Source organism: Shimwellia pseudoproteus, assembly GCF_016415625.1.
GTDB lineage: Bacteria > Pseudomonadota > Gammaproteobacteria > Enterobacterales > Enterobacteriaceae > Shimwellia > Shimwellia pseudoproteus.
Window position 1 is genome coordinate 1 of record NZ_WBXP01000022.1, and the last position, 57671, is coordinate 57671.

Below are 57671 nucleotides of genomic sequence, written 5' to 3' on the forward strand. Positions count from 1 at the left end.
ACGCTTAAAAAATGAAGCGGCACTGGCATCACTTTGTGGTGTAAATCCGTTACCAGCATCATCAGGAAAAACAGTCAGGCACAGATTAAACCGTGGCGGTTCACGTGAAGCAAATAATGCACTATGGACAATAGCTCTTGTGCGTATGCGTAGCGATCCACGAACAAAAATATATGTAAACAGACGAACCCGTGAAGGGCTGTCGACTAAAGAGATCCTGAGATGTCTAAAACGATACATCGTCCGTGAGCTCTATCCATTGATTTTATCGGATTTAGCCTATGCTAATCGCACGTTCTTGACATAGGAGCGTCAATGCGGTGGCCGAATCGTTCTTCAGTTCGCTGAAAAAAGAACGCATCAGGAAGAGAATATACAAAACCCGGGATCTGGCCCGGGCGGATATCTTCGATTACATTGAAGTGTTCTACAACCGGGCCCGGCGCCACAGTCATCTCGGCGGCGTCAGTCCGGAGGCCTTCGAACAGGCCTCATCGTGAGGACAGAATTTGTCTACGGGCGTGGGGTCAGTCCAATATGAGGCTCACAGCGAACAGATAGAGCATCAACGAAGAAGTGAAATACGGCCAGAATGTCGAACTCTGGCCGTATTCTTATTATTTAACAATTGATGATCACCTGTGTAAGCTTTTAATAAACTTCTTTACTGACTAAACGCCTGCTGAATTTCCTGGCGCAGTATCGTAAACGCATAAGGATCAAAGCGGTTGGCTACCAGCCGGCTGGAGTCAGTGAGAACCTCAAAGGTATCCTCAGACTTCATGTCATTGTTATAGGAAAACAGGATGCTACCCGGATTAAATATATGAAAATAAGTAACGCCTAACTCAAAAGCAGGTTGGGAGGAGTAAAGCTCAAACTGCTGTGCTTTATTGTTATAGGCAACCATATAAATATTATAATTCTCTTTCTTAAAGAATTCTGCCAGTAACTCAATGGTGTTGCGGGCATTTTGTGCTATCCCATTAGCATTGGGTCCCTGAGCGTTGTGTTCCCTTAACTCGGCCAAAGCATATTGAGCACCGCAAAATATGCTTGCCAAAAATTTCTTACGTTTCATCATATTGCCTCTGGTTAAATCCCTTCTGGGACTGTAAAGAGTTCCGTCAACAATGATCCAGTCATCGTTAACCCATTTTGTAACTTGTTGAGGAGTAACACTCATACTTTTAGCAAAAGCAGATTTATTCCCGTCAAAGAAAAGATCGATATGTTCAGAAAGCTTCATAACTAACCTGTTTGACTGTTTCAACCACAACACCATAATCATTTTTTGATTATACATCAACTAAAATTGATTATGTCTTTCGTTCAGTTCCGGAACTGGGGGCGGATCTGCGAGAAGATGAGAGAGATTGATGCAGGACAGGTACTAATTAAGGAGGATTGTTGCAATATCTGGATTATTGTCTTTTGAGAAGATAAAGGTGACGATTACCACTCAAAGTGGAAAAATGATCCTGCCGGCGAATCAGCCACGAAGTGGTACTCATCATTTTAACCCTGAACGACCGTCCTGACCGCTGACATCGTTTCCGGTCACTAAAGTTTGCTTTGTGCCACAGCAGACATTGATAACATTGAGATATGCCAATTTATGGGGAACAGGCCAGCATAGCTTGTAAGAATCAAGCTACTATCGATAAACAAAAATTTCGAAAGCTATAAGCATCTGGCATTCACTGTTTACATATACTATAGGTTGAATTGTAGGTTTGAATTAAATATGAATAAATATCTATGTTAATCAACAATAAAGCACCAATGCATCACCGTTTATTTAACGTTAGCGCAGCATACCCATCCATCAAGCTTATTAGCCCATTCCTGCATCATCACTTTTCGTTCATCAAGATAAGTCGCATGGTTATAAGTGCGGCGAACGTTGTTGGTATCAGCATGAGCAAGCTGAACTTCGATAGCGTCAGGTCGATAGCCCATCTCGTTTAAGCGGGTACTTCCTGTGGTTCGTGTTGCATGTGGGCTATAAGTACCACTCCAGCCGATGCTTTTAAGTAGTTGGCGCAGAGAGTTCGATGTCATTGGACCTAGCGGATTATCCCTGCCCGGGAAAAGGTGCTGCCGATGCCCGGTTAATCCCTGTAGTGTTCTGAGCATTTTGACTGCCTGTAAGGGTAGGGGAATAACGTGTTCTCTGCGGGCTTTCATTCGCGCTGCCGGAATGGTCCAGAGGGCATTATCTAGATCGATTTCTGCCCACTCCGCTTCAGTGGCTTCTGCTGGACGAGCCAGTGTCCACCACATCAGCCACATGCAATAGTTAACCTGGTATGACCCGCGACTATTGTCAAAACAGCCTAATAACTTTCCAATTTGCTGAGGATTCAATGCCTGTTTGTGTTGTGTCTTATTGGCCGGAAGGGCCTTGCGCACAGGCCATACGGGATCGCTATCAGCTCTAAGTGTCGCGACTGCCAACTCAAAAACAGATGAAATGGTGCGACGGGCTTCAGCAGCAACTGTCGGTGCACCTCGCTTAGCGGTTTCCTGGAGAATTTTAAGAATGTGGTATGGAGTGATCTCCCTGACTGGGAGCTTACCTATCGCGGGGAAAACCACACGTTCAAGCATATCCAGTCGCCGGGTTTTGGTGATTTCGGCCCAGTCTTTCATCTGCAACCACTCTTTGGCGATTAGCTCAAAGGTGTTGGATGCGTCATTGACCTTGCGGATCTTATCTAACTGGCGAGCCAGTGTCGGGCTAACACCATCTGCGACTTGCTTACGTGCTTGCTCGCATTTCTCGCGGGCTTCAGCAAGTTTGACCGTCGGGTATTCACCCAACGCAAACATGCTGGATTTACCATTGAGTTTAAACCGATAGCGCCATGCCTTTTTGCCATTGGGTTTCACTTCCAGGTAGAGACCGTTGAAGTCATTGAGACGATAGAGTTTTTCTTTCGGCTTGGCAGTGCGGCATTGCGTATCAGTGAGCATAACAGGGCCTTGTCTATTTCTTATACCGTTATTGTACTCACCTTAAATGATAATGGGAACAGATTATACTCATCTATGTACTCATTTTAGACTGCGCTTTCATGAGATTGTATGAGACAACATGGAATGAAAAATCCACGCAATTGCGTGGATTTTATAGGTTTTTTAGATGTTCATGAGAAGTTATGACATCTCATGAGACAATAAATTTTATTTAGACGTTAAACAGGAAGTTCATTACATCGCCATCTTTCACGATGTAGTCTTTCCCTTCTGCGCGCATTTTGCCCGCTTCTTTGGCGCCTTGCTCACCCTTGTAGGTGATAAAGTCTTCAAACGCGATAGTCTGGGCGCGGATAAAGCCTTTCTCAAAGTCGGTGTGGATTTTACCGGCCGCCTGCGGAGCCGTCGCCCCGACCGGGATGGTCCAGGCGCGAACTTCCTTCACCCCGGCGGTGAAATAGGTTTGCAGGTTCAGCAGAGAGTAACCGGCGCGGATCACGCGGTTCAGGCCCGGCTCTTCAATGCCCAGCTCAGCCATAAACTCATCGCGCTCTTCGTCATCCAGCTCGGCAATATCGGCTTCTACCGCAGCACATACCGGCACCACCACAGAACCTTCTTGCGCGGCGATTTCGCGTACCTGATCGAGATACGGGTTATTTTCGAAACCGTCTTCGTTAACGTTGGCGATATACATGGTCGGCTTCAGGGTCAGGAAGCTCAGGTAGCGGATAGCCGCTTTATCTTCTTCGCTCAGATCCAGCGCCCGCAGCATACCGGCATTTTCCAGCTGCGGCAGGCATTTTTCCAGGGCCGCCAGCTCGGCTTTAGCGTCTTTGTCGCCGCCTTTGGCTTTCTTCTGCACCCGGTGGATTGCGCGCTCGCAGGTGTCCAGGTCAGACAGGGCCAGTTCGGTATTGATGACATCAATATCTTCCGCCGGGTTTACGCGGCCGGACACGTGAATGATATTGTCATTCTCGAAGCAGCGCACCACGTGGCCAATGGCTTCAGTTTCACGGATATTGGTCAGGAACTGGTTACCCAGGCCTTCACCTTTGGAAGCCCCTTTTACCAGGCCCGCGATATCCACGAACTCCATGGTGGTAGGCAGAATACGCTGCGGTTTTACGATCTCCGCAAGTTTGTCCAGACGCGGGTCAGGCATGGGGACGACGCCGGTGTTTGGTTCAATGGTGCAGAACGGGAAGTTTGCTGCTTCGATCCCCGCTTTGGTAAGCGCATTGAAGAGGGTGGATTTACCAACGTTCGGCAGGCCGACGATACCGCATTTGAATCCCATGGTTTAGATCACCTTAATTACATGATAATCAGAGGGTTAAATGAAACCCGCTGATGAAAAGAAAAATATCTGCTTATTATACACAGAAACGGTGTTTTCCGGGGGATAAATCCGCCCGGACGGTGGTTATTGCGCTTTAAAGGCGTGTAACCGGTTCGTGGCTTTGGTCAGGCCGTCCTGCAGCCATATTTCGCTACAGCGCGCCGCTTCGTCAATGGCTTCATCGATCAGCTTCTGCTCACTTAATGGCGGTTTACCGAGCACAAAACCAACAACCTTGTTTTTATCGCCCGGATGGCCGATACCGACCCTCAAACGGTGGAAATTCGGATTGTTGCCCAGCTTGCTGATAATGTCCTTCAGACCATTATGGCCGCCGTGGCCACCGCCCAGTTTAAACTTGGCGACGCCCGGGGGCAGATCCAGCTCATCGTGGGCCACCAGAATCTCGTCCGGGGCAATCCGGTAAAACGTCGCCATCGCCGCCACCGCTTTCCCGCTGAGGTTCATAAAGGTGGTGGGCACCAGTAAGCGGACGTCTTCCCCCGCCAGGGTAATACGGGCGGTATAGCCAAAGAATTTAGGCTCTTCCTTCAGTGGCTGGCGGGCGCGCTCAGCCAGCAGGTCGACATACCATGCGCCCGCATTATGGCGGGTAGCGGCATATTCTGCGCCGGGGTTGGCCAGGCCGACAATCAATTTAATGGTCACGTGACTTTCCTGAAAAGAGATAGCAAAAACGAAAAAACGGCGCCTAGTTTACTGTGCTGGCGGGGTAATGACAAAGCGCTTCGCGACGGGGAGATAATTGTGATCCTGAACGATTTGAATTTGATGTTATTCAACGCATTATTTGTAAAGTTTTGTTGCCCAAATGTGACCGTTTGCGCAAAATATGAAACATCAGTGCGCTATACTTATTCACACAAGGAAAGGGGATATTCCCCGCCATGCAGACGTACCGGAGGTGACATATGAAACGCAAAAACGCTTCGTTACTGGGTAATGTCCTAATGGGACTGGGGTTGGTGGTGATGGTAGTCGGGATTGGCTACTCCATACTCAATCAGCTTCCCCAGATCAATCTTCCACAGTATTTTGAGCATGGCGCATTACTGAGTATCTTCATTGGTGCCATCCTCTGGTTAGCCGGCGCACGTGTCGGTGGCCGCGAACGGGTAGCCGATCGGTACTGGTGGGTACGCCATTATGATAAACGCTGTCGCCGGAATGCCCGCCACGGGTAACATGACCGGCTGATAGCGGCACTGAGGCAAAAGGGCGACGTGATGTCGCCCTTTGTATTACCGATCAGTCTATATCCCGCATGGCATCTTGCACATCGGTGAAGAAGGCCAGCTTGCCGGGGATTGGCTGCACTCTGCCCCGGGCGAGGGTGCGCAGCGGCTGAAATTGCAGGTTACTGATCCGCAGTTCGCAGCCTTCCGGTAGCCGGGCAATAAACCGCTGCAGGGCATCCAGCCCACCGGCATCCAGCAGCGGCACCATATCCCACTGCAGCAGAATCACCCGCTGCCCCTGCTGGCGCAGCGCCAGTTCGCTGAAAATTTTCTCTGCCGCGGCAAAAAACAGCGGGCCGGTCACCCGCAGCGCCAGCACCCCGGCGGGCTGTTCTCCGCCCAGTTCCACCAGTTTGGTCATGCTGGCAATCCGGCGCATAAACAACAGCGAGGCCAGCACAATCCCGACGCTAATAGCGATAACCATATCGAACAGGACCGTCAGGGACATACAGATCAACATCACCATAATGTCGTCCCGAGGGGCTCTGCGCAGCAGGTTGATCACCTTGTGTGCCTCACTCATGTTCCAGGCCACCATCAGTAGCAGGGCCGCCATGGCAGACAGCGGCAGCCAGGAGAGCAGCGGGGCCAGCGCCAGCAGCGCGAGGATAACCAGCAGTGAGTGGATAATTGCCGCCACCGGCGATGTGGCCCCGGCGCGTACGTTAGCCGCCGAACGGGCAATGGCCCCGGTGGCGGTAATCCCGCCGAAGAACGGCGCAATAATATTGCCGATACCCTGGCCCAGCAGCTCGCCATTGGCGTTATGTTTGGTGCTGGTCATTCCGTCCAGCACCACGGCGCACAGCAGGGACTCAATGGCGCCCAGCACCGCCATGGAGAAGGCCGCCGGTAACAGCAGGCGGATGGTTTCCCAGCTCAGCGTAAAATCAGACCCCGGGATTTTCCAGGGTAGCATCAGCTGGGGCAACAGCTGGGGAATACCGTTACCCTGGCTGCCGTCCGCCAGCACATAATGGAAGCGTGAACCGATAGTGGCGACCTGGGCGCCACACTGGCTGGCAATCACCATCACGACACAACCTGCCAGCACCGCAGGCAGATGCCCGGGGAGCTTCAGGCCCAGCCGTGGCCACAGGATCAGCACCCCGAGGGTGACCACACCGACCAGGGCATCCCCCCATTGCAGGGTGGGCATCGCCATCACCAGGGCGGCAACCTTCGCCGGGTAACTTTCTGGCATATGGGGGATGGTCAGGCCGAAAAAGTCCTTCAGCTGCATGGTGGCAATGGTTATCCCGATACCGGAAGTAAAGCCGAGGGTTACCGATAACGGAATATATTCAATTAAGCGCCCAAAACGCGCCAGGGCAAATAGAATCAGGAAGATCCCCGACAGGAACGTGGCAATCAGCAGCCCGGCCAGCCCGAATTGCTGGGCAACCGGATAGAGGATGACCACAAAGGCCGCCGTGGGGCCGGAAACGCTAAACCGCGAGCCGCCGCACACCGCAGTAATAATCCCGGCCACCGCCGAGGTATAAAGCCCATACTGGGGAGCCACGCCGCTACCAATGGCCAGCGCCATGGCGAGGGGGATGGCAATAATACCTACAGTAAGCCCGGCGATGATGTCGCGAATAAACCGTGATGATGTGTATTTCTCTCGCCAGCAGGCATCAATAATGGCGCGAAACGGCAATACCGTAAAAAGGGCGCGTTGTTTCATGAATCCTTCCATGAGCAATCAAATGCGAAATAAAAAAGTTATAGCAGAGCCAGCCTGAAGCGGCGGCGGACGTGACGCGAATAAACGAAAAAAACCGCCGTAGCGGGTTTTTTATTGGTTCAGCAATTAATGCTCGAACATGGCAGAGATAGATTCTTCGTTGCTGATACGACGAATCGCTTCTGCCAGCATGCCGGACAGGGTCAGAGTACGTACTTTACCCAGGGCTTTGATTTCCGGTGACAGCGGAATGGTGTCACACACGATGAATTCATCAATAACGGAATTACGGATGTTTTCGATAGCGTTGCCGGAGAAGATCGGGTGGGTGGCGTAGGCAAATACGCGTTTCGCACCGCGTTCTTTCAATGCTTCAGCCGCTTTGCACAGGGTGCCACCGGTATCGATCATGTCATCAACCATGACGCAGTCACGGTCGGCAACATCACCAATGATGTGCATCACCTGGGAAACGTTAGCGCGCGGGCGACGTTTGTCGATGATGGCCATATCGGTATCGTTCAGCAGTTTGGCAATGGCGCGGGCGCGCACAACACCGCCGATATCCGGGGAAACAACAATCGGGTTATCGAAGTTTTTCTGCAGCATATCTTCCAGCAGAATCGGGCTACCGAAGGCGTTATCAACCGGAACGTCAAAGAAACCCTGGATCTGCTCGGCGTGCAGGTCAACAGTCAGAACACGGTCAACGCCAACACTGGACAGGAAATCGGCAACCACTTTGGCAGTGATTGGCACACGGGCGGAACGCACACGGCGGTCCTGGCGTGCATAACCAAAGTAAGGAATAACAGCGGTGATACGACCTGCGGATGCGCGGCGCAGAGCGTCAACCATAACAACCAGTTCCATCAGGTTGTCGTTAGTAGGAGCACAGGTGGACTGGATGATGAAAATATCACCACCGCGTACGTTTTCATTGATTTGTACGCTGACTTCGCCGTCGCTAAAGCGACCTACGGCGGCGTCGCCGAGAGAAGTGTACAGGCGGTTGGCAATACGTTGTGCTAGTTCCGGTGTGGCGTTACCAGCAAAAAGCTTCATATCAGGCACGAGAAGAACCTCAGGCATGCGTCCAGTGGTGGATGATGACCAGCGCATAACGCGCGGGGGAGTGGCGCACCATCCAGGCGGTGTATTTAAATTGAGCGCGATGCAACGTCTGAAACAAGGTGACGTTGTCACCAACACTCAGCTTGCCCGGAAATAACCCGGTGTAGCGCAGAGATATTAGCACCTCGCGCCACGAACCCGTGGAGCCATTCCGGGGCTTGCTCAAGCACCTGTCTGGCAGCGGACTCAGTGTCAAATTCAGCAAACACACAAGCCCCTGTCCCGGTCAGGCGCGACGGCGCGTATTCTAACAGCCAGGAAAGGAGTGCATCAACCTCGCGGAAACGTTTTCTCGCGATATCCTCGCAATCATTGCCAAATTCACATTTTAGCAACTTTTCTATTGACCTGACTGGTGTATTTCTGCGCAGTTCCGGGTCCCCGAAGATGACCGGGGTGGGAATGCTGACCCCAGGGTGGGCGACCAGGTACCATTTTTCCGCCGGTTCGGCGGGGGTTAATTGTTCACCCACCCCCTCGGCAAAGGCCGCGTGCCCCCGGACAAACACCGGGACATCCGCACCCAATTGTAGCCCAAAGGCCGCCAGTTGCTCAGCGGAGAAGCCGGTACGCCACAGGTGGTTCAGTACCACCAGTACCGTGGCGGCATTGGATGAACCGCCGCCGAGGCCGCCCCCCATGGGCAGGCGTTTTTCGACACCGAGATCGGCCCCGGCCCCGGGGGGCAGGGTTCCTGCCTGGCGGGCTTGTGCCATCAGTAGCCGGGCGGCGCGCATGATAAGGTTATCTCCGGTGGCCACACCCGCGACCGGGGTGGTCAGCCGAAGTTCTCCGTCATGACGCGGCGTGATAAGCAGGGTGTCGCCGTAATCCAGGAACTGGAACAGGGTCTGCAAATTGTGGTAGCCGTCAGGACGACGGCCAGTGATATATAAAAACAGGTTAAGTTTAGCCGGAGACGGCCAGCGTGATGTCATGGCTTATTTCACTATCCAGTTATCCATCCGCAGTTTAATGCGCTGGCTGCCCTCGGTCAGCTCCATATTGGTGGGCAGCGCGGGGGTGGCGTCATTATAGCTACTGTAGTTCACTTTCCAGTGGCGGCCATCGCCAGTGGTGTAGTTCAGGGTTTGCAGGCGGTATTTATCATCGAGGGTATAATCCGTGGCTTTACCCGGCAGGCCCAGCATCCAGGCGCGCAGGCTGTCGATAGGAATTGCCATACCGGTCAGCTTAGCGATCATTTCTTCAGCATTATCCGAGGTGTAGCTCTTGCCTTTATTGTCAATTAATTGCACGGAGCCTGGCTGCGCGGTCAGCGACATTTCGGTGCTGCCCAGCGGATTGGTCAGCAGCAGACGGTAGTGATCCTGGCCGGTTTGCTGCCAGAAGAAACGGGCATAGACCCGCTGGTCATCAGACAGGTAGGCAAACGCCCCCCGGGTCTGATACTGGGAGAGCTGCGTTACCGCGGTCTGGTGCTGTTTCCATTGCGGATCGGTGGGGCTTTTCCCCGGGCCCTGTGGCGGGGTAACGGCACAGGCCGCCAGCAACAGGCTGGCAAGCGGAAGTAAACGCAGTGGGCGCAAACGGGACATAAACATAGTGCAGCACATCCTTGGTTTTTTTCTTGGTAATAAGTGATCATGCTAGCCGTCACCGGGAAACGCGTCTACGTCAAGTTGTCAGAAATCATTAAATTAACTATTACTCCTAAAGGAGCGGTTCTCTTTTATTAATCTGTCGCATCCTGTATGATACAGCCAGAAATCCTTAGCAACGCCGGTACTATTTCCGTCCAAATGACCCTGTTAGCATTAGGTATTAACCATAAAACCGCACCAGTGTCGCTGCGAGAACGCGTAACGTTTTCGCCGGATACCCTCGACCAGGCGCTGGCAAGTCTGCTCGCCCAGCCGATGGTGCAGGGCGGTGTGGTGCTGTCTACCTGCAACCGCACAGAGCTATATCTGAGTGTCGAAGAACAGGAAAATCTCCAGGAACAGCTGATTCAGTGGTTGTGTCAATACCACAACCTGAATGAGGCCGAACTGCGCGCCAGCGTTTACTGGCACCGTAACCACGATGCGGTGAGTCATTTAATGCGGGTTGCCAGCGGCCTTGATTCGATGATCCTCGGGGAACCGCAGATTCTGGGTCAGGTAAAAAAAGCCTTTGCCGATTCCCATTCCGGCCACACCAGCGCCAGCGAACTGGAACGTATGTTTCAGAAGTCGTTCTCGGTGGCGAAGCGGGTGCGCACCGAAACCGACATCGGCGCCAGCGCCGTCTCGGTGGCGTTTGCCGCCTGTACCCTGGCCCGGCAGATTTTTGAATCCCTGTCTGGGGTCACGGTGTTGCTGGTGGGCGCCGGGGAGACCATTGAACTGGTGGCCCGCCATTTGCGTGAGCACCGGGTGAAAAAGATGATCATCGCCAACCGCACCCGTGAGCGCGCCCAGCGCCTGGCGGATGAGGTCAATGCGGAGGTGATCGAGTTAGCGGATATTGCGACACGCTTGCAGGACGCGGATATCGTCATCAGCTCCACGGCCAGCCCGCTGCCGATTATTGGTAAAGGGATGGTGGAGAGCGCGATGAAAGCGCGCCGCAATCAGCCGATGCTGCTGGTGGATATCGCCGTTCCCCGCGATGTGGAGCCGGAAGTCGGCAAACTGGCCAACGCCTATTTATATGGTGTGGACGATTTGCAGGCCATCATTCAGCACAATATGGCCCAGCGCCAGGCGGCGGCGGTACAGGCCGAAAGTATCGTTGAGCAGGAAAGCAGCGAGTTTATGTCCTGGCTGCGGGCCCAAAGCGCCAGCGATACCATCCGTGATTTCCGCAGTCAGGCCCAGGCGGCGAGCGACGAGCTCAGTGCCAAAGCGCTGGCGGCGCTGCAACAAGGGGCCGATGCGCAGGACGTTATCGAAGATCTGGCCCGTAAACTGACAAACCGCCTTATCCACACCCCCACAAAAGCACTTCAGCAGGCTGCCCGTAACGGGGACGAAGAACGCCTGCAAATTCTGCGTGACAGCCTCGGGCTGGATTAGCACATACCCATTCTTATTATTAAAAGGTCAAATCACTGCCCATGAAGCCTTCTATCGTCGCAAAACTGGAAGCCTTATACGAACGCCATCAGGAAGTTCAGGCCCTGCTGGGGGATGCGCAAACCATCGCCGATCAGGACCGCTTCCGCGCGCTGTCAAAAGAGTATGCCCAGCTTAGTGATGTTGCGCGCTGCTTCCTGCAGTGGCAGCAAAACCAACAAGACATCGAAACCGCCGAGAGCTTGCTCGACGATCCGGAAATGAAAGAGATGGCCCAGGAAGAGTTGCGCGATGCGAAACAGCAGCGTGAAGCCCTGGAGCAGCAATTGCAGGTGCTGCTGTTGCCAAAAGATCCTGACGACGAACGTAATGCGTTTGTCGAAATCCGCGCCGGGACCGGCGGGGACGAAGCCGCCCTGTTTGCCGGCGACCTGTTCCGGATGTACAGCCGCTATGCGGAAGCCCGCCGCTGGCGTGTCGAAGTCATGAGCGCCAGCGATGGTGAACACGGCGGTTATAAAGAAGTGATCGCCAAAATCAGCGGTGACGGGGTTTATGGCCGGCTGAAATTTGAATCCGGTGGCCACCGGGTGCAGCGTGTCCCGGCCACCGAATCCCAGGGGCGTATCCATACCTCCGCCTGTACCGTGGCGGTGATGCCGGAGCTGCCGGAAGCTGAACTCCCGGATATTAACCCGGCGGATCTGCGAATTGATACCTTCCGTTCTTCCGGGGCCGGAGGCCAGCACGTTAACACCACCGATTCAGCCATCCGTATTACCCACTTGCCGACCGGGATTGTGGTGGAGTGCCAGGATGAACGTTCCCAGCACAAGAACAAGGCGAAAGCGATGTCGGTGCTGGGGGCGCGTATCCGCGCCGCAGAACTGGCCAAGCGCCAGCAAGAAGAGGCCTCTACCCGCCGTAACCTGCTGGGCAGCGGCGATCGCAGCGATCGTAACCGCACCTATAACTTCCCTCAGGGGCGCGTCACTGACCACCGGATCAACCTCACGCTGTACCGGCTGGATGAAGCGATGGAAGGCAAACTGGATATGCTGATCGAGCCTATTGTCCAGGAATTCCAGGCGGACCAGCTGGCCGCGTTGTCTGAGCAGGAATAATGACCTTTCAGCAGTGGTTACAGCAGGCGGTGCAGCAGCTGAGCGCCAGTGACAGCCCGCGGCGGGATGCCGAAATCCTGCTGGGGCTGGTCACCGGAAAGAGCCGGACCTTTATTATGGCGTTCGACGAAACCTGCCTTAGCGCTCCCCAGCAGCAGCAACTGAGCGAACTGCTGGCCCGCCGGGCCAGGGGGGAGCCGGTGGCCCATATTACCGGCACCCGGGAGTTCTGGTCGTTACCGCTGTTGGTGTCGCCCGCTACCCTTATCCCGCGGCCGGACACGGAATGTCTGGTGGAGCAGGCGCTGGCCCGCTTACCCGCACAGCCGTGTCATATTCTTGACCTCGGCACCGGTACCGGCGCCATTGCGCTGGCCCTGGCCTGCGAACGCCCGGACTGCCAGGTGACGGCCTGTGATCTGATCCCGGAGGCGGTGGCCCTGGCCCAGCGAAACGCCGGGCAACTGGGGATCACCAATATTACCATCCGCCAAAGCGACTGGTTCAGTGCCCTGGCCGGCGAGCAGTTCGCGTTGATTGTCAGCAATCCGCCCTATATTGACGATAGGGACCCGCACCTCGCCCAGGGGGATGTGCGTTTTGAGCCCCTCAGCGCCCTGGTGGCTGCCGATAACGGCCTGCGGGATCTGGCGCTGCTGGTGCGTGACGCCCGGGATTATTTGTTGCCCGGGGGATGGCTGGTGCTGGAGCACGGCTGGCAACAAGGGGAAGCGGTACGCGGCCTGTTTACGGCGGCGGGGTACCGGCAGGTAGAGACGTGCCGCGATTATGGCGGCAACGAGCGGCTGACGCTGGGATTATTGCCTGGCTGACAGCGCGCGGCCGTGGTTATCTCCGGTCCGGGGCTGACGATGCAGTTGTTTAGCGTTATCATTTACACCGTTTTTTGGGTTTTATTACGCCGGGCCAGTGCCCGGCAGGCTGCCACAATGCGCACAGGCGCGCTGCGGCAGCGCGGGTGGTGCATAACATCATCATTAAACTCACCACCACATCACATCATCACCGGGGAAAGTATGAAGTCGTTGGCCGATTTCGAATTCAACAAAGCGCCGCTTTGCGAAGGAATGATCTTAATTGCGCGGAATATCCGTGAGGATTTCCCGGAGCGGGACGTGCGGGAACAGTTAGACAAACTGGTTGCCCTGGCCCGGGAGGAGATCTGTGCAGGGCTGCAGCACGATTTACAACTGGAGAAACTGCTGGCGCTGTTTTACGGCGAGTGGGGCTTCAGTGATGTCAGTGGGGTCTATAAATTATCTGATGCCCTGTGGCTGGATAAAGTGTTAACCAGCCGCGCAGGCAGTGCGGCGTCGCTGGGGGCGATTCTGCTGTGGATTGCTGAACAGCTTGATATCCCGTTAATGCCGGTTATTTTCCCTACCCAGCTATTACTGCGGGCAGACTGGATGGACGGCGAAATGTGGCTGATCAATCCGTTTAACGGCGAAAGCCTTGACGAGCACACCCTTGAAGTGTGGCTGAAAGGGAACATTGGCCCGGCAGCCTAACTGTTTAGCGAAGATCTTGAAGAGTCCGAAAATGCCGAAGTGATCCGCAAGTTACTGGACACCCTGAAATCTTCCCTGATGGAAGAGCATCAGCTGGAGCTGGCATTACGGGCCAATGAAGTCTTGTTGCAGTTTAATCCTGAAGATCCCTATGAGATCCGCGACCGCGGGCTGATTTATGCCCAGCTGGATTGTGAGCACGTGGCGCTGAGTGACTTCAACTATTTTGTTGAGCACTGCCCGGAAGATCCGATTAGCGAGATGATTAAAGCGCAGATGAATACCATCGCCGGTAAGCACGTCACCCTCCATTGAGTGGGCCGCGCTCCCGTTAATGGCGAATTTAGTATAAAATCGTCCCGCTCTGGCCATTGTGTGTGACCGATTGTGTGGCACGCGGTTTACCATTAATCCATTACGTTTCAGTAGGCTGTGCTGGTCCCTGGCCACCCCGATGGGGAAGGCGCACCGCATAGCCTGATAAGGCGAAAATATGAAGCAGAAAGTAGTTAGCATTGGAGAGATCAAGGTTGCCAACGACCTGCCGTTCGTTTTGTTTGGCGGTATGAACGTGCTGGAATCCCGTGACCTGGCGATGCGTGTTTGTGAGCATTACGTGAACGTGACCAGCAAACTGGGAATTCCGTACGTGTTCAAAGCGTCCTTCGATAAGGCTAACCGTTCCTCCATTCACTCTTACCGTGGCCCGGGCCTGGAAGAGGGGATGAAAATTTTCCAGGAACTGAAACAGGCGTTTGGCGTGAAGATCATTACCGATGTTCACACCGCAGAGCAGGCTCAGCCAGTGGCAGACGTGGTGGACGTGATCCAGTTGCCTGCGTTCCTGGCGCGCCAGACTGACCTGGTGGAAGCGATGGCGAAAACCGGCGCGGTCATCAATGTGAAGAAACCCCAGTTTGTTAGCCCAGGCCAGATGGGCAATATCGTCGATAAATTCCAGGAGGGCGGTAATGACCAGGTTATCCTGTGCGATCGCGGCAGTAACTTCGGTTATGACAATCTGGTTGTTGATATGCTGGGCTTCGGGGTGATGAAAAATGCCACCGGCAACAGCCCGGTTATTTTTGATGTGACCCACTCCCTGCAGTGCCGTGACCCGTTTGGTGCCGCCTCCGGCGGCCGCCGTGCTCAGGTGAGTGAACTGGCCCGTGCCGGGATGGCTGTCGGCATTGCCGGCCTGTTTATTGAGGCCCACCCGGACCCGGAACACGCCCGCTGTGATGGCCCGTCCGCGTTACCGCTGGATAAACTGGAGCCGTTCCTGAAGCAGATGAAAGCGATTGATGATTTGGTTAAAAGCTTCCCGGAGCTGGACACCAGTAAGTAATTCCCCTTCGCGGTCATACGCCAATAAAAATACCGACGCCACGGCGTCGGTATTTTTTTGCGCGACAGTATCAGGCAAAAATAGTCATTAGGTAGGCGGCAAACAGCGCCAGATGCGCAGAGCCGTTCAGCACGTTGGTGCGCCCGGTAGAGAACGAGATATGGCACAGTACCAGGGCGGTTAGCATGACCACCGTCTCCGGCATGCCGAGGCCAAATACCAGCTCATTACCGGTCAGGATAGCAATCAGCGTCACCGCGGGCACGGTCAGCGAAATGGTCGCCAGCACGGAGCCGAAGAACAGGTTCATGGCGCGCTGCACCTGGTTTTGCATCACGGCCTTGATAGCCCCTAAACCTTCCGGGGAGAGGATCAACAGGGCCACCAGGAAGCCGGTAAACGCCGCCGGGGCATTTAATGTCGTCAGCAGTGACTCCAGCGGATTGGCGTTCATTTTGGTGACTGAGATAACCGCCACCAGGTGGACAATAAGCCAGGCGGCGTGCCACTTACTGCTGTGGGCCGAAGGCTTACCGTGATGCGGATCGTCGTCGTCACCCTCATCTTCGTGTTCGTAAACAAACAGGCTCTGGTGGGTTTTGGTCTGGATCAGCAAAAATACCCCATACATCGCTGCCGAGATCAGCGCCACTATCAGGGCCTGGCCCATGGTCAGATTACCGCCGGGCAGGGCGCTCGGGAAAACCAGCACGATAACCGCCAGCGGGAAGATGGCCATCAAATATTGTTTGATACCAAACAGATTGACATGCTGGGTGGCAAATTTGTGGCCGCCCAGCAGGAGCGCGAACCCGACCAGGCCGCCGGTAACTATCATAATGATCGAGTAGAGGGTGTCGCGCATCAGCGCGGGGGCCGCCTCACCGGTGGCCATCAGGGCTGAAATCAGGCTGACTTCAAGGATCACGACCGACAAGCTGAGGATCAGTGAACCGTAGGGCTCTCCCAGCCGGTGGGCAAGAACATCTGCATGGCGCACCACGCTGAAGGCGCTGCTGAGGATAGCCACCAGCGCCAGTAAGTTAATGCCGATAATCCCCGGAAGTGACTGCGTCGAGCCCCAGAATGCCAGCACTCCCAGGGCAACCACCGGGAAGAGCAGTGAAGTTTCCTTATGGCGGGTTTTTACCGCCTCGGGTGCATGCGTTGTCATTGTTGTACTCCAGTATGCAGGTGTAAAATAAAGCGCGTTAATAACTTATTGATAGCACACTAAAATAACAAAAAGTCATTCATTGTAATAATTATTTTACGTACTTTTACCGCATGATTAGTCCCACCGGTGGCGCTTATTTGCCGGTAAGCTCGCTATTCGGCGGATAACGCGTCTCAACAATAAGTGTATTCCTGATTGAGGCCGCGGTTAAATATTCAGGTATCTTTTATCTGTCCCCCCCCGATAAATAGAACAACATCGGCAAAAGTTATTAAACGGTTAATCACGGGTAGCGTAGCCGGTGATGCAGGGTTAGCCAGCGGTGAGCGGCCTCCCGGCCCCCGGGCTGGCATCGGCGCCGGTGGGAAAATATTCTGTTTTAGTTATTGCGCTGTTATTTCTTTATTTTCATGCCAGGATTAATCGTGGCCGTAATTAATCACGTGCTGGCGCCTTGCCAGCGCAGGCAGAATTTAATAAGGTCAGCATTGGTTTATTTTATCCAGCGACGGAGAAATATAAGGCAGGGAACGGTTGGGCCCAGGAGGTAGCAGTCAGTGTTAACCCGAGATTTTTTAATAACCGCAGATTGTAAAAGTGCATTTGGCGATATTGAAGCCTCCCTATTGTGGAGCCCGGAACAGCGGGCCGCCTCCCTGGCGGCAACCCTTGCCTGTCGGCCAGATGGCGGGCCGGTATGGATCTTCGGTTACGGTTCGCTGATGTGGAACCCGGCCATCGTCTATGATGATGTTTGCTGTGGCACCCTGGAGGGCTGGCACCGGGCATTTTGTTTGCGCCTGACGGCGGGCCGCGGTACTGCCTGCCAGCCCGGGCGCATGCTGGCGCTGAAGCAGGGCGGGCGGACGACGGGCCTGGCATACCGTATTCCTGAGGGCGAGGTGGAACAAGAGCTTACCCTGTTATGGAAGCGGGAAATGATCACCGGCTGTTATTTGCCAACCTGGTGCCCGCTGGAACTGGATGACGGCCGCAAGATCCACGCGCTGGTGTTTATTATGGACCCCCGCCACCCCCAGTATGAAGCGGATACCCGGCCACAAATTATTGCCCCGCTGATTGCAAAAGCCAGCGGCCCGCTGGGCACCAATGCGCAGTATCTGTTTTCCCTTGAAGATCAGCTAAAAAAACTGGGGATGACCGATGATTGCCTGGAGTCGCTGGTGGGGGAAGTGCGGGCGTGCCTGGTGCCCGGTGAGTCCAGCCGTTGGCCCCATCGCGCGGGATAATAGCGTGCTGCGGTGCGCAAGGAAGGGTGCGTAGAGCCGGAGGCGAAAAAAAGGGGGCGATTTGCCCCCAGAGGGTTCAGCGAACCCCGCTACACAACTATCCACACTTATTATTACACTGTCGCTAACTGCCCGCTGATGCGGGCTATTATTTTGAGTTTGTTTTCTACTGGCTATTACGCCGCCACATAACTTATCGAATGTTCCAGTGACTGGCTGTGGCTGTCAATCAGCACGCGCCAGATGCCGCTGTAGGGGATAGCCAGATAGGCATTGTCCTGATTTTCCACACTGAAGATATCTGCGTTACTGCTGCCGTCACTCATCAGATGAATATGGCAGTTCTCTGAGCACCGCACCACCACCGTATCGCCACCAAATAATTTCAGACTTGCTTTTACTACCGCCATGTTACTACCCCACATTTGCTTGCACTAACGATGCTTCCCTGCGCCCCTGTCGCTCCAAAAAGTGATACTGTTCACAAATCACACGTAATGTATAAAACCAGAGCGGCGCCCTGCGGATGATGATTTTGATCAAATAAATCCCCACCGCGTCAGTTTTTGTCATAAAGCCCTGGTAAACGATTGCGTAGCGGAGGATTTGGCCAGTTGGCGGCATAATTATTAGCGTAATATCGTGTTACAGGCGGGAATATAAGCGCTAACAGGCTGGCGCGACTGAAGCGAGCCAGCCCATTGATTCAGAAGGTCAGCACTTTATCGGCGGCCAGGGTCCACTGGGCCAGTTCGATCAGGGTGCCAATAGCGACACCGTCAATCAGCGGTAACCCGGTGATCCCCCGGCCATCGGTACAGGTTTTGCACAGTTTAACCGGGATATTCTGGGCGGTGAGGATCTCCAGCATTTGCTGAATATTGTAGCCTTCAGCCGGTTTTTGCCCGCGCAGGCCGGCGGTAACGGCGTCAGACATCAGAAACAGCTGGAGCTGCGGCCTGGGCTCTTGTTCACTCAGGGCGATGGCCAGACGCAGGCTATTAAATAATGATTCGCTGCCATAGGCGGCGCCATTCGCGATAATCACAATTTTTTGCATCATAAAGTTCCTTATTAACCGGGCAGCCATACAGCATACACACAAAATCTCACCGGATCTTAATCTGGATCGCCAGAGACGGCGGTTCTCGCTATCCTGGTGGGGCACGGGGGAATGGCAACAACATGATCAGCATTATCTGGTTTTTAGCGGGTGTCGTCGTCGGCCAGCCGAATGGGTTATACTGTGATTAATCGATTCAAATCAAAGGATGCTGCGTTCCCATAACGTTCCCACGAGATGCTATTACGCCGTTTGCTGTGCCGTATGTTGCTGACCTTCTGCCTGTGCTGCTGCGCAGCGTTGCGGGTGGGTGCCGTTCAGACCTTTGTCCAGCAGGCGGCACATCCGCTGGACAGTGACGGCGACACGCTGCCGGACCTGGGGATTGTCGATAATAGCGCCTCCTATGAACAGCAACTGGCCACCATGCTGAAAAGCTTTGGTGAAGCGAGCATGAATGACAACGGCCTTGATACCGGGGAACAGGCGCGGGCCTTTGCCCTTGAGCAACTGAAAGAGGTTATCCAGCGGCAGGTGCTCAGCCAGACCAGCGATTTACTCTCCCCCTGGGGTAATGCCACCCTGAACCTTGCGGTGAATGACGACGGTAAATTTACCGGCAGTAATGCCGCGTTTTTTGCCCCGCTGGTTGACGATAACCGTTATCTGACCTGGAGCCAGTTGGGGATCAGCCAGCAGGATCGGGGGTCGGTTGCCAACTGGGGGATCGGCCAGCGCTGGGTGCGCGGCAACTGGCTACTGGGCTATAACACCTTTTACGATCATCAGTTTGCCGACAGCCTTAACCGGGCCGGTATCGGCGCTGAGGCCTGGGGCGAGTATTTGCGCTTCTCGGCGAACTATTATCAGCCGCTGTCTGGCTGGTCCAGTAAAGGGGATGTCCAGCAACAGCGTATGGCTCAGGGCTACGATATTAGCGCCAGGGCCTGGCTGCCGTTCTACCGCTATATCAATACCAGCCTGAGTCTTGAGCAGTATTTTGGCAACCGGGTTGATCTGTTCAATAACGGTGTCGGATCAAAAGATCCGGTGGCGGTCAATGTAGGGCTTAGCTACACCCCGGTACCGCTGGTGACGCTAACTGCGCAGCACAAATATGGTGAGAACGGTAACAGCCAGGATAACCTGGCGCTGAAGCTTAATTACCGGTTCGGGGTGCCGCTGGATAAACAGCTGTCCGCCACGGAAGTGGCCGCGACCCGCTCGCTGCGGGGGAGCCGTTATGATGGTGTCGAACGTATTGATGTGCCGGTACTGGCTTATCGCCAGAAAAAATCCCTGTCGGTCTTCCTGGCGACACCGCCCTGGGATGTACAGCCGGGTGAGTCTGTGGTGCTGAAGCTCCAGGTTGCGGCCCCGGCGGGGATCCGCACGATTACCTGGCAGGGGGATACCCAGCCGCTGAGCCTGACGCCGGGCAAAGATAACACGAGCCCGGATGGCTGGACTATCATTATGCCCCAGTGGAATGACAACCCCGGGGCCACAAATAGCTGGCAGATTTCCGCCACCGTGGAAGATAAAAATGGCCGCCGGGTTACCAGTAACTGGATAACCCTGCAGGTACATGCCCCGGTCACCCACTGGCCTGCCAGCGGTGACCGTTTCCGCTTCCCGTCAGAACCGTTAAAAAATTCGCTCCTGGTGAACCCAGACGGCAGCCTCAACCCGTGATTTAAGTTTCATCTTCTTCAGCAGGTGCTTGACGTGAACCTTCACGGTGCTTTCGGTGATATCCAGCCGCCGGGCAATCATTTTGTTAGGCAGCCCCTGGGCAATCAGCTTGAGAATGTCCTTTTCCCGGGGGGTCAGCAGGTTGACTTCCCGTTCTGAGGTGGTGCGGTTAGCGCGCAGGCTGGCGGCCAGCACCGGGGTTAAGGTTTCGCTCAGTACCATTTCACCGGCCGCTGCCTGATGCAGGGCTTTTAGCAGTTCTTCCGGCTCCATATCTTTCAGCAAGTAGCCGTCGGCGCCGCGCTTCAGCGCTGAAACAACATCCTCTTCATGGTTGGAGACGCTGAACACCACAATCCGCCCGGAGAGGGGCTTTTCCCGCAGGCGATCCAGCGTTTCCAGACCATTCATTCCGGGCATATTCAGGTCCAGCAGAATTAAATCCGGATCCAGACTTTCGGCCAGTTCAACACCCTGCAAGCCGTTACCGGCCTCGCCGATAACGCACAGCTCGGGGGCCATGCTGATCAGCTGCTTAACACCGGCGCGCAGCATGGGATGGTCGTCAATCAGCAGAATGGTGGCTGCTTCCTGGTTGCTCATTGGTATGCTCCTGTATTAGGAAGATTGTCCATCGGGGGTAAAGGTCACCGACACATCGGTTCCCCCTTCCGGGCGCGGCCGGATCTGGCAATTCCCTTTAAGGGTATGTGCCCGGTCACGCATAATAATTAAGCCATAATGGTTGCGGCGCTCGCCGTTTTCCGGAATACCACAGCCATTATCGGTGATACTCAGGGTGACCTGTTTGCCCTCCAGCACGGCGCGAATCACCACTTCACTGGCCCCGGCGTGTTTGAGGATATTATTCAGTGCTTCCCGGGCGATTTGCACCAGATGGATAGCCTGATTGGACGGCACCAGACGCGGCGGCAACTGGTAATCGAGGGTAACCGGGAACCCGAGCTTATCGCTGAACTCTTCACTACAGGCTTCAAGGGCCAGGCGTAGCCCAGGTTCACTGAGCTGTAACCGGAAGGTAGTCAACAGCTCGCGCAGCTGGCGCCAGGAGCTATTCAATTCACTGCGTATTTGCCCCAGCAGCTCCCGGCTGGCCTCCGGCATATTTTCCCCCTGCATTTGCAGGCAACTGACCTGCATCTTCATACAAGAGAGGGACTGGGCGATAGAGTCATGGAGCTCCCGGGCAATGGCGGAGCGCTCTTCCATCACCATCAGTTGCTGCTGGCGCTCTGAATGGCGTTCCAGAGCCAGGGCCGAGGTGAGCTGCTCCATCAGGGTATCGACCAGCAATTGCTGATCCGGGTTAAGCACTTCGCCTTCCGGAAGCTGCGCCAGCACCAGGCCATACTGATTCTGGCTGTCCGTTAAGCGCCATTTACACGGGGTGGCATTGTGCAGCGTAACCGGCTGGCTGCGCGGGCAGAGCTGGCAGCCCCGATCGCGGCAATCGGTGCCGGGTTGCAGTGAAAACTCCTGATAATGGTCTTCATCTTCATGTTCATAGACCCGCATTTCGAGGTTGCACAGCGGGGTAAATTTTTGCAGTTCATTGAGCACCGGGGTAATCCGCTGGCAGAAATCCGCCTGTGAGTGGATCTGGCGATTGGCCCAGTAAAGGAACGAAAGCACCCGGTTTTTGTGCTCCAGCCGGGCGGTCTTCTCCGCCACTCTGGCCTCCAGTTGGGCGTAGCTTTCCGCCAGCTCCCCGGACATGCTGTTCAGGGCGTCCCCCAGGGTGGCCATCTCATTGCGTCCGCTAATCTGCACCCGCTGGGTGAAGTCCCGGTGGCCGACGGCGGTGGCCATATTCATTAACTGTCGCCAGGGCTGTAGCAGCCGCTTTAGCAGCCACACCACGGTAAACAAAAACAGCAGCCCCATCAGTAACGCCATCACCAGCTGTAACAGAACCACCCGCTGCATACGCAATTCGGTTTGTTGATCAAAGGCGGTCACCAGCTTATCGATCTGCGCTACATAGTGCGCCACCTGGACTTGCACCTGCTGCTGGTTGTGGGCTGCTTTCAGGGCGGGCTCCAGTTCCTGCTCCCAGCAATCTTTCAGGGATTGCAGCCGGGCCCGTTGCTCATCATCACTGGCGGCCCGGGTCAGCTCTTCGCTGTTGGTGGTTTGGGTCATCTCGGCAAGTAGCGGGGCACTGTCGCGAGTCAGGGGGACGGCCGCCAGCAGCCGGTAACTTTGCATCCGCAGGGAGCCGGCTTTATTGATAGCGTGGGCACTGCCGAGGATCCCTCTGCTTAACCAACTGGCGGTACTCAGGGCCGATACGCCCAGAACGGCAACAAACAGCACAATCAGCACTAACTGGTTAGCCAGACTAAGGGGGGAGAGCAGAAGCTTCAACATGTGGACCAGGGACTCCGTCAGGAATAGTGGGCTTGCGGTTATTTTCACCTCTCCCCGGGAGTATACCCATACCCCCAAGGGATTACTCCTTAATTGACCAGGGGTAGGTATCACTGGCCGGACCCGGGGTATACCAACTCAGGCATGTGATAATTCACGCTTTTTTATATTACAGGGGCTACTCACTTGGGATGATAGTAATAATTTAGCCATCACTGAACCTGAATAACCATTGATATACATCAACTTATCTTCACCGACACTGCCTATCGTGGCGTCTTCACCGACACTGCCTATCGTGGCGGTGTATTCCATTATAAATTTGAGGTGTATATGAGTCAGTCCTCTGTTTCAGAACCAGCCTCGGGCCATGTCATTACTGACTGGCGCCCAGAAGATCCCGATTTTTGGCTAACCAAAGGCCACCGTATTGCCAGCCGGAATTTGTGGATCTCGGTGCCCTGTTTGCTGCTGGCCTTTTGTGTCTGGCTGCTGTTTAGCACGGTTTCTATCAGCCTGAATAAAGTCGGTTTTAATTTTACGACCGATCAGCTGTTTATGCTCACCGCGTTACCTTCTGTCTCCGGCGCATTATTGCGCGTCCCTTACTCTTTTATGGTTCCGCTGGTTGGCGGGCGCCGCTGGACAGCATTTAGCACCGGGATCCTGATAATTCCCTGCATCTGGCTGGGGCTGGCAATTCGCGATACCTCAACATCCTATAATACGTTCATTATTATCGCGCTGCTGTGCGGTTTTGCGGGTGCTAACTTTGCATCCAGTATGGCAAATATCAGTTTCTTCTTCCCGAAAGCGAAGCAGGGCGGCGCCCTGGGGATCAACGGCGGCCTGGGGAATATGGGGGTCAGCGTGATGCAGCTGGTGGCGCCTTTTGCCATCTCTGTCGGGATGTTTGCGTTTTTTGGCCCCGGTGATGGTACCGTGCAACCGGATGGCTCCCACTTGTTCCTGGAAAATGCCGCCTGGGTGTGGGTACCGCCGCTGGTTATTTTTACCCTGGCAGCCTGGTTTGGCATGAACGACCTCGCGGCATCTAAAGCCTCTTTGCGGGAACAGCTGCCGGTGCTGAAGCGTGGCCACCTGTGGGGGCTCAGCTTGTTGTATCTGGCTACCTTTGGATCGTTTATCGGTTTTTCTGCCGGTTTCGCCATGTTGTCAAAAACCCAGTTCCCGCAGGTTAATATTCTGCATTTCGCGTTCTTTGGGCCATTTGTGGGTGCCCTGGCGCGTTCTGCGGGGGGGGCGATTTCTGACCGGCTGGGCGGGGTGCGCGTGACGCTGGTGAACTTTATTTTGATGGCAGTCTTCAGCGCCGCGCTGTTTATGACCTTGCCGTCTGCCGGGGTCGACGGCAACTTTATCGCCTTCTTCGGGGTGTTCTTGCTGCTGTTCCTGACCTCCGGGCTGGGGAGCGGTTCGACCTTCCAGATGATTTCGGTTATCTTCCGCAAGTTGACCATTGACCGTATTAAAGCGCAGGGCGGGGATGATGCGCTGGCCCAGCGTGAAGCGGCCACTGAAACCGCTGCCGCGCTGGGGTTTATCTCTGCCATTGGGGCCATCGGCGGGTTCTTTATTCCGAAAGCGTTCGGGACCTCGCTGGAGATGACTGGTTCCCCGGCGGGGGCCATGAAGGTCTTCCTGGTGTTCTACATTGTTTGTGTCGTGATTACCTGGCTGGTGTACGGGCGCAAGACCCAAAAATAATATCCATGACGTTACCTTTTGATGACTTTTTTGCGCGGCTCCGGCCGCGCTTTTTTTTGCTGTGATTTACCTCTCATAATAGTTACAACATACTTAGGATTGGTTTTAACGCCCCCCAGCTAAACATCCTGCAAAAACAGCGGCCTACCACTTAATACTCATCTGGCAAACTACGAGGGTCAAAAAACAAACTCGTCAGTAAAAAAATAAATAAAATCATAGTGATAACGTTTGTTTCTATCTACCAATTTAGTGGTATTTGTTCGTTTTGTGTCCGCAGTAAAGCCGCTGGCGGTTGATCGTCGTCAATTCTGCTGCGAGTTCAGAGGATTACTTTGCTGCTAACTCGAGCAATGTCGACTTTATACAGAGAGCCATAGGCTCCACATCAGGAGAGTCCCGATGAGCAAGTTTCTTGACCGGTTTCGCTACTTCAAACAGAAGGGAGAAACCTTTGCCGATGGACACGGACAGACTTTCGATACCAACCGTGACTGGGAAGATGGATATCGTCAGCGCTGGCAGCATGACAAGGTAGTTCGCTCTACCCACGGGGTTAACTGCACCGGGTCATGTTCGTGGAAAATCTACGTTAAAAACGGTCTGGTGACCTGGGAAACACAGCAAACCGATTATCCGCGTACCCGTCCTGATTTGCCAAACCATGAACCTCGCGGTTGTCCGCGCGGTGCCAGCTACTCCTGGTATCTCTACAGCGCTAACCGCCTGAAATACCCATTGATGCGTAAACGGCTGCTGAAACTGTGGCGTGAAGCCAAAGCCCAGCACAGCGATCCGGTTGATGCCTGGGCCTCTATCATTAATGACAGCGCCAAAGCGAAAAGCTTCAAACAGGCCCGCGGTCGCGGTGGACTGGTACGTTCCTCCTGGCAGGAAGTGAATGAACTGATCGCCGCAGCAAACGTCTTCACCGCCAAAACCTATGGCCCGGACCGTATCGCGGGCTTCTCGCCGATCCCCGCCATGTCGATGGTGTCCTATGCTTCTGGTGCCCGCTACCTGTCCCTGATTGGCGGGACTTGCCTGAGCTTCTACGACTGGTACTGCGATTTACCGCCTGCATCCCCCATGACCTGGGGTGAGCAGACCGACGTGCCAGAGTCCGCAGACTGGTATAACTCAAACTACATCATTGCCTGGGGTTCCAACGTCCCGCTGACCCGTACCCCGGATGCGCACTTCTTTACTGAAGTACGCTACAAAGGCACTAAAACCGTGGCTATCACGCCGGATTACGCAGAGATTTCTAAGCTCTGTGACCAGTGGCTGGCCCCGAAACAGGGGACTGACAGCGCCATGGCGCTGGCCATGGGCCACGTGATGCTGCGTGAATTCCACCTCGATAACCCCAGCCAGTACTTTACTGACTATGTACGTCGCTATACCGATATGCCGATGCTGGTGATGCTGGAGCCCCGTGCTGAAGGCCACTACGCCGCAGGCCGTATGCTGCGTGCCAGTGATCTGGTGGGCACCCTTGGCCAGGAAAATAACCCGGAATGGAAAACCGTGGCGGTGGACGACCACAACGGGGAGCTGATAGCACCTCAGGGCTCAATCGGTTTCCGCTGGGGGGAGAAGGGCAAATGGAATCTGGAGCAGCGTAACGGGACATCCGGTGAGGAGACTGAACTGCGCCTTAGCTTGCTGGGCAGCCATGATGAGGTGGTGAATGTTGGTTTCCCGTATTTTGGCGGCGAACAGACAGAAAACTTCCCCTCCGTGGCGCTGGACGATGTGCTGCTGCATAAGCTGCCGGTAAAACGTCTGACCCTGGCCGACGGCAGCGACGTACTGGTCGCCTCGGTATATGACCTGACGCTGGCCAACTATGGGCTGGATCGCGGCCTGGATGACAGCAACTGTGCCCGCAACTATGACGATGTCAAAGCGTATACCCCTGCCTGGGCCGAAAAAATCACCGGGGTTGCCCGCCAGGATATTGCGCGTATAGCCCGTGAGTTCGCCCAGAATGCGGATAAAACCCACGGCCGTTCGATGATCATTGTCGGTGCCGGTTTGAACCACTGGTATCACACGGATTCCAACTACCGCGGGCTTATCAACATGCTGATCTTCTGTGGGTGTGTTGGCCAGAGCGGCGGCGGCTGGGCCCACTATGTTGGCCAGGAGAAACTGCGCCCGCAGACGGGCTGGTTACCGCTGGCATTTGGTCTTGACTGGCAGCGCCCGCCGCGCCATATGAACAGTACCTCTTATTTCTATAACCACTCCAGCCAGTGGCGCTATGAAAGCGTAACCGCCCAGGAGCTGTTGTCCCCGCTGGCAGATAAATCCCGTTACAGCGGTAATCTGATTGATTTTAACGTCCGGGCTGAGCGTATGGGCTGGCTGCCTTCGGCACCACAGCTTAATACTAACCCGCTGACCATTGCCGAACGCGCCCGCGCCGCGGGGATGGCGCCAGCGGATTACACCGTACAGGCGCTGAAAAGCGGCGAAATCCGTTTTGCGGCAGAGGATCCGGACAGCGGTAATAACCACCCGCGTAACCTGTTTATCTGGCGTTCTAACCTGCTGGGGTCCTCCGGTAAGGGCCATGAGTTTATGCTCAAATATTTACTGGGCACCGAGCACGGTATCCAGGGGATGGATTTGGGCAAGCAGGGTGCCAACAAGCCTGAAGAAGTGGAATGGCAGGATCAGGGAGTAGAAGGTAAGTTGGATCTGGTGGTCACTCTCGACTTCCGCTTATCCAGCACCTGTCTGTATTCCGATATCGTGCTGCCGACGGCCACCTGGTATGAGAAAGAAGATCTCAACACCTCGGATATGCATCCGTTTATTCATCCGTTCAGTGCCGCGGTTGACCCCTGCTGGGAGTCTAAAAGCGACTGGGAGATTTACAAAGGGATCGCGAAGTCCTTCTCGGAGGTCTGCGTGGGTCACCTTGGGGTCGAAACCGATGTGGTCACCCTGCCGATTCAGCATGACTCTGCCGCCGAACTGGCCCAGCCGCTGGATGTGAAAGACTGGAAAAAAGGCGAGTGTGACCTGATCCCGGGTAAAACGGCACCGCATATTATTCCGGTAGAGCGTGATTATCCGGCCACCTGGGAGCGCTTTACGTCAGTAGGGCCGCTGCTGGAGAAACTCGGTAACGGCGGTAAAGGCATCGGCTGGCAGACCCAGAGCGAAGTGGAACTGCTGCGCAAACTGAACCGTACCAAACAGGATGGCCCGGCCAAAGGCCAGCCGCTGCTGGATACTGCCATTGATGCCGCGGAAATGATCCTCACGCTGGCCCCGGAAACCAACGGCCAGGTGGCGGTGAAAGCCTGGTCGGCACTGAGTGCGGTTACCGGGCGCGAGCACACCCACCTGGCAATCAACAAAGAAGACGAGAAGATCCGCTTCCGGGATATCCAGGTCCAGCCGCGTAAAATCATCTCCAGCCCCACCTGGTCTGGCCTGGAAGATGAACATGTTTCGTATAACGCCGGTTACACCAACGTCCACGAGCTGATCCCGTGGCGGACCCTGTCAGGCCGCCAGCAGATCTATCAGGATCACCAGTGGATGCGCGATTTTGGCGAAAGCATGCTGGTGTACCGTCCGCCGATCGATACCCGTTCCGTGAAAGCGGTGATGGGGCAGAAATCCAACGGTAACCCGGAGAAGGCGCTGAACTTCCTGACACCACACCAGAAATGGGGCATTCACTCGACCTACAGTGATAACCAGCTGATGCTGACCCTGGGGCGCGGTGGTCCGGTGGTGTGGCTGAGTGAAGATGATGCCCGGGATCTCGGGGTGACCGATAACGACTGGATCGAGGTGTTTAACACCAACGGTTCCCTGACGGCCCGGGCCATTGTCAGCCAGCGCGTGCCGGCGGGGATGACCATGATGTATCACGCCCAGGAACGTATCGTAAACCTGCCTGGATCTGAAATTACCGGCCAGCGCGGCGGGATCCATAACTCGGTGACCCGTATTACGCCGAAGCCGACCCATATGATTGGCGGATATGCCCATCTGGCATACAGCTTCAATTACTACGGCACCGTCGGCTCCAACCGTGATGAATTTGTTGTGGTTCGTAAGATGAAAAATATCAACTGGTTAGATGACGAAGGTAATGATCAGGTACAGGAGAGCGTAAAATGAAAATCCGTTCACAAGTCGGCATGGTGCTGAACCTGGATAAATGCATTGGCTGCCATACCTGTTCAGTAACCTGTAAAAATGTCTGGACCAGCCGTGAAGGCGTGGAATATGCCTGGTTCAATAATGTAGAAACCCGTCCGGGTATCGGTTACCCGGATAACTGGGAAGATCAGCAAAAATGGAAGGGCGGCTGGATCCGTAAGATTAACGGTAAATTACAGCCGCGCATGGGCGGCCGCGCCATGCTGCTGGGTAAAATCTTCGCTAACCCGCATCTGCCGGGAATCGATGACTATTACGAGCCTTTTACGTTTGATTACCAGCGTCTGCACAGCGCCCCGGAAGGGAAAGTCCAGCCGATTGCCCGCCCGCGCTCGCTGATCACCGGCCAGCGGATGAATAAGATCGAAGCCGGTCCTAACTGGGAAGATGATCTGGGGGGCGAATTCAGCAAGCGCAGCGCGGATCAGAACTTTGCCAACCTGCAGAAAGCCATGTATGGCCAGTTCGAAAACACCTTTATGATGTATTTGCCGCGCCTGTGTGAGCACTGCCTCAACCCGGCCTGTGCGGCAACCTGCCCGAGTGGCGCCATCTATAAGCGTGAAGAAGACGGCATTGTGCTGATCGATCAGGACAAATGCCGTGGCTGGCGGATGTGCGTTACCGGCTGCCCTTACAAAAAGATCTACTTCAACTGGAAGAGCGGCAAATCTGAAAAATGTATTTTCTGTTACCCGCGTATCGAAGCCGGGATGCCGACAATATGTTCTGAAACCTGTGTGGGCCGTATCCGCTATTTGGGCGTGCTGCTGTACGATGCGGACGCCATCGAGCGTGCTGCGAGTACCGAAAATGAGCAAGACCTCTACCAGCGCCAGCTGGAGGTATTCCTCAATCCTAACGATCCTGAGGTGATTCGCCAGGCCCGGGAGCAGGGGATCTCCGATAAAGTGCTGGACGCTGCCCGCCAGTCGCCGGTGTACAAAATGGCGATGGAATGGAAGCTGGCCCTGCCGCTACATCCGGAGTATCGCACCCTGCCGATGGTATGGTACGTGCCGCCGCTGTCACCGATCCAGTCCGCCGCAGACAGCGGTGAGCTGCCCCATACCGGTATTCTCCCGGACGTCGAAAGCCTGCGTATTCCGGTGCAGTATCTGGCGAACTTGCTGACCGCCGGTGATACCGCGCCGGTACTGCTGGCGCTGAAACGGATGCTGGCCATGCGCCACTTTAAACGCGCTGAAACCGTGGACGGTGTTGAAGATACCCGGGCGCTGGAGCAGGTTGGCTTGACGGCGGCCCAGGCGGAAGAGATGTACCGTTATCTGGCGATTGCTAACTACGAAGATCGCTTTGTGGTACCAACCAGCCATCGCGAAGAAGCCCGGGATGCTTTCCCGGATCGTAATGGGTGTGGGTTCAGCTTTGGTGACGGTTGCCACGGTAGCGACAGCAAATTCAATTTGTTCAACAGCCGCCGGATCGATGCCATTGATGTCAGTGTGAAAACGGAGCCGCGTGAATGAAAGAGCTGATAGTGATCTCCCGGCTGCTGGAGTATCCGGCGGCAGACCTGGTGGAGAACCGCCAGGAAATCACCGCAGTCATCGGCCAGTCTTCGCGGCTGGCAGTGGCTGATATCGCCCAGTTACAGACATTTCTGGACGGGTTGTTAACCCGGGATCTGCTGGATATTCAGGCGGATTATAGCGAGCTTTTCGATCGCGGCCGGGCTACGTCGTTGCTGCTGTTTGAACATGTCCACGGTGAATCCCGGGATCGCGGCCAGGCGATGGTCGATTTGCTGGACCAGTATCGCCGGGCCGGTCTGGAGCTGGACACCCTTGAGCTGCCGGACCATTTACCGGTTTATCTGGAGTATCTGGCCCAGTTGCCGGAGCAAGACGCCCGCAGTGGCTTACAGGATATTGCGCCGATTCTTGCCTTGCTCAGCGCCCGGTTGCACCAGCGGGAAAGCCAGTATGCCGTGCTGCTGGACATTTTACTGAGTCTGGCGGACAGCAAGCTGGACAGCGAACAGGTTCAGCAGCAAATTGCCGACGAAGCCCGCGATGACACCCCGGCTGCGCTGGATGCGGTGTGGGAAGAGGAACAAGTGAAGTTCTTCGCCGAGCAGGGGTGTGGCGACTCCCCGGTGAGTGCCCATCAGCGGCGCTTTGCGGGTGCGGTAGCACCACAGTATTTGAATCTGACTGATGGAGGGCAGCGCTGATGCAATTCCTGAATGTGTTCTTCTTTACTATTTATCCTTACCTGGCCGGCGCCGTGTTTCTTATCGGTAGCTGGATCCGTTATGACTATGGTCAGTACACCTGGCGCGCGGCGTCCAGCCAGATGCTCGATCGTCGCGGCATGAATATGGCGTCGAACCTGTTTCACCTCGGTATTCTCGGGGTGTTCGCCGGGCATTTCCTCGGCATGCTGACCCCGCACTGGGTGTACGAGTCCTTCTTGCCGTTACCGGTAAAACAGATGATGGCGATGGTTGGCGGTGGTCTGGCCGGGTTGATGACCCTGGTCGGCGGCCTGATGTTGCTGAAACGCCGGCTGTTTAACCCGCGTATTCGCGCCACCACCACCACGGCGGATATCCTGATCCTTTCGCTGCTGATGATTCAGTGTCTGCTGGGGTTAGGGACTATCCCGTTCTCTTCCCAGCATATGGACGGCAGCGAGATGATGAAGCTGGTGGGATGGGCGCAGGCCGTCGTGACGTTCCACGGCGGGGCCGCTGAGCATCTGGACGGGGTGGCCTTTATCTACCGCGTTCATCTGGTGCTGGGGATGACCCTGTTCCTGCTGTTTCCATTTACCCGTCTGGTGCACATCTGGAGCGTACCGGTCGAGTATTTGACCCGCAAGTATCAGGTGGTACGCGCCCGTCGCTAATCTGATATTACTGTGGTTTAAGCGCCTGTTTCGCCAGGCGCTTTTTTTATATCTGTTATTTGGGGGGATATGGGCAGAGTGGGGAGGAATAGCAGCGGAAATGGTGGTGGGGGAAGGATTACTCGTCGCGTGGCGACTCGCCCTGCGGGCCGTTGCTAAAGCAACGTTCTCTCGCTACCGCTCGAGTCGAACCGCTATGCTTAGCGCGCCGGCGTCTGTTGGCGCAGTCAGGTTGGTTCACGGCCAGCGCGCAGAAACCGCAGCGTACTGGTGTACGTGAGGATTTCGAGCACTGCCCGGGGGACAAACTGGCAAGTAAAACAGCCGGAAGTGAAGCATATGTCGAAGGATCTCATCCGTCCCGCTCAGGAGAATATAGAGCTATGAAGATTGATTTTAATGCGGAGTTACTAAAAGAAATGGTGGTGGGGGAAGGATTCGAACCTTCGAAGTCTGAGACGGCAGATTTACAGTCTGCTCCCTTTGGCCGCTCGGGAACCCCACCACTGGGGATTGCTAATTGTAGAGGTCTTGCGCGCTAAACAGGAACATAATCTTCATCCTGCCAGCCATATCGCTACCGCGATATGAAAAATGGTGGTGGGGGAAGGATTCGAACCTTCGAAGTCTGAGACGGCAGATTTACAGTCTGCTCCCTTTGGCCACTCGGGAACCCCACCACTGGCCGCTTCCTTTATCTCCGGAAGCGGGGCGCATCATATCAAATGAAACGCCCCTGTAAAGTGCTGTATTGAGGAAAATGAGTTGTTTGCGTACTTTTTACCCTTAACGCTGTAAAGCTAAACAATTCATTGCCCTGCTGATTACAAAATAATCGTCCGGTTACCGTAAACAAATACCCGCTGCGCCAGTACCTTATACAGCGCGTGGCTCAGAACATTTTTTTCCACGTCCCGGCCCGCACGCATCATATCGTCAGCGGTAAAGGTATGATCGACATTAATCACGTCCTGCATAATGATCGGGCCTTCATCGAGATTATCATTCACATAATGCGCGGTGGCGCCGATAATTTTTACCCCGCGCTCGTAAGCCTGATGATAGGGGCGGGCGCCAATAAAGGCCGGCAGAAACGAATGGTGAATATTGATTATCTTATTCGGGAAGTGGGCAACAAATTCAGGCGTCAGGACGCGCATATATTTTGCCAGTACCACGTAGTCCGGCTCCCAGGCATCGATGGCTTCCATCATCTGCTTGTCGTGGGCTTCGCGGGTTAACCCGTCATGGCTGACCAGCTGGAACGGAATACCAAACTGTTCTACCAGCGGGCGCAGGGTATCGTGATTACCGATCACCGCCGCAATATCGACGTCCAGCCCACCGTAGTTTGCCTTCATCAACAGATCGCCCAGGCAGTGGGCCTCTTTAGTAACCAGAATAACAATCCGGCGTCTGCCCGCCGGGTTAAGCTCCCGGACCGAACCTTCCGGTAAAGCACTGTCCAGATCCGCCAGCAGCGTACTGTCGTTAAAAATCCCCTCGAGTTCGGTACGCATAAAGAAGCGTCCGGTGCGGTGATCAACAAACTCATTATTCTGAATAATGTTGAGCTCATGCTTGTAGCAAATATTGGTGATCCTGGCGATCAGCCCTTTTTGGTCCGGACAAATAGTACGGAGCACTTTTCGTTGTTGCGCGTGCATTACTGCGATAATCCTGTTGTGTGTTGTTTTGACATTACGATGGTTTATTGACCACAGCACTTTTTGAATTTTTTCCCTGAACCGCAAGGGCAGGGGTCGTTACGGCCAAACTGCGGACGAACGCCGTCAATATAGTACCAGCGTTCATTTTCTTTTAAGAATCGTGAACGCTCAATAATGGCACCGGGTGTGCCATTCTCGGTAAACCGGGCGACGAAACTGACAAACCCTTCATCGGGATGGCTGCCGTTTTGCTGGTCATACACCGTCAGGCCGAGCCATTGCGTTGCGCCAAAACCGTTTTCAAGTTCGGCTTTCAGCCCCTGAGCCTGGCACTGCGGGTGCCAGGTTGCCACTAAATAGTCGGCATTATGGGCCACAAACGCACTGTAACGGGAGCGCATCAGCGCCGCCGGAGTGGGGGCCGTTTGTTGCTCAGCTAAGTAAGGTTGGCAACATAGGCTATACTCCAAACCGCTGCCGCAGGGACAAGGTTGTGTCACTGTTCTTCCTTTGCTCATTCTGGTTGAAACAATCATAAACCAGCATGGTAACTGAGTACCGTTATCCTGTCACGGCGGCAAAAAAAACAGAAAAATCGTGTCAGCAATAGGATGATTTGCTTTGCAAATGTGGAATAGATGTATCGCTTTGCTTTAACCTATTGTCAACGTTTATTTTATTTCACATCAGGCAAATTCTGACGGGCGTAAGTCTGCGTTTCATGCCACTATTTAGTTAGCGTCAGTCAGGGGAGAAAGCATGTCAGCGCCATTGTCCGGAAAACAAATCCTCATTGTGGAAGATGAACCGGTATTTTGTTCATTACTGGACGGCTGGCTGAAATCGCTTGGCGCAGAAACCCAGGTTGCCGGAGACGGTATCGAAGCCATTGAGCGGATCGAGGCCTGTGCCCTTGATTTACTGATTTGTGACCTCGCGATGCCCCGTATGGGGGGATTGAAACTGGTGGAGCATTTGCGCAGCCAGGGCGACCAAACCCCAGTACTGATTATTTCCGCCACGGAAAATATGTCTGATATTGCCAGTGCGCTGCGCCTTGGGGTGCAGGATGTCTTGCTAAAGCCAATCAAAGATTTTGACCGGCTGCGCGAAACGGTACTGGCCTGTCTCTATCCGGCAATTTTCAACTCCCGGGTGGAGGAAGAGGATCGGTTATTTCAGGACTGGGACGCGCTGGTGAATAATCCGGCGGCGGCAGTACAGCTGTTGAAAGAACTTCAGCCCCCGGTCCAGCAGACTATTCCCCGGTGCCGGGTCAATTACCGCCAGCTCATTGTTGGCGATAAACCGGGGCTGGTGCTGGATATTGCGCCATTATCTGATAACGATCTGGCATTTTATTGTCTTGATGTCTCGCGCGCCGGTGAAAATGGCGTTTTAGCCGCATTATTGCTGCGCGCATTATTTAACCATCTTCTCCAGGATCATCTTTCCCGCCAGAATCAGCGTTTGCCGGAAATGGGAGCGATACTGCGCCAGGTTAACCAGTTATTGCGCCAGGCAAATCTCAAAGGACAATTTCCTTTACTGGTGGGCTATTATCACAGTACATTGAATAATCTTATATTAGTGTCCGCAGGGCTTAACGCCACGCTAAACACTGGAGAACATCAAATCCAGTTAAGCAATGGCGTGCCGCTGGGGACCATGAATAGCACGCACTTTAATCAGATCAGCCAGCGCTGCACTGCCTGGCAGTGCCAGGTGTGGGGTTCCGGTGGCCGTTTGCGGCTGATGCTGTCTGCGGATTGAACGGTTAGCCGGGAGCGGTGTATTGTTTTTCATCCTTAGTCATGGCGATGATAATATTTAACCAGTTTTATTTCGTATTTGTCTTAAATTTCCAACTTGATGAGAATACAGCCCAATAGATCTATTTTGAGCTGATATACTCTGGTTCGTTTTTTTTAATGACGAAGGGCTAAAAGCCTGGACAGTCCTGGAGAGTATTCAATGGCTGTAACTAAAGCTAAAGTAACAAAAGCAGTTATCCCGGTCGCAGGACTGGGGACCCGTATGCTGCCCGCAACCAAAGCAATTCCGAAAGAAATGCTGCCTTTGGTTGATAAACCATTAATTCAGTATGTTGTGAATGAATGTATTGCTGCCGGCATCACTGAAATTGTCCTGGTTACTCACTCCTCCAAAAATTCTATCGAAAACCACTTCGACACCAGTTTCGAGCTGGAAGCCATGCTGGAAAAACGTGTGAAACGTCAGCTGCTGGCAGAAGTGCAGGCGATTTGTCCTCCGGGCGTCACCATTATGCAGGTGCGTCAGGGGCTGGCTAAAGGCCTTGGCCATGCGGTAATGTGCGCGCACCCGGTGGTGGGTGATGAGCCGGTTGCCGTGGTACTGCCGGATGTGATCCTCGATGAATACGAATCCGATCTGAGCAGAGAAAACCTCGCCGAGATGATCGCGCGTTTTGAAACTGACGGCCACAGCCAGATCCTGGTTGAGCCGGTAGAAGACGTGACGGCGTACGGGGTTGTTGACTGCAAAGGGGCAACCCTGAACCCAGGCGACAGCGCGCCAATGGTGGGGATTGTTGAAAAACCCAAAGCCAGCGAAGCTCCATCCAACTTGTCCGTTGTTGGCCGTTACGTATTAAGCGCCGATATTTGGCCGCTGCTGTCGAAAACCCCTCCGGGTGCTGGCGATGAAATCCAGCTGACCGATGCTATCGCCATGCTGATGGAACGTGATCCGGTTGACGCTTACCACCTGAAAGGTAAGAGCCATGACTGCGGCAACAAACTCGGCTATATGCAGGCGTTTGTTGAATATGGCGTTCGCCACAAAACCCTGGGAACAGATTTTAAAGCCTGGCTAGAAGAAACCGTTGGCAGCAAAAAATAATTATCAGGTTAACCGCAGGAATATGTGATGAAAGTAACCGTATTTGGGATTGGCTATGTAGGGCTTGTTCAGGCAGCAGTACTTGCTGAAGTCGGTCACGATGTGATGTGTATCGACGTTGACGAGAAGAAAGTAGAGAACCTGAAAAAAGGGATCATCCCTATTTACGAACCTGGTCTGACGCCGCTGGTCACCAAAAATTACGAAGAAGGCCGTTTGCATTTCAGTACCGATGCGAAAAGCGGTGTTGCCCACGGGCAGATGCAGTTTATTGCAGTAGGCACGCCGCCGGATGAAGACGGTTCTGCTGACCTGAAATATGTCACCGCCGTGGCACGTACCATTGCGCAGTATATGACAGACCACAAAGTGGTCCTGGATAAATCAACCGTGCCAGTCGGAACGGCGGATAAAGTGCGTACCGTTATGCTGGAAACCCTGAAACAGCGCGATCTGGATATCCCGTTTGATGTGGTGTCCAACCCGGAATTCCTGAAAGAAGGTGCCGCGGTTGCTGACTGCATGCGTCCGGAGCGTATTGTGGTGGGTACCGATAGCGATGCGATTATCGATCTGCTGCGCGAACTGTATGAGCCTTTCAACCGTAACCATGATCGGATGATCATGATGGACATTCGTAGTGCTGAACTGACCAAGTATGCGGCAAACTGCATGCTGGCCACCAAAATCAGCTTTATGAATGAGATTTCCAACCTGGCCGAACGCCTGGGGGCGGATATTGAAAAAGTGCGCCAGGGTATCGGTTCTGATTCCCGTATCGGCTATCACTTTATCTATCCTGGTTGCGGCTATGGCGGCTCCTGCTTCCCGAAGGATGTCCAGGCACTGATCCGCACGGCGGAACATATTGGTTATGCACCGCGCCTGCTGCAGGCCGTGGAAGACGTTAACGAATCTCAGAAACATAAACTGCCTGAGTTTATCGTTCGTCAGTTCGGTGAAAATCTGGAAGGCAAAGTTTTCGCGCTGTGGGGCCTGTCTTTCAAACCGAACACCGACGATATGCGTGCCGCATCCAGTCGCGTTCTGTTGGAAGAACTGTGGAAACGCGGGGCCAAAGTACAGGCCTTTGATCCGGAAGCCATGAACGAAGCACAGCGCATTTACGGCCATCGTGATGACCTGATGCTGATGGGTACCAAAGAAGCGGCGTTGCACAATGCCGATGCGCTGGTTATCTGTACTGAATGGCAAAGCTTCAAAGCGCCTGACTTTGATGAAATTAAAAACGCGTTGCATAACCCGGTTATTTTCGACGGTCGTAACCTGTACGATCCGGAGCGCCTGGAAAAACGCGGCTTTACCTACTATGCCATTGGTCGCGGTGCGTCCATCGCACTGGCATAAGCCAGCGCAGTATCAGTCAGCGTAGTCCCGCTGGTTACCGGCGTTACGGCGTTTATTGTCCTCCCGGTCAGTAAATGCGGTTAAATGCCGGTAACCAGATTTTCAATTATCCCTTTCCGCTATGCTTCTCCCCATTCGTTCTTTTCTCTCCCTTCAGGCGACATGCCGTAAATAGAGCCCGGCGGTTTACCCCTGATGCCAGGAAAATGTCGTAGTCATCATAGTGATGATTAATTATTATTCATCTTTTTACCTGCCGGTGATAGTGGGCTGATAAACCAGACCGTTTTTACCAGGGCGCAGGGCCAATTATGGTCATCGGTTTATTTTACGGCCAGTCGATTCTGCCGCCGGGCTCTGGCAACGGCCAGGGTATATGTCGCGTAAGAAACCCCCCCAAAGGATTGTGTAGCGGTCTGCGGCTAATTAGCAGTCTGGGTTAATTGTTTGTAGCTATGGCAATTTGTGTCTGAGATTTACTTAGTTTGACGATATTACCGGGGGAGGGTATTTAGCAGCAGGGCGTGCGTTGGACTGCGCGGATAAATAGTTTTTCCATTTGTGCGGTGGGTCAGTAAACGTCACAGAAACAAACTCCCGGGCTTGCTGCGGATACCCTGAATATGTTTTGTACTGCCGGGGTGGTGGTTAATGGTAAAACCCACCGTTGCCTCTGTCGGGATAGCCCAGGTCGGTTGTTATCACTGGATGTTTTAAGCTATTGAGTGGTGACTTGATTTTGGCTGGCGGAGAGGGGTATTTGTTACCGTAAGGCGATGTTTAATGATCGGTATTAGTCATTTGTTGTCTTATGCATTCGGCATTTATTGATAAAGTTCCCGTGAAAATTGTATGAGGGTAAAAAAAATCCCGCCATGGCGGGATTTTTCATTGTTGCTGAATTATTCAGCGATCAGGAAGTCATCCAGAGATTTACCCTGCTCGTCGATGGCTTTCTTAATAACTGCCGGAGTACGGCCCTGGCCAGTCCAGGTGCGGGCTTCACCGTTTTCATCGATGTAGCTATATTTAGCCGGGCGCGCTGCGCGTTTGGCTTTGGTACCGGTTTTCGCTGCGGACATTGAATTCAGCAGTTCATTCGGATCAATACCGTCGGCAATCAGCATTTCGCGATATTGCTGCAGTTTACGGGTGCGTTCTTCAATTTCCGCTGCAGCTGCGCTTTCTTCTTCACGACGTTCGTTTACGACAACTTCTAATTTTTCCAGCATCTCTTCCAGTGTTTCCAGAGTGCATTCCCTTGACTGGGCACGAAGAGTACGGATGTTGTTCAGAATTTTCAGTGCTTCGCTCATTTTAGTAATCTCAAATTTATATCGGGAGTGAGTAGTGTGTTTTCTAATAATAGAGCCTTAAATTTAGTTCTGCAATAGATCTCAATGTAAGGAATTCAAAATTACACAATATTTGCGCTAATGTTTAGCGGTCATTAACTTCTTTTTTCCGTTATTGTTCCGGGTGGGAAGTTTGCATTATGTCACTTTTTCACAGGTCACACAGCATGCGGGTATACCCATTTAGGTTAACCTAACGGCCCATGTATTAGCTTTTGGTGCCCCTTTTTTTATTAAGGAATAATAACGAAGGCCCGGCAACATTGATTAATGCCGGAAAAAATAGCCGCCCCAACGCGAGCTGGATAAGTGCCGATGGCGTGCCGCTGTGTTATCCGGGTGTTAATTAGCCGCGGTGGAACATCCGCGCCGGGATTGCCAATCCCGGCGATATCCCCGCATCCTGTGATACAATCCGCCCATCTATTCTTATGTTTGAGGGTGTTGGGTTAATGGCTCAGCTTTATTTTTATTATTCTGCGATGAATGCTGGTAAATCAACTGCCTTACTGCAGTCGTCATACAATTATCATGAGCGCGGCATGCACACGCTAGTATATACCGCTGAAATTGATGACAGATATGGTGCCGGGAAGGTAACTTCGCGCATCGGGCTTTCATCCCCGGCCAAATTGTATAACCCGTCAAGTTCGCTGTTTGCTGAAATTCAGGCTGAGCATCATAAACAGCCCATCCATTGCGTACTGGTAGACGAGAGCCAGTTTCTGACCCGTGATCAAGTGTATGACCTTTCTGAAGTCGTCGATGAGCTGGATATCCCGGTACTCTGTTATGGCCTGCGTACTGACTTCAGGGGAGAGTTATTCACCGGTAGCCAGTATCTACTGGCCTGGTCAGATAAACTGGTGGAGCTTAAGACCGTGTGCTTCTGTGGCCGTAAAGCCAGTATGGTGCTGCGCCTGGATCATAGCGGGCGTCCTTATAATGAAGGGGAGCAGGTGGTGATCGGCGGTAATGAGCGTTATGTCTCGGTGTGCCGCAAGCATTATAAGCAAGCGCAAAAAGTAGGGTCCTTACCCCAGGTACAGCAGCACCCTGACGATTAAGCGCCTGTAAGCCGCGCTGAGGGGCCGTTGTTATTCTGCCGGGGGTAAATGCGAGTAAGCCACAATAACGGTGTGGGTGCGGTATAGCGCCCGCAGATACGCGGTTATAATAGACTCCGGGCTGGAATTGCCCCGCACGCCGTGCAGGATAGATTTATCCGCGCAAGCGACATCCCCGCTGCACCCCGACAGCAATAAAAAAACCCGCCGGAGCGGGTTTTTTGTTAGTGCGTTACGCGGTTATCACCGTGGTGATATTACGCGTTCTTTTTCGCTTTTTTCTCAGCTTTCGGCGCCGGTGCGGCTTTCGCCACTTCCGCCGCTTCACCTTCTACATAATCACGGCCGTAGAACGTATCCAGCAGGATTTTTTTCAGCTCAGCGATCAGCGGGTAACGCGGGTTAGCACCAGTACACTGGTCATCGAAGGCATCTTCAGCCAGCTTATCAACGTTCGCCAGGAAATCAGCTTCCTGTACGCCCGCTTCGCGGATGGACTTAGGAATGCCCAGGTCCGCTTTCATGCCTTCCAGCCACACCAGCAGTTTTTCGATTTTCGCTGCAGTGCGGTCGCCTTCGGCAGTCAGGCGCAGATGGTCTGCGATTTCTGCATAACGGCGGCGCGCCTGCGGACGATCGTACTGGCTGAACGCCGTCTGTTTGGTCGGGTTATCGTTCGCGTTGTAGCGGATAACGTTGCAAATCAGCAGGGCGTTTGCCAGACCGTGCGGAATGTGGAACTGGGAACCCAGTTTGTGAGCCATAGAGTGGCACACACCCAGGAAGGCGTTAGCAAACGCAATACCGGCGATGGTGGCCGCACTGTGTACACGTTCACGGGCAACCGGGTTTTTAGACCCTTCGTGGTAAGACGCCGGCAGGTTTTCTTTCAGCAGTTTCAGTGCTTCCAGTGCCTGACCGTCAGAGAACTCACTGGCCAGTACCGATACGTAAGCTTCCAGGGCGTGGGTTACCGCATCCAGACCACCGAAGGCACACAGGGATTTCGGCATGTCCATCACCAGGTTGGCATCAACAATAGCCATATCCGGGGTCAGGGCATAGTCAGCCAGCGGGTATTTCTGGCCGGTAGCGTCGTCGGTGACGACCGCAAACGGCGTGACTTCTGAACCGGTACCGGACGTGGTAGTGATAGCAATCATTTTTGCTTTCACGCCCATTTTCGGGAACTTGTAGATACGTTTACGGATATCCATAAAGCGCAGCGCCAGTTCTTCGAAGTGCGTTTCCGGGTGTTCGTACATTACCCACATGATTTTGGCTGCATCCATCGGGGAGCCGCCGCCCAGTGCGATAATCGCATCAGGTTTGAAGGAGTGGCACAGTTCGGCACCTTTGCGCACGATAGTCAGTGTCGGGTCTGCTTCTACTTCGAAGAAAACGTCAACTTCAACACCGGCTTCTTTCAGCACAGAGGTTATCTGGTCTGCATAACCGTTATTGAACAGGAAACGGTCAGTGACGATCAGCGCACGTTTGCAACCATCAGTAATCACTTCATCCAGCGCGATTGGCAAAGAGCCACGACGGAAGTAGATAGATTTCGGAAGTTTATGCCACAACATGTTTTCAGCTCGCTTAGCAACGGTTTTCTTGTTGATCAGGTGCTTAGGACCAACGTTTTCAGAGATGGAGTTACCACCCCATGAACCACAACCCAGAGTCAGGGAAGGCGCGAGCTTAAAGTTATAGAGGTCACCGATACCACCCTGAGAGGCCGGGGTGTTGATCAGGATACGGGCCGTTTTCATCATCTGACCGAAGTAGTTGACGCGTTCCAGCTGGTTATCCTGGTCGGTATACAGGCAGGAGGTATGACCGATACCGCCCATGGCGACCAGTTTCTCGGCTTTATCTACCGCATCTTCAAAATCTTTCGCGCGGTACATTGCCAGCGTCGGAGACAATTTTTCGTGAGCAAACGGCTCAGACTCATCAACAACAGACACTTCACCAATCAGAATTTTGGTGCTGGCAGGCACGGTCAGGCCGGCCATTTCGGCAATTTTAACCGCCGGCTGACCAACGATAGCCGCATTCAGACCGCCATTTTTCAGGATGATATCCTGAACGGCTTTCAGCTCTTTACCCTGCAGCATGTAGCCGCCGTGGGTCGCGAAACGTTCGCGTACTGCATCATAGACGGAGTCAACCACCACAACGGACTGTTCAGAAGCACAGATAACGCCGTTATCGAAGGTTTTGGACATCAGGATTTTCCCCGGGCTGCTTGGCTAGGGCGAAAAATAAGGTGGCCTGGCTGATGCGTCGGGCCAGGCAGAGCAGGGCGATCCCTGCTTTAATTGTGCTTATTTGTCGCGCGTAGCCTTCTCTCATTCCCCATATCAGGCCGCCCTGTCTGATAAGCCATTCCGCTGTCCATTCTGGTGATAAGCAAAACGGATGGCTGGCGCGGCTAAAATCCGGTGATTGCTATTACACGGCGTATTTTTATCCGGTACAGCCAGCGGCAATAGCCCGCGTTAATTTTGGCCGATCCTATTGCCCCTGTCGGAAAACACCGCGCATCCCTATGCTCTCTCGCCACTTGTTCAGTGGTATTCGCTGCATTAGTATTGATTGTTAATTTTTTGTTCTGTCATGACCCGTCAGTGGCGCGATACAGGATTGGGCTGGCAAATTTTTTTATCACGATGATTCTTCTGTTTTTTATTTTTTTCAGGCGGCCAGGGAAAACCACCCGGTGCGGTGATTATTTATCATAAAGGTGGATGAATTAACAAATTTGCAATTTATATTGGCGCGTCTTCGGGGGTTTTGATATTTTCCGGCAGAACAACCCTCTGCCGTAGGGCTGTCCGGCAGTTAATTTTCGCGTGAAAAAATGACCGGGTTTCAGGGGGCGTTGCCGAGGTAATTAATAAGGAAGGAAAACCAGACGATGGCGATGAAATGCTCCTGCGCTATCGTCATACCATCACAATAAACTGGCACCAGCCAGCAATAATAAAGACTGGAGTAACAACACAATGACCATCATCACAAAAAAAAATCTCCTGCGGGCGGCGGTGTGCGCGGCGCTGTTTGCTAATGTCAGTGTTATGGCGGCGCAGGTTCCTGCCGGGGTTACGCTGGCAGAAAAGCAGAGCATCGTGCGTAATAATGGATCTGAGCCACAATCCCTTGACCCGCATAAAATTGAAGGGGTGCCGGAGTCTAACGTTAACCGCGATCTCTTCGAAGGGTTAGTGATTACCAGTGTGGAAGACGGGCACCCGATCCCGGGGGTTGCCGAGTCCTGGGAGAATAAAGATTTCACGGTATGGACCTTCCATTTACGTAAAGACGCCAAATGGTCCAACGGCGAGCCGGTTACTGCGCAGGACTTTGTCTACAGCTGGCAGCGCCTGGTTGATCCGAAAACCGCATCCCCTTATGCCAGCTACTCGCAGTACGGCCATATTGTTAACGTTAATGACATTATTGATGGTAAAAAAGCGCCGTCGGAACTGGGGGTTAAGGCCCTTGACGACCATACCCTGCAGGTCACCCTCAGCGAGCCGGTACCGTACTTCTATAAACTGCTGGTGAACCCGGCCATGTCCCCGGTCTATAAACCCGCTATTGAGAAATTTGGTGAGAAGTGGACCCAGCCCGCCAATATTGTTACCAACGGGGCGTATAAATTAAAAGACTGGGTGGTGAACGAACGGATTGTGATGGAGCGTAATCCGCTGTATTGGGATAATGCCCATACGGTCATCAACCAGGTGACTTTCCTGCCTATCGCTTCTGAAGTGACCGATGTTAACCGCTACCGCAGCGGTGAAATCGACATGACCTATAACAATATGCCCATCGAGTTATTTCAGAAGCTGAAAAAAGACATTCCCCATGAAGTGCATGTTGATCCTTACCTCTGTACTTATTATTTCGAAATCAACAACCAGAAAGCACCGTTTACCGATGTACGGGTACGTACCGCCCTGAAACTTGGCCTCGACCGCGATATCATCGCGAATAAGGTAAAAGCGCAGGGGGATTTGCCGGCTTATGGCTTTACCCCGCCTTATACCGACGGGGTTAAACTGACCGAACCGGAATGGTTTGGCTGGAGCCAGCAAAAACGCAACGAAGAGGCGAAGAAACTGCTGGCGGAAGCGGGATATACCGCAGATAAGCCGCTGAGCTTTAATCTGCTGTATAACACCTCCGATCTGCATAAAAAACTGGCCATTGCCACGGCGTCCATCTGGAAGAAAAACCTCGGGGTTAACGTTAAGCTGGAAAATCAGGAGTGGAAAACCTTCCTTGATACCCGCCATCAGGGCAATTATGAGGTATCCCGGGCCGCGTGGTGTGCTGATTATAACGGACCGTCATCATTCCTGAATATGATGCTTTCCGGTAACTCACTCAACACACCACATTATAAAAGTGCGGCATTTGACCGTATTATGGCCGATACACTGAAAGTGACGGATGAATCTCAGCGTGCGGCTCTCTATAATAAAGCCGAACAACAGCTGGATAAAGACTCGGTAATAGTACCGGCATATTACTATGTTAATGCCCGTCTGGTGAAACCCTGGGTTGGCGGATACTCCGGCAAAGATCCGATGGATAATATTTATACAAAAAACCTGTACATTATTAAGCATTAATGGCAAAGCGCGGGACGGCGAAGCAGCCGTCCCGCTGTGTCTTAGTTAACCAGTATTTTAAAGGCACACGCCAGAAGGTATGAGCAATGTTAAAATTCATTCTACGTCGTTGTCTGGAAGCAATTCCAACGCTGTTTATTTTGATCACCATTTCCTTCTTTATGATGCGCCTGGCCCCCGGCAGCCCTTTTACCGGGGAGCGTAATTTACCGCCAGAGGTGATGGCGAATATTGAAGCAAAATATCACCTGAACGATCCCATCATGACCCAGTATTTCAGTTATCTGAAGCAACTGGCCCACGGTGATTTTGGCCCTTCCTTTAAGTACAAAGACTTCAGCGTTAACGATCTGGTGGCCTCGGCATTTCCGGTCTCTGCCAAATTGGGGGCGGCTGCCTTTTTGCTGGCGGTTATCCTCGGGGTGAGTGCCGGGGTGATTGCCGCCCTTAAGCAAAACACCAAATGGGACTATTCGGTGATGGGGATTGCCATGACCGGGGTAGTGATCCCGAGCTTTGTGGTGGCGCCGCTGCTGGTGCTGATTTTCTCGATTACGCTCAGATGGCTACCCGGCGGGGGCTGGAACGGCGGGGCGCTGAAATTTATGGTGCTGCCGATGGTGGCGCTCTCCCTGGCGTATATCGCCAGCATTGCCAGGATCACCCGGGGGTCAATGATAGAGGTGCTGCACGCTAACTTTATCCGTACCGCCCGGGCAAAAGGGCTGCCAATGCGGCGCATTATCTGGCGCCACGCCCTGAAGCCGGCTTTATTGCCGGTACTCTCCTATATGGGGCCGGCCTTTGTCGGGATCATTACCGGATCGATGGTGATCGAAACGATTTACGGGCTGCCGGGCATCGGCCAGCTGTTTGTGAACGGCGCCCTGAACCGCGACTACTCCCTGGTGCTCAGCCTGACCATCCTGGTGGGGGCGCTGACCATTCTGTTTAATGCCGTGGTCGACGTGCTCTATGCCGTGATCGACCCGAAAATCCGTTACTGAGGCTGAACTCGCCATGATGTTAAGTAAAAAAAATAGCGCGGCGCTGGAGAGCTTCAGCGACCAGCTTGAAGTGGAAGGGCGTAGCCTGTGGCAAGACGCCCGCCGGCGCTTTATTCATAACCACGCGGCGGTAGCCAGCCTGGTGGTACTGGGGATCATCGCCTTATTTGTGATTTTCGCCCCGATGCTGTCCGGGTTTAGCTACTTTGATACTGACTGGGGCATGATGTCCAGCGCCCCGGATATGGCCTCCGGCCACTACTTTGGTACTGACTCGTCGGGCCGGGACCTGCTGGTGCGGGTGGCCATCGGCGGGCGTATCTCGTTAATGGTCGGCATTGCCGCCGCCCTGGTGGCGGTGGTGGTCGGCACGCTGTACGGGGCGTTATCCGGCTATCTCGGTGGCAAGGTGGATTCGGTGATGATGCGCCTGCTGGAAATCCTCAACTCCTTCCCGTTTATGTTTTTCGTCATCCTGCTGGTTACCCTGTTTGGCCAGAACATTTTGCTTATCTTCGTCGCCATCGGCATGGTGTCGTGGCTGGATATGGCGCGTATCGTCCGCGGGCAAACCCTGAGCCTGAAGCGCAAAGAGTTTATTGAGGCCGCCCAGGTCGGCGGGGTCTCTACCGGCAGTATTGTGATGCGCCATATCGTGCCGAACGTGCTGGGGGTGGTGGTGGTCTACGCCTCACTGCTGGTGCCCAGTATGATCCTGTTTGAATCCTTCCTCAGTTTTCTTGGCCTCGGAACCCAGGAGCCGCTCAGTAGCTGGGGGGCGCTGTTAAGCGATGGGGCGAACTCGATGGAGGTCTCCCCCTGGCTGCTGATGTTCCCGGCGTCATTTCTGGTGGTAACGCTGTTTTGTTTTAACTTTATCGGCGATGGCTTACGTGACGCCCTCGATCCGAAAGATCGCTAAGGGGCCATAATGATAAGCACAACGCAAAATTCGCCACTGCTGGATGTCAATGATCTGCGGGTGACCTTTAGCACCCCGGATGGTGATGTCACCGCCGTCAATAACCTGACGTTCAGCCTGCGGGCCGGGGAAACCCTCGGCATTGTGGGGGAGTCCGGTTCCGGCAAATCCCAGACCGCATTTGCGCTGATGGGGCTGCTGGCGGCCAATGGCCGCATTGATGGCTCGGCCCGCTTTAACGGCAGTGAAATTCTGAATTTGCCGGAGCGGCAACTGAACCGCCTGCGCGCCGAACAGATCTCGATGATTTTTCAGGACCCGATGACCTCGCTCAACCCCTATTTACGGGTGGGCGAGCAACTGATGGAAGTCCTGATGCTGCATAAGAAGATGAGCAAAGCCGAGGCTTTTGAGGCATCGGTGCAGATGCTGGATGCCGTCAAAATGCCGGAAGCGCGCAAAAGAATGCGCATGTACCCCCATGAGTTCTCCGGGGGGATGCGCCAGCGCGTGATGATAGCCATGGCGCTGCTGTGCCGCCCGAAACTGCTGATTGCCGATGAGCCGACAACCGCACTGGATGTTACGGTACAGGCGCAGATCATGACCCTGCTCAATGAGCTGAAACGGGAGTTTAATACCGCGATTATCATGATAACCCACGACCTTGGCGTGGTGGCCGGCATCTGTGACAAAGTGCTGGTGATGTATGCCGGGCGCACCATGGAGTACGGGACGGCGCGGGATATTTTCTACCGGCCAACCCATCCTTACGCCATCGGTTTGCTGAATGCGGTGCCGCGTCTGGATGGTGAAGGGGAGTCCCTGACCACCATCGCCGGTAACCCGCCAAACCTGTTGCAATTGCCCGCGGGATGCCCGTTCCAGCCGCGCTGCCGGTATGCAATGGAACAATGTCGTTATGCGCTGCCCCTGGCTGACATTGGGGAGGGCCGCCTGCGTGCCTGCTTTAAAACCCCGGAGGAAGTCCTATGAGCGTGACTGCACAACCTAAAAACGTGCTGCTGGAGGTGTCGGATTTAAAAGTGCACTTCGACATTCGCGACGGCAGGCAATGGTTCTGGCAGCCAGCGAAAACCCTGAAAGCCGTGGATGGTGTCACGCTGCGCCTTTACGAGGGGGAGACCCTGGGAGTGGTGGGGGAGTCCGGCTGCGGAAAATCGACCTTCGCCCGGGCGCTGATAGGCCTGGTGAAAGCGACTTCCGGCAAAGTGGCCTGGCTGGGCCAGGATTTACTGGGGATGAACCCGGAACAGTGGCGGGCGGTACGCAGTGATATTCAGATGATTTTTCAGGATCCGCTCGCCTCACTGAACCCGCGCATGACAATTGGTGACATTATTGCTGAGCCATTGCGCACCTATCATCCAAAAATGTCGCGCCAGGAGGTGCAGGATAAGGTCAAAGCCATGATGATGAAGGTCGGCCTGCTGCCCAATCTGGTGAACCGTTACCCACACGAGTTTTCCGGTGGCCAGTGCCAGCGTATTGGCATTGCCCGGGCGCTGATCCTCGAACCCAAGTTGATTATCTGTGATGAACCGGTTTCGGCACTGGATGTTTCTATCCAGGCCCAGGTGGTTAACTTGCTGCAGCAGTTGCAGCGGGAGATGGGATTATCGCTGATCTTTATTGCCCATGACCTGGCGGTAGTGAAACACATTTCCGATCGGGTGCTGGTGATGTATCTGGGGCATGCGGTTGAGCTGGGAACCTACGATGAGGTTTACCAGAATCCGCTGCATCCGTATACCCGGGCATTAATGTCGGCAGTTCCGCTTCCCGATCCCGATCGGGAGAAAAATAAAACCATCCAGTTGCTGGAGGGGGAGCTGCCGTCGCCGATTAATCCGCCTTCTGGCTGCGTGTTTCGTACCCGTTGCCCCCAGGCAGGCCCGGAATGTTCCCAAACCCGGCCCCTGCTGGAAGGAAACTTCCGTCATGCGGTTTCATGTCTTAAGGTGGACCCGTTATAATCCCGGGGCCGGTTTCCGGCCTTCAGTTCCCCTGCAATCGCGAGGCACTGTGACACACCGGTGACGATACCGGGTGTCAATTGATACAAGGGTCAGGAGCACGCTTCTGGCCCTTGTACGTTATTATTGGCTCGTTATTTGTGAGGTTTATGTGCCCGCGATTACCCGGTCGCTTCGCCAGCGCTCTTTTGATCTATTGCTTGACCAGTCCAGCCCGTACAACCGTCACTTTGAAATTCTGTTCGGTGTTTTTGACGTTCTCAGTGTATTGACCATCTTTTTTGAGACCGGTCTTTCGTCCGCGCCCGGCACTGTCATTGCCCGCAGCCATATTTTTGAGTGGCTTGAGCTCTTTTTTACCCTGGTCTTCAGCATTGAGTATGTGTTGCGTGCGATCAGCACCCCCAACCCGCTGCGTTATATTTTCAGCTTTTGGGGGATTATTGATCTTGCCACCACCATCCCACTGTATGTGTTCTGGCTGTGGCCGAATATTGGCGGGGAATATGTGGTTATCTGGCGGGCAATGCGCGCGATCCGCGCCCTGCGAATATTGAAACTATTGCGCCTGATGCCCACCCTGAACAGCTTCTGGCAGGCGGTAGTTGAAGCGCGCCACCAGCTGTTTTTATTCTATTTCTTTATTGGGATAGTCATGGTGGTGGCCGGAGCGCTGATGTACGGCATCGAAGGGCCGGTTCACGGGTTTACCACCCTCGGGGTGTCGGTTTACTGGGCCATCGTGACGGTCACCACGGTCGGTTATGGCGATATTACCCCCCATACCACCGCCGGGCGGATTGTCGCGTCTATCTTGATCTTAATCGGTTACTCGGTGATTGCGATTCCTACCGGACTGATAACGTCCCAGGTCACCAAAGACATGGAAAACCGCCGCCACTCCCGGAGCTGTATCCATTGCCATCACACTGGGCACGACAGCAATGCCCGGTTCTGTAAGTGCTGTGGGCACCGGCTACCGATGAGTTAGGTGAGAGCAGCATAATGAAAGGCGCCAGCGCACTGGTGGCGCTGGCCGGTCATCGCGGGATTATTCACGCCACAGGATGTGGCAGATTTTATGGTCTTTGTCGCGGCACAGCAGTACCCGGGCGAAAATGTCATTCAGCTCGCCGCCGTCGGTTTCCGCCAGCCCAATAACCACTTCCGCGAAGAAGTCCGGGTTGAGATCGAAATCAACGTGTTCTGCCCAGTCTTCTGCCGGATCAAACAGCTCGGCGCCGCCGCGCTCTTCAAACTGTAAATTGAACAGAATAATGTCCGCAGGATCGAGGTTATCCGGCGCCAGCTCAAGGAAAATATCGTAGGCCTGCTCAAGGGTCTCGTCTTCAGTCAGGCGGTTATTCAGATCCATATCCATGTTGGTTACCACATCGTAAAGGTATAATGCGCACGTTTTACAGCAACGGACTGAAGAAGTAAAACAGCCGTTCAGCAATTCGCTGCCACAGGGGACGTTTTACCCACAACCGGGCATTTACCAGCCGGGAGCGGGAGATATAATCGTCCTGTACTGCCCCCAGATCGGCGCCGAAACCGGCATCATCAATCACCAGGGTTATCTCAAAATTAAGCCATAAACTGCGCATATCGAGGTTGACCGTCCCCACCAGGCTCAGTTGGCTATCCACCAGCACGCTCTTGGTGTGCAGCAGCCCGCCCTCGAACTGATAAATTTTCACCCCGGCGGCCAGCAGCTCGGTGAAAAATGCCCGGCTGGCCCAGCCCACCAGTACCGAGTCATTCTTGCGCGGCACAATAATACTGACATCGACCCCCCGCTGAGCCGCGGTACAAATGGCGTGCAGCAGATCGTCGCTGGGCACAAAGTAGGGGGTGGTCATCACCAGTGACTCCCTGGCGGCGTACACCGAGGTCAGCAGCGCCTGGTGAATCAGATCTTCCGGGAAGCCAGGGCCGGAGGCAATAGTCTGGATAGTGTGGCCACTGGCCTCTTCAAAAGGCATGATATTGGCATCCGGCGGGGGCGGCAGAATGCGCTTACCGGTTTCTATCTCCCAGTCACAGGAGTAGACCACCCCCATCGAGGTCGCCACCGGGCCTTCCATGCGGGCCATCACGTCCACCCACTGGCCAACACCGGCATCCTGCTTAAAGAAGCGCGGATCGACGAGGTTCATGCTGCCGGTGTAGGCAATATAATTGTCGATCATCACCATTTTGCGGTGCTGACGCAGATCCATACGGTGCAGGAAGACACGCATCAGATTTACTTTTAGTGCTTCGACCACTTCAATACCGGCATTGCGCATGATATTGGCCCAGGGGCTGCGAAAAAACGTCACGCTCCCGGCGGAGTCAAGCATCAGGCGGCAGTGTACCCCCCGGCGCGCGGCGGCCATCAGCGATTCCGCGACTTGATCCGCCAGGCCACCCGGCTGCCAGATATAAAACACCATCTCGATATTGTGCCTGGCCAGCTGGATATCCCGGATCAGGGCGTGCATGACATCATCAGAGTCAGTCAGTAATTGCAGCTGATTGCCCTTTACGCCGCCGATCCCCTGGCGCCGCTCACAGAGCTGGAACAGCGACTCGGCCACCTCGCTGCTTTCGGTGGCAAAAATACGGTTGTAGGCTTTGAGATCGTGCAGCCACTTTGCGGTGGAGGGCCACATGGCACGGGCCCGTTCGGCCCGGCGTTTCCCCAGATGCAGCTCACCGAAGGATAAATAGGCGATGATCCCCACCAGCGGCAGAATATAAATAATTAATAACCAGGCCATGGCTGAAGGGACCGCGCGCCTTTTCATCAGAATTCGCAGGGTCACACCGGCAATAATCAGCCAGTAGCCAAGGATGACCAGCCAACTCACCACCGTGTAGAAGGTCGTCATAGATCAAAAATCCTTTAGAAATCTTTTGTTAAGAGTGTACGCACAAGTTTGCCTGCTGAAAACTAAAACTCCTGCAAAATGGCTGGCGGCCGTGAATGATGGGTTTATAATAACCGGCCTGTTTTAATCACGAGCGGTAAAATGAGACACAGTCGAAATGAGGTTGGACGCTGGCGGATGCAGCGTCAGGCTCAGCGCCGTAAGTCACGCTGGCTGGAAGCACAATCGCGCCGTAATATGCGCATTCATGCAATCCGCAAATGTCTGGCAAGTCAGAAGCGCAATTCATTATTGTTCGCCATTTACGATCTCTGACGCCACTGAAGGGCGCCGTAAGGTGCCCTTTGGCCCGGTGAGAATTGCGTCACTATTGATCGTATCGCTATTTAAGATAACCGATCACCATTTGATGTAACGCGTCAACAATGGCGCTGCCGTCCTGCGCATGGTTACGCATATGGATCATTTTGCTGGCGTCAATCAGGCTGAGCATTGCCGCGGCAGCAACAGGGATATTGAGCGCCGGGTTTATTTCACCGGTTTGCTGGCCTTTTTCCAGCGCCGCGCTGAGTAAATCGTGCATCCCTTTGCTTTGCTTATCCAGCAGGGCAGCAACCTGCTGATTACGGCTCGCTTCGGCAAATAAATCAAAATACAGCGGGTAACCGCCGTCCAGGCTGCGTTGAAAAATAGCCTGGGTATAGGCTTTAATGGCGGAAATTACATCAGATGTATCAAGGGCCGCGGTAAAGGTCGCCACGGCATGCTCCAGCACCAGGTTGATGATATCGCCGAGGATCTCTTCTTTACTGGCGAAATAGTGGTACAGGTGCCCGGGGCTGATTTTTGCCCTGGCACAAATATGCGAGATTGATGTCCCCTGGAAACCTCGGGCCGAGAAGCATTCCATGGCCACCATCAGCAGCGCCTCTTTTTTCATGCTGTGTTTTTCCGGATCCCGGTTTCTCATTGCTATCCCCGATATAAACAGAGTGCTCATTCTAATTTAATTGACAGAGAATGACAGCACCTTAAAATTAGAGCGTTCATTCTAATAATGGGGTTTACCATGCAGCACCGTCGATTAGGTCATAACGGCCCCAGGGTCTCCGCTCTGGGGCTGGGATGTAACCGGATGTCATTGAAGCAACCCCGTAATGATGCTGAGAGTATCGCCACTATTCAGGCGTCAATCGATGCGGGCATTAACCTGCTCAACACCGCGGATTTTTACGGTTCTGGCCACAATGAAAGCCTGATTGGGAAGGCTTTCAAAGGGCGCCGTGACGATGTCTTTATCAGTGTGAAATGCGGGGCGATGTTTGATCCGCAGATGACATTCCTCGGCATTGATGGCCGGCCGGAGGCGATAAAAAACTTCGCCGCCTACAGTTTGCAGCGTCTGGGGGTTGAGGCGATTGATTTATACCAGCCGTGCCGCAAAGATCCCCAGGTGCCGTATGCGGAGACGATTGGCGCTATTAAGGATTTAATCACTGAAGGGAAAGTCCGCTATCTGGGGGTCTCGGAAGTGGGGGCACAGGATTTGCGTATTGCCCACGATATCCACCCGGTGACCGCCATTGAAATCGAATACTCCCTGGCCTGCCGCTTCAGTGAACGGGAGATTCTGCCCACCGCGCGGCCGCTGGGCATTGGGATTATCCCTTACCGGGTGCTGGCCGACGGTATCTTAAGCGCCACCGCCCAGCCAATACCGGCAAGTGCGGCGCATCAGATGGCGGCACCCCGCTTACAGGGGGACAATTATTACCACAATATGGCGGTGGCGGCCCAGCTGGATCAACTGGCCGGAGCGAAAGGCGTGAGCCCGGCACAGCTGGCGATTGCCTGGATACTGGCCCAGGGGGATGACCTGGTGCCGTTAGTGGGGATGACATCGACAGGGCGGCTGGCCGAAAACCTCGCAATCCTCGACATTTCATTTACCGCGGACGAGCTGGCGTTTCTGGATAATGCCTTTGCCCCGGATAACATTATCGGCGATCGTTATGCCCCGGCGGTAATGCCTTTTGTTGCCCGCTGAGGAGCGATCGCAGTAATGCGGGCACCGCAGAGGGTGCCCGGGATCATGGGGGCAGACAAGAATAATCCGCTAATCAGCCCGCCGTTTTTTGGCTAAAATACTTGCTTGAATGGCTTAACCTGCACCGATTTGTAAACTCCGGCGGCCTGATAAGGGTCATCCTGGGCCCAGGATTGTGCTGCTTCCAGGGTCGGGAATTCGGCAATAACGGTTGATCCGGTAAACCCTGCCTGGCCCGGATCATTGCTGTCCACTGCAGGCATTGGGCCTGCGGTTAATAACCGGCCTTCATCACGTAATAATTGCAAACGGGCGAGGTGCGCCGGGCGCACGGCCATACGGTTGCCCAGGGAATCAGGATGGTCTTCGGCGTAAATAACATACAGCACTATCAAAACTCCTTTATTAACGGATAGGTAGGTTACGTTAGGGGAATCGCCGGGAGACTGCAATTGAAAGATGCCGTCGGGGAAAAATGCACCGCTCAGTGGGGTAAAAAGCAACACTTGCCGTACCAATTCACTCCCGATGCAGATGCGTTATTGAATATGATTGCTATTTGCATTTAAAATGCTCTCCATCATTTGCCTATTGAATCGATTATGACTGTCATGACCTTTGATACACCTCGCCGCTTTCCGTGGCCCACTGCACTCTCAGTGGCTGTCCACGTTGCTGTGGTGGCGGGGCTGTTGTATACCTCAGTGAATCAGGTAATGCAGCTGCCGGCGCCAGCCCAGCCGATCAGTATTTCAATGGTGTCCCCGGCAGATTTGGAGCCGCCACAAGTGGCCCCGGCCCCGGCACCCGCCGTGGTGGAACCTGAGCCGGAGCCGGAACCGGAAGTACTGCCTGAGCCGCCTAAAGAGGCACCGGTCGTGATCCATAAACCGAAACCGAAGCCCAAACCAAAGCCGAAACCGGTGAAGAAGGTTGAAGAGCCGAAAAAGGACCCTAAACCCGTAGAGCCGCGCCCCGCATCACCGTTTGATAATCCAAACAGCACGGCCACCACTACCTCCCGGCCGGTTAGCGGAACGGCAAAACCGGGCCCGGCGGCACCGACAACCAGCAGTGTCTCTTCAGGGCCCCAGGCGCTGACCCGCGGGCAACCGGCATATCCGGCCCGGGCACAGGCACTGCGTATTGAAGGCAAGGTACGGGTTAAATTTGACGTGCTGGCAAATGGCACCGTCGATAACGTTGAGATCCTGTCGGCCCAGCCGGCTAATATGTTTGAACGCGAAGTGAAACAGGCCATGCGCCGCTGGCGTTACCAGCCCGGTAAGCCGGGTCAGGGGCTGATTGTGAATATCGTGTTCCGTATTGATGGCGGGGCGAGCGTCCAGTAATCCCGTCTTTAAGAGGGGGCTGAGCTGTCCCGGAGATATTTTCTGCGGTCTATTTTCTGAGGCAGAGAGATAGAAAAAAGCCACACAGCAGTGTGGCTTTTTTAATGGCGTGAGGTTCAGGCTGCGGGCAGTGGCCGGGGCTTGCCGTGCTCATCTACCGCAACATAAATAAACATTGCCTCTGTCGCCCGGTAACGCTGGCCAATGGGCTCGGAAGAGACCTTTTTCACCCACACTTCGACATTGATAGTGATCGAGGTGTTACCGCGTTTAATGCAGTTCGCGTAGCAGCACACCACATCGCCTACCGCCACCGGCTTCATAAAGGTCATACCGTCAACCCGCACGGTGACAACACGCCCCTGGGCTATCTCTTTTGCCAGAATCGCGCCGCCCATATCCATCTGTGACATGATCCAGCCGCCAAAAATATCGCCGTTAGCGTTGGTGTCGGCGGGCATTGCCAGGGTGCGTAATACCAGCTCGCCCTGGGGGACATCCTTGTGACTCATTTTTCAGTTTCCTGGGGCATATGACGATACATATAAAACCCGCTGATCACGGTAAAGAGCAGCGTCAACGCGGTTAAACCGAACACTTTAAAATTAATCCAGATGCTTTCCGGTAACCAGAAGGCGACATAAATGTTCAGCAAGCCGCAGACGATAAAGAACAGCGCCCAGGCCATATTGAGCCGCGACCAGACCTGCGCAGGCAGGGTGATCTCTTTGCCCAGCATGCTCTGAATCAGCGGTTTTCTGGTCACCATATGGCCAATCAGCAGTGCCGCAGCAAACAGCGCATAGATAATGGTGACTTTCCATTTTATAAACTCGGCGTTATGGAAATAGATAGTCAGCCCGCCGAATACCACGACCAGCACAAATGTCACCAGGGTGGTTTTCTCCACCTTGCGGAACTTGTACCAGCCGTAAAGTAGCGCCAGTGTGGTGGCCACGATCAGTGCGCCGGAGGCGATGAAGATGTCGTAAATTTTGTAAAAAACAAAAAAGACGACCAGGGGCAGAAAATCAAGAAACTGCTTCATAGTGGCTTCCGTAAAGCGATGCGCCGGGCGAGGCCCGACACACAGTATTAATGACGAATCAGCATATACAGTCGGAACAGGTAGATCAGTAACACCGCCGACAGCAAATTGTTAACTGTATTAATGATAATAGTGGCTATTGAGGGCGTTAGCGCGCTCAGCGACGACGCAAACAGCAGCAACGACAGTTTCGCCAGTAGCCAGAGGATAACCGCCGGGGCGATCAGCCGCATATTGGCCCATCCCAGGCGGGTACTGCCGCGCACTGACTGAAACACGCCGAGTTTGTCCTGGATCATCATCACCGGCGCCAGGGACAACACAATCGCCAGTATCACCCCCGGGACTATCAATAACATCATGCCCATTTGGATAACGAACGTGCTGAGAAACAGCAAAATAAACAGCCGGGGCAGCGATGGTGCCGCGGCGCCAATCGCCCGCAGAGCGCTGGTACGCTGGCCCGCAGAGACAATTTGAATTAAGAACAGCACACCGCCTACCAGCACGGTATTGCCAATCAGCGCTGAAAACGTCGATGCCGCAGACGCTTTTAGCAGAACCTGTTGTTGCTCCAGCGTCATGTTCTGCACCAGATCAAACAACCCCTGACTATCGGAGAGACTTGTACTGTCGTTAAGTATGGATAATTGCTCCTCTCCCGGCGAGAAAGCATGGGCAATGACCAGTGATATAAACGCGCTAAGTAAAGCAATCAGCAAAATGGTAACAAACTGATTACGTAAAAAATTCCCCGTGTCACGGTAAAGGCTATTTGCCGTGATAGACATGAACTCTCCTTGAGGTACGGCCAAATTTATCAGCGCATGATTGTACACTGGATAAACCTCAAGTGGCACCTTCCGCGTGCGCTACCTGCGGAATATCCGGGCGGTTAATCAGCGCAATAGCACTATCGGGTAGTGGCGCAAGCCCCCAGGCGGCCCGGGCGCGGTTACAGGCGCCGTTAGTGACACCATTTTCACCGGACATGGCGAATTCACGGCAGGTAGAAGGGCGCTGGTGGTAAATAGTGCAACTGACCTGTTTCCCCGGTTCCCCCTGTAACGCCGTACAGCGCGGGGATTTTTGGTTGGTTCCGGACATACAGCGCAAAAATGGCGTTACTGGTTCGGTCATCGCGGCGGGTACCGGGCCGGCGGCATCGTCGCCTTCTGCCCAGTAAAAAGAGACACGAAACCAGGCACAACAGGCACCGCACGTCATGCACGGGTTGATATCACTCATAAGTAAACCTGCTATTACAAAACAACGTATCACTAAGTAAGCAGATGAAAATATCCCCCGGGCGGTTAACTGGCAAGAGGCGGTATGTAAATAAATATCAGTGTTTATATGAAAAATTGATCCAGATCGTAAATCACCCACCAGGCAAATTATCAAAAATTAATCCAGATCAATGAATGTTAAAACCGCATTAAAAGTGTGACCAAATTAAGTTCACATATACTCACATTTGGTTATATTCGGGACAAATAATAAACATGACAAGGATAGAGTATGAAAAAGCAGGCAGTGGCATTGATTGTTCTGAGCGCCGTTTCAGGCAGCGCATTCGCCCATGACGCGGGGGAATTTTTTATCCGGGCCGGGACCGCGA

At 54.0% G+C, this 57671-nt stretch carries 51 protein-coding genes, 2 tRNA genes, 1 other RNA gene and 3 pseudogenes (1 of these 57 running past the window's edge); 29 read left to right on the forward strand and 28 right to left on the reverse strand.

What is annotated here, in order from left to right; all coding sequences use genetic code 11:
- On the forward strand, positions 1-307 hold a 307-nt coding region (locus tag F9C28_RS11270), incomplete at its 5' end, for a transposase (protein ID WP_199015411.1).
- Positions 308-314: 7 nt separating this feature from the next.
- A pseudogene (locus F9C28_RS11275) lies at positions 315-500 on the forward strand (IS3 family transposase); the annotation flags it as partial.
- Between the two features lie 164 nt (positions 501-664).
- Here the strand turns inward: F9C28_RS11275 and F9C28_RS11280 are convergent.
- From F9C28_RS11280 to pth, 4 genes are all read right to left on the reverse strand, one after another.
- The gene (locus F9C28_RS11280; protein WP_199015413.1) at positions 665-1249 is read right to left on the reverse strand and encodes a hypothetical protein; all 585 of its coding nucleotides are present in this window, start codon (positions 1247-1249) and stop codon (positions 665-667) included.
- Between the two features lie 548 nt (positions 1250-1797).
- Positions 1798-2979 carry a tyrosine-type recombinase/integrase gene (locus tag F9C28_RS11285; protein WP_199015414.1) on the reverse strand — a complete coding sequence of 394 codons (1182 nt, stop codon included), beginning with the start codon at positions 2977-2979 and terminating at the stop codon, positions 1798-1800.
- A 214-nt stretch (positions 2980-3193) separates the two neighbouring features.
- Entirely contained in the window at positions 3194-4285 is a 1092-nt protein-coding gene (ychF, locus tag F9C28_RS11290) for a redox-regulated ATPase YchF (protein WP_199015415.1), read from the reverse strand.
- Between the two features lie 126 nt (positions 4286-4411).
- On the reverse strand, positions 4412-4996 hold the full coding sequence (gene pth / locus F9C28_RS11295) for an aminoacyl-tRNA hydrolase (RefSeq protein ID WP_199015416.1): 585 nt from the start codon (positions 4994-4996) through the stop codon (positions 4412-4414).
- Between the two features lie 263 nt (positions 4997-5259).
- Here pth and ychH point away from each other — a divergent pair, with 263 nt between their 5' ends.
- The gene (gene ychH, locus F9C28_RS11300) at positions 5260-5532 is read left to right on the forward strand and encodes a stress-induced protein YchH (protein WP_199015417.1); all 273 of its coding nucleotides are present in this window, start codon (positions 5260-5262) and stop codon (positions 5530-5532) included.
- 64 nt (positions 5533-5596) lie between these two features.
- Here ychH and dauA read toward each other — a convergent pair whose 3' ends face one another.
- The 4 genes from dauA to lolB form a co-directional block, all read right to left on the reverse strand.
- Positions 5597-7279, reverse strand: a complete 1683-nt coding sequence (gene dauA / locus F9C28_RS11305; RefSeq protein WP_199015418.1) for a C4-dicarboxylic acid transporter DauA — start codon at positions 7277-7279, stop codon at positions 5597-5599.
- Between the two features lie 126 nt (positions 7280-7405).
- Positions 7406-8353: a ribose-phosphate diphosphokinase gene (gene prs, locus F9C28_RS11310; RefSeq protein WP_199015419.1), complete on the reverse strand. Its 948-nt coding sequence runs from the start codon at positions 8351-8353 to the stop codon at positions 7406-7408.
- Positions 8354-8481: 128 nt separating this feature from the next.
- Positions 8482-9351, reverse strand: coding sequence for a 4-(cytidine 5'-diphospho)-2-C-methyl-D-erythritol kinase (gene ispE, locus F9C28_RS11315; protein ID WP_199015420.1), 870 nt, complete (start codon positions 9349-9351; stop codon positions 8482-8484).
- A 3-nt stretch (positions 9352-9354) separates the two neighbouring features.
- Positions 9355-9978 carry a lipoprotein insertase outer membrane protein LolB gene (gene lolB, locus F9C28_RS11320; protein ID WP_408641514.1) on the reverse strand — a complete coding sequence of 208 codons (624 nt, stop codon included), beginning with the start codon at positions 9976-9978 and terminating at the stop codon, positions 9355-9357.
- A gap of 198 nt (positions 9979-10176) precedes the next feature.
- Between lolB and hemA the strand changes: the two genes are divergently transcribed.
- The 5 genes and pseudogenes from hemA (at position 10177) to kdsA (ending at position 15437) form a co-directional block, all read left to right on the forward strand.
- Complete coding sequence (hemA, locus tag F9C28_RS11325; RefSeq protein ID WP_199015421.1) at positions 10177-11433, forward strand: glutamyl-tRNA reductase; 1257 nt, start codon at positions 10177-10179, stop codon at positions 11431-11433.
- Positions 11434-11474: 41 nt separating this feature from the next.
- Entirely contained in the window at positions 11475-12557 is a 1083-nt protein-coding gene (gene prfA / locus F9C28_RS11330) for a peptide chain release factor 1 (protein ID WP_199015422.1), read from the forward strand.
- Positions 12557-13390, forward strand: coding sequence for a peptide chain release factor N(5)-glutamine methyltransferase (prmC, locus tag F9C28_RS11335; protein WP_199015424.1), 834 nt, complete (start codon positions 12557-12559; stop codon positions 13388-13390). Before prfA ends, prmC begins: the two co-directional genes overlap by 1 nt.
- 204 nt (positions 13391-13594) lie before the next feature.
- Positions 13595-14404, forward strand: a pseudogene (gene sirB1, locus F9C28_RS11340) (invasion regulator SirB1).
- Between the two features lie 178 nt (positions 14405-14582).
- Positions 14583-15437, forward strand: a complete 855-nt coding sequence (kdsA, locus tag F9C28_RS11345; protein ID WP_199015425.1) for a 3-deoxy-8-phosphooctulonate synthase — start codon at positions 14583-14585, stop codon at positions 15435-15437.
- A 70-nt stretch (positions 15438-15507) separates the two neighbouring features.
- Here kdsA and chaA read toward each other — a convergent pair whose 3' ends face one another.
- On the reverse strand, positions 15508-16611 hold the full coding sequence (gene chaA, locus F9C28_RS11350) for a sodium-potassium/proton antiporter ChaA (RefSeq protein ID WP_199015426.1): 1104 nt from the start codon (positions 16609-16611) through the stop codon (positions 15508-15510).
- A gap of 560 nt (positions 16612-17171) precedes the next feature.
- Between chaA and F9C28_RS11355 the strand changes: the two genes are divergently transcribed.
- Positions 17172-17864, forward strand: a complete 693-nt coding sequence (locus F9C28_RS11355; protein WP_199015427.1) for a gamma-glutamylcyclotransferase — start codon at positions 17172-17174, stop codon at positions 17862-17864.
- Between the two features lie 176 nt (positions 17865-18040).
- Here the strand turns inward: F9C28_RS11355 and F9C28_RS11360 are convergent, their stop codons facing one another.
- Together F9C28_RS11360 and F9C28_RS11365 are read right to left on the reverse strand one after the other, a co-directional pair.
- Complete coding sequence (locus F9C28_RS11360; RefSeq protein WP_199015428.1) at positions 18041-18274, reverse strand: hypothetical protein; 234 nt, start codon at positions 18272-18274, stop codon at positions 18041-18043.
- A 296-nt stretch (positions 18275-18570) separates the two neighbouring features.
- Positions 18571-18924: a DsrE/DsrF/TusD sulfur relay family protein gene (locus tag F9C28_RS11365; protein ID WP_199015473.1), complete on the reverse strand. Its 354-nt coding sequence runs from the start codon at positions 18922-18924 to the stop codon at positions 18571-18573.
- Between the two features lie 240 nt (positions 18925-19164).
- On the opposite strand from F9C28_RS11365, the gene F9C28_RS11370 reads away from it, so the two are divergent.
- Positions 19165-20622: a YchO/YchP family invasin gene (locus tag F9C28_RS11370; RefSeq protein WP_408641515.1), complete on the forward strand. Its 1458-nt coding sequence runs from the start codon at positions 19165-19167 to the stop codon at positions 20620-20622.
- Here F9C28_RS11370 and narL read toward each other — a convergent pair.
- Together narL and narX are read right to left on the reverse strand one after the other, a co-directional pair.
- The gene (gene narL, locus F9C28_RS11375) at positions 20575-21225 is read right to left on the reverse strand and encodes a two-component system response regulator NarL (protein WP_199015429.1); all 651 of its coding nucleotides are present in this window, start codon (positions 21223-21225) and stop codon (positions 20575-20577) included. The two genes, F9C28_RS11370 and narL, sit on opposite strands and share 48 nt — an antisense overlap.
- Positions 21226-21240: 15 nt before the next feature.
- Positions 21241-23013, reverse strand: a complete 1773-nt coding sequence (gene narX / locus F9C28_RS11380) for a nitrate/nitrite two-component system sensor histidine kinase NarX (RefSeq protein WP_199015430.1) — start codon at positions 23011-23013, stop codon at positions 21241-21243.
- A gap of 333 nt (positions 23014-23346) precedes the next feature.
- On the opposite strand from narX, the gene F9C28_RS11385 reads away from it, so the two are divergent.
- The 5 genes from F9C28_RS11385 to narI all read left to right on the forward strand — a co-directional run bounded on the left by F9C28_RS11385 (position 23347) and on the right by narI (position 31809).
- On the forward strand, positions 23347-24741 hold the full coding sequence (locus F9C28_RS11385) for a NarK family nitrate/nitrite MFS transporter (RefSeq protein WP_199015431.1): 1395 nt from the start codon (positions 23347-23349) through the stop codon (positions 24739-24741).
- Positions 24742-25143: 402 nt separating this feature from the next.
- The gene (locus F9C28_RS11390; protein ID WP_199015432.1) at positions 25144-28893 is read left to right on the forward strand and encodes a nitrate reductase subunit alpha; all 3750 of its coding nucleotides are present in this window, start codon (positions 25144-25146) and stop codon (positions 28891-28893) included.
- Positions 28890-30425 carry a nitrate reductase subunit beta gene (gene narH / locus F9C28_RS11395; RefSeq protein WP_199015433.1) on the forward strand — a complete coding sequence of 512 codons (1536 nt, stop codon included), beginning with the start codon at positions 28890-28892 and terminating at the stop codon, positions 30423-30425. The genes F9C28_RS11390 and narH overlap by 4 nt, the downstream gene beginning before the upstream one ends.
- On the forward strand, positions 30422-31132 hold the full coding sequence (narJ, locus tag F9C28_RS11400; RefSeq protein ID WP_199015435.1) for a nitrate reductase molybdenum cofactor assembly chaperone: 711 nt from the start codon (positions 30422-30424) through the stop codon (positions 31130-31132). The genes narH and narJ overlap by 4 nt, the downstream gene beginning before the upstream one ends.
- On the forward strand, positions 31132-31809 hold the full coding sequence (gene narI / locus F9C28_RS11405) for a respiratory nitrate reductase subunit gamma (RefSeq protein ID WP_199015437.1): 678 nt from the start codon (positions 31132-31134) through the stop codon (positions 31807-31809). Before narJ ends, narI begins: the two co-directional genes overlap by 1 nt.
- Before the next feature lie 101 nt (positions 31810-31910).
- On the opposite strand, the gene F9C28_RS11410 is transcribed toward narI, so the two are convergent.
- The 5 genes from F9C28_RS11410 to F9C28_RS11430 form a co-directional block, all read right to left on the reverse strand.
- Positions 31911-32034: non-coding RNA, RtT sRNA (locus F9C28_RS11410), on the reverse strand.
- Positions 32035-32229: 195 nt separating this feature from the next.
- Positions 32230-32314 (reverse strand) — tRNA-Tyr (locus F9C28_RS11415).
- Between the two features lie 90 nt (positions 32315-32404).
- Positions 32405-32489: transfer RNA gene (locus tag F9C28_RS11420), tRNA-Tyr, on the reverse strand.
- Positions 32490-32633: 144 nt separating this feature from the next.
- Complete coding sequence (purU, locus tag F9C28_RS11425) at positions 32634-33476, reverse strand: formyltetrahydrofolate deformylase (RefSeq protein ID WP_199015438.1); 843 nt, start codon at positions 33474-33476, stop codon at positions 32634-32636.
- A 44-nt stretch (positions 33477-33520) separates the two neighbouring features.
- Positions 33521-33979 carry a YchJ family protein gene (locus tag F9C28_RS11430; protein ID WP_199015439.1) on the reverse strand — a complete coding sequence of 153 codons (459 nt, stop codon included), beginning with the start codon at positions 33977-33979 and terminating at the stop codon, positions 33521-33523.
- Positions 33980-34238: 259 nt separating this feature from the next.
- Between F9C28_RS11430 and rssB the strand changes: the two genes are divergently transcribed.
- The 3 genes from rssB (at position 34239) to F9C28_RS11445 (ending at position 37730) form a co-directional block, all read left to right on the forward strand.
- Positions 34239-35252, forward strand: coding sequence for a two-component system response regulator RssB (gene rssB, locus F9C28_RS11435; RefSeq protein ID WP_199015440.1), 1014 nt, complete (start codon positions 34239-34241; stop codon positions 35250-35252).
- A gap of 201 nt (positions 35253-35453) precedes the next feature.
- Positions 35454-36362, forward strand: a complete 909-nt coding sequence (galU, locus tag F9C28_RS11440) for a UTP--glucose-1-phosphate uridylyltransferase GalU (RefSeq protein WP_199015442.1) — start codon at positions 35454-35456, stop codon at positions 36360-36362.
- A gap of 27 nt (positions 36363-36389) precedes the next feature.
- The gene (locus F9C28_RS11445) at positions 36390-37730 is read left to right on the forward strand and encodes a UDP-glucose dehydrogenase family protein (RefSeq protein ID WP_199015443.1); all 1341 of its coding nucleotides are present in this window, start codon (positions 36390-36392) and stop codon (positions 37728-37730) included.
- Positions 37731-38632: 902 nt separating this feature from the next.
- Here the strand turns inward: F9C28_RS11445 and hns are convergent.
- Positions 38633-39046, reverse strand: a complete 414-nt coding sequence (gene hns, locus F9C28_RS11450) for a histone-like nucleoid-structuring protein H-NS (RefSeq protein WP_199015444.1) — start codon at positions 39044-39046, stop codon at positions 38633-38635.
- A gap of 491 nt (positions 39047-39537) precedes the next feature.
- Between hns and tdk the strand changes: the two genes are divergently transcribed.
- The gene (tdk, locus tag F9C28_RS11455) at positions 39538-40152 is read left to right on the forward strand and encodes a thymidine kinase (protein ID WP_199015446.1); all 615 of its coding nucleotides are present in this window, start codon (positions 39538-39540) and stop codon (positions 40150-40152) included.
- 257 nt (positions 40153-40409) lie between these two features.
- On the opposite strand, the pseudogene adhE reads toward tdk, so the two are convergent.
- Positions 40410-42389 (reverse strand): annotated as a pseudogene (gene adhE / locus F9C28_RS11460) (bifunctional acetaldehyde-CoA/alcohol dehydrogenase); the annotation flags it as partial.
- A gap of 774 nt (positions 42390-43163) precedes the next feature.
- Between adhE and oppA the strand changes: the two are divergent.
- From oppA to F9C28_RS11490, 6 genes are all read left to right on the forward strand, one after another.
- Positions 43164-44798, forward strand: coding sequence for an oligopeptide ABC transporter substrate-binding protein OppA (gene oppA, locus F9C28_RS11465; protein WP_199015448.1), 1635 nt, complete (start codon positions 43164-43166; stop codon positions 44796-44798).
- An 86-nt stretch (positions 44799-44884) separates the two neighbouring features.
- Positions 44885-45805, forward strand: coding sequence for an oligopeptide ABC transporter permease OppB (gene oppB / locus F9C28_RS11470; RefSeq protein ID WP_199015449.1), 921 nt, complete (start codon positions 44885-44887; stop codon positions 45803-45805).
- 13 nt (positions 45806-45818) lie between these two features.
- Positions 45819-46727: an oligopeptide ABC transporter permease OppC gene (oppC, locus tag F9C28_RS11475; protein WP_199015450.1), complete on the forward strand. Its 909-nt coding sequence runs from the start codon at positions 45819-45821 to the stop codon at positions 46725-46727.
- 9 nt (positions 46728-46736) lie between these two features.
- Complete coding sequence (oppD, locus tag F9C28_RS11480) at positions 46737-47723, forward strand: ABC transporter ATP-binding protein (protein ID WP_199015452.1); 987 nt, start codon at positions 46737-46739, stop codon at positions 47721-47723.
- Positions 47720-48724 (forward strand): murein tripeptide/oligopeptide ABC transporter ATP binding protein OppF, encoded by a 1005-nt coding sequence (gene oppF / locus F9C28_RS11485; RefSeq protein ID WP_199015454.1) that lies wholly within the window; start codon positions 47720-47722, stop codon positions 48722-48724. The genes oppD and oppF overlap by 4 nt, the downstream gene beginning before the upstream one ends.
- Positions 48725-48884: 160 nt before the next feature.
- A complete protein-coding gene (locus F9C28_RS11490; RefSeq protein ID WP_332909413.1) occupies positions 48885-49715 on the forward strand; it encodes an ion transporter in 831 nt (276 codons plus the stop codon).
- Positions 49716-49775: 60 nt separating this feature from the next.
- Here the strand turns inward: F9C28_RS11490 and F9C28_RS11495 are convergent, their stop codons facing one another.
- Both F9C28_RS11495 and cls read right to left on the reverse strand, forming a co-directional pair.
- Positions 49776-50105: an HI1450 family dsDNA-mimic protein gene (locus tag F9C28_RS11495; RefSeq protein ID WP_002441004.1), complete on the reverse strand. Its 330-nt coding sequence runs from the start codon at positions 50103-50105 to the stop codon at positions 49776-49778.
- A 37-nt stretch (positions 50106-50142) separates the two neighbouring features.
- On the reverse strand, positions 50143-51603 hold the full coding sequence (gene cls, locus F9C28_RS11500) for a cardiolipin synthase (RefSeq protein ID WP_199015457.1): 1461 nt from the start codon (positions 51601-51603) through the stop codon (positions 50143-50145).
- 141 nt (positions 51604-51744) lie between these two features.
- Between cls and F9C28_RS11505 the strand changes: the two genes are divergently transcribed.
- Complete coding sequence (locus tag F9C28_RS11505; protein WP_199015459.1) at positions 51745-51918, forward strand: YciY family protein; 174 nt, start codon at positions 51745-51747, stop codon at positions 51916-51918.
- Between the two features lie 67 nt (positions 51919-51985).
- On the opposite strand, the gene F9C28_RS11510 is transcribed toward F9C28_RS11505, so the two are convergent.
- Positions 51986-52573: a TetR/AcrR family transcriptional regulator gene (locus tag F9C28_RS11510; protein ID WP_199015460.1), complete on the reverse strand. Its 588-nt coding sequence runs from the start codon at positions 52571-52573 to the stop codon at positions 51986-51988.
- A gap of 99 nt (positions 52574-52672) precedes the next feature.
- On the opposite strand from F9C28_RS11510, the gene F9C28_RS11515 reads away from it, so the two are divergent.
- A complete protein-coding gene (locus F9C28_RS11515) occupies positions 52673-53650 on the forward strand; it encodes an aldo/keto reductase (RefSeq protein ID WP_199015462.1) in 978 nt (325 codons plus the stop codon).
- A gap of 92 nt (positions 53651-53742) precedes the next feature.
- Here the strand turns inward: F9C28_RS11515 and F9C28_RS11520 are convergent, their stop codons facing one another.
- Positions 53743-54039 carry a YciI family protein gene (locus tag F9C28_RS11520; RefSeq protein ID WP_199015463.1) on the reverse strand — a complete coding sequence of 99 codons (297 nt, stop codon included), beginning with the start codon at positions 54037-54039 and terminating at the stop codon, positions 53743-53745.
- A gap of 222 nt (positions 54040-54261) precedes the next feature.
- Here F9C28_RS11520 and F9C28_RS11525 point away from each other — a divergent pair, with 222 nt between their 5' ends.
- Positions 54262-55002 (forward strand): energy transducer TonB, encoded by a 741-nt coding sequence (locus F9C28_RS11525; protein ID WP_199015475.1) that lies wholly within the window; start codon positions 54262-54264, stop codon positions 55000-55002.
- 116 nt (positions 55003-55118) lie between these two features.
- On the opposite strand, the gene yciA is transcribed toward F9C28_RS11525, so the two are convergent.
- Genes yciA through F9C28_RS11545 form a run of 4 tightly spaced genes read right to left on the reverse strand, consistent with a single transcriptional unit; the run spans position 55119 to position 57298 of the window.
- Positions 55119-55514 (reverse strand): acyl-CoA thioester hydrolase YciA, encoded by a 396-nt coding sequence (gene yciA, locus F9C28_RS11530; protein ID WP_199015465.1) that lies wholly within the window; start codon positions 55512-55514, stop codon positions 55119-55121.
- Complete coding sequence (locus F9C28_RS11535; protein WP_199015466.1) at positions 55511-56050, reverse strand: septation protein A; 540 nt, start codon at positions 56048-56050, stop codon at positions 55511-55513. The genes yciA and F9C28_RS11535 overlap by 4 nt, the downstream gene beginning before the upstream one ends.
- A gap of 47 nt (positions 56051-56097) precedes the next feature.
- On the reverse strand, positions 56098-56841 hold the full coding sequence (locus F9C28_RS11540) for a YciC family protein (RefSeq protein WP_199015467.1): 744 nt from the start codon (positions 56839-56841) through the stop codon (positions 56098-56100).
- 58 nt (positions 56842-56899) lie between these two features.
- Entirely contained in the window at positions 56900-57298 is a 399-nt protein-coding gene (locus F9C28_RS11545) for a YkgJ family cysteine cluster protein (protein ID WP_199015469.1), read from the reverse strand.
- A gap of 273 nt (positions 57299-57571) precedes the next feature.
- Between F9C28_RS11545 and ompW the strand changes: the two genes are divergently transcribed.
- Positions 57572-57671, forward strand: the 5' portion of a protein-coding gene (gene ompW / locus F9C28_RS11550; protein WP_199015470.1) for an outer membrane protein OmpW. It continues 533 nt past the right edge of the window; only the first 100 of its 633 coding nucleotides appear in the window; it begins with the start codon at positions 57572-57574; its stop codon lies beyond the right edge, outside the window.

Excerpts from the sequence above, each read along its gene's own strand:
- rssB (WP_199015440.1), top strand. The coding sequence starts at position 34,239 with ATGTCAGCGCCATTGTCCGGAAAACAAATCCTCATTGTGGAAGATGAA.
- chaA (WP_199015426.1), bottom strand. The coding sequence starts at position 16,611 with ATGACAACGCATGCACCCGAGGCGGTAAAAACCCGCCATAAGGAAACT.
- narL (WP_199015429.1), bottom strand. The coding sequence starts at position 21,225 with ATGAGCAACCAGGAAGCAGCCACCATTCTGCTGATTGACGACCATCCC.
- F9C28_RS11360 (WP_199015428.1), bottom strand. The coding sequence starts at position 18,274 with ATGGCGGTAGTAAAAGCAAGTCTGAAATTATTTGGTGGCGATACGGTG.
- ychF (WP_199015415.1), bottom strand. The coding sequence starts at position 4,285 with ATGGGATTCAAATGCGGTATCGTCGGCCTGCCGAACGTTGGTAAATCC.
- dauA (WP_199015418.1), bottom strand. The coding sequence starts at position 7,279 with ATGAAACAACGCGCCCTTTTTACGGTATTGCCGTTTCGCGCCATTATT.
- F9C28_RS11515 (WP_199015462.1), top strand. The coding sequence starts at position 52,673 with ATGCAGCACCGTCGATTAGGTCATAACGGCCCCAGGGTCTCCGCTCTG.
- F9C28_RS11540 (WP_199015467.1), bottom strand. The coding sequence starts at position 56,841 with ATGTCTATCACGGCAAATAGCCTTTACCGTGACACGGGGAATTTTTTA.
- kdsA (WP_199015425.1), top strand. The coding sequence starts at position 14,583 with ATGAAGCAGAAAGTAGTTAGCATTGGAGAGATCAAGGTTGCCAACGAC.
- hemA (WP_199015421.1), top strand. The coding sequence starts at position 10,177 with ATGACCCTGTTAGCATTAGGTATTAACCATAAAACCGCACCAGTGTCG.
- hns (WP_199015444.1), bottom strand. The coding sequence starts at position 39,046 with ATGAGCGAAGCACTGAAAATTCTGAACAACATCCGTACTCTTCGTGCC.
- oppF (WP_199015454.1), top strand. The coding sequence starts at position 47,720 with ATGAGCGTGACTGCACAACCTAAAAACGTGCTGCTGGAGGTGTCGGAT.
- oppC (WP_199015450.1), top strand. The coding sequence starts at position 45,819 with ATGATGTTAAGTAAAAAAAATAGCGCGGCGCTGGAGAGCTTCAGCGAC.
- F9C28_RS11385 (WP_199015431.1), top strand. The coding sequence starts at position 23,347 with ATGAGTCAGTCCTCTGTTTCAGAACCAGCCTCGGGCCATGTCATTACT.
- prmC (WP_199015424.1), top strand. The coding sequence starts at position 12,557 with ATGACCTTTCAGCAGTGGTTACAGCAGGCGGTGCAGCAGCTGAGCGCC.
- F9C28_RS11495 (WP_002441004.1), bottom strand. The coding sequence starts at position 50,105 with ATGGATATGGATCTGAATAACCGCCTGACTGAAGACGAGACCCTTGAG.
- prfA (WP_199015422.1), top strand. The coding sequence starts at position 11,475 with ATGAAGCCTTCTATCGTCGCAAAACTGGAAGCCTTATACGAACGCCAT.
- tdk (WP_199015446.1), top strand. The coding sequence starts at position 39,538 with ATGGCTCAGCTTTATTTTTATTATTCTGCGATGAATGCTGGTAAATCA.
- oppB (WP_199015449.1), top strand. The coding sequence starts at position 44,885 with ATGTTAAAATTCATTCTACGTCGTTGTCTGGAAGCAATTCCAACGCTG.
- narX (WP_199015430.1), bottom strand. The coding sequence starts at position 23,013 with ATGTTGAAGCTTCTGCTCTCCCCCCTTAGTCTGGCTAACCAGTTAGTG.
- ispE (WP_199015420.1), bottom strand. The coding sequence starts at position 9,351 with ATGACATCACGCTGGCCGTCTCCGGCTAAACTTAACCTGTTTTTATAT.
- F9C28_RS11445 (WP_199015443.1), top strand. The coding sequence starts at position 36,390 with ATGAAAGTAACCGTATTTGGGATTGGCTATGTAGGGCTTGTTCAGGCA.
- F9C28_RS11535 (WP_199015466.1), bottom strand. The coding sequence starts at position 56,050 with ATGAAGCAGTTTCTTGATTTTCTGCCCCTGGTCGTCTTTTTTGTTTTT.
- F9C28_RS11390 (WP_199015432.1), top strand. The coding sequence starts at position 25,144 with ATGAGCAAGTTTCTTGACCGGTTTCGCTACTTCAAACAGAAGGGAGAA.
- narI (WP_199015437.1), top strand. The coding sequence starts at position 31,132 with ATGCAATTCCTGAATGTGTTCTTCTTTACTATTTATCCTTACCTGGCC.
- narJ (WP_199015435.1), top strand. The coding sequence starts at position 30,422 with ATGAAAGAGCTGATAGTGATCTCCCGGCTGCTGGAGTATCCGGCGGCA.
- F9C28_RS11545 (WP_199015469.1), bottom strand. The coding sequence starts at position 57,298 with ATGAGTGATATCAACCCGTGCATGACGTGCGGTGCCTGTTGTGCCTGG.
- narH (WP_199015433.1), top strand. The coding sequence starts at position 28,890 with ATGAAAATCCGTTCACAAGTCGGCATGGTGCTGAACCTGGATAAATGC.
- ychH (WP_199015417.1), top strand. The coding sequence starts at position 5,260 with ATGAAACGCAAAAACGCTTCGTTACTGGGTAATGTCCTAATGGGACTG.
- F9C28_RS11370 (WP_408641515.1), top strand. The coding sequence starts at position 19,165 with ATGCTATTACGCCGTTTGCTGTGCCGTATGTTGCTGACCTTCTGCCTG.
- purU (WP_199015438.1), bottom strand. The coding sequence starts at position 33,476 with ATGCACGCGCAACAACGAAAAGTGCTCCGTACTATTTGTCCGGACCAA.
- F9C28_RS11280 (WP_199015413.1), bottom strand. The coding sequence starts at position 1,249 with ATGAAGCTTTCTGAACATATCGATCTTTTCTTTGACGGGAATAAATCT.
- yciA (WP_199015465.1), bottom strand. The coding sequence starts at position 55,514 with ATGAGTCACAAGGATGTCCCCCAGGGCGAGCTGGTATTACGCACCCTG.
- lolB (WP_408641514.1), bottom strand. The coding sequence starts at position 9,978 with ATGTTTATGTCCCGTTTGCGCCCACTGCGTTTACTTCCGCTTGCCAGC.
- oppD (WP_199015452.1), top strand. The coding sequence starts at position 46,737 with ATGATAAGCACAACGCAAAATTCGCCACTGCTGGATGTCAATGATCTG.
- galU (WP_199015442.1), top strand. The coding sequence starts at position 35,454 with ATGGCTGTAACTAAAGCTAAAGTAACAAAAGCAGTTATCCCGGTCGCA.
- F9C28_RS11365 (WP_199015473.1), bottom strand. The coding sequence starts at position 18,924 with ATGCAAAAAATTGTGATTATCGCGAATGGCGCCGCCTATGGCAGCGAA.
- F9C28_RS11505 (WP_199015459.1), top strand. The coding sequence starts at position 51,745 with ATGAGACACAGTCGAAATGAGGTTGGACGCTGGCGGATGCAGCGTCAG.
- F9C28_RS11525 (WP_199015475.1), top strand. The coding sequence starts at position 54,262 with ATGACCTTTGATACACCTCGCCGCTTTCCGTGGCCCACTGCACTCTCA.
- F9C28_RS11510 (WP_199015460.1), bottom strand. The coding sequence starts at position 52,573 with ATGAGAAACCGGGATCCGGAAAAACACAGCATGAAAAAAGAGGCGCTG.
- oppA (WP_199015448.1), top strand. The coding sequence starts at position 43,164 with ATGACCATCATCACAAAAAAAAATCTCCTGCGGGCGGCGGTGTGCGCG.
- cls (WP_199015457.1), bottom strand. The coding sequence starts at position 51,603 with ATGACGACCTTCTACACGGTGGTGAGTTGGCTGGTCATCCTTGGCTAC.
- F9C28_RS11285 (WP_199015414.1), bottom strand. The coding sequence starts at position 2,979 with ATGCTCACTGATACGCAATGCCGCACTGCCAAGCCGAAAGAAAAACTC.